Here is a 57,671-nt window from a genome sequence, read left to right on the forward strand (position 1 = left end):
TTATTCTATTATACATAAAAGTACCCCATAGAATAGGCTTTTTTAAATTGTCTATTCTATAGGGTACATTTTAAAATATAAATTTAAGGTGTTTAATTTAAAGTTAATTAATCCTAATAGAAACTAAGCTTTGTTTACAGATCCGAATAGTTCCATTTTTTCTTTAACAGTTGCTTTTATAGCTTCGAATCCTGGTCCTAATAACTTACGTGGATCAAATCCTTTTCCTTCTAAGTCTTTTCCAGCTTCTATATATTTACGAGTAGCCTCTGCAAATGCTAATTGACATTCAGTGTTAACATTTATTTTAGCAACTCCTAATGATATAGCTTTTTGGATCATGTCTGCAGGAATTCCAGTACCACCATGTAAAACTAGTGGAACATCACCAGTTGCATCTTTGATAGCAGCTAATGCAGTGAAATCTAATCCCTTCCAGTTTGCAGGGTATTTACCATGGATATTTCCAATACCAGCAGCTAACATAGTAACTCCTAATTCAGCTATTTGTTTGCATTCAGCTGGATCAGCTATTTCACCTGCTCCAACAACACCATCTTCTTCTCCACCGATAGAACCAACTTCTGCTTCAACAGAGATTCCTTTTTCTGAAGCTATTCTGATGATTTCTTTTGTCTTTTCAATGTTTTCTTCGATTGAATAATGTGATCCATCGAACATTACTGATGAGAAACCAGCTTCGATAACTTTTAAAGCACCTTCGTAACTGCCGTGGTCTATGTGTAATGATACAGGAACAGTTATGTTTAATTCTTTAATTAATCCATTAACCATACCAACAACAGTAGTGTAACCACCCATATATTTTCCTGCTCCTTCAGATACACCTAATATTACAGGTGAATTGTTTTCTTGAGCAGTTAATAAAATAGCTTTAGTCCATTCTAAATTGTTAATGTTGAATTGACCAACAGCATATTTCCCTTCTCTAGCTTTGTTTAACATTTCTTTTGCTGAAACTAACATACGAAACCTCCATGAATTTAAGATTTTACAAATACTTCCACAAAGAAGACATTTGTAATATATTTCATTTCTTAAGGCTTATTATAATCCAAAAATAAAAAAAAGAAAACATTAAATTTGTTGAAATATCAAACAAGTTAATAATTTAACAATCTGAGGATGAAGAATATTAATAATAAATAAGCACAAATTATATATTTTTAGAGTATAATTATTAACTCTAAATTTTGTCAGAATAACTTTTGTGTAATATTCAAAAGATAAATTTGGAGGTGATAAATTTGACACAAAAACTAGGAAAAAATAATAAAACTGGCGAGAAATCTTATTATAGAAATAAAAATAATAAATCAGTTGCCAATCCTGTAAACACAAATGAAGATAATGATATGACAAAACCAGTAAGAGGATTACCTAAATAGAATAACTAAAAGGTTCACTAGGACAAAAAGTTTTAGTGAACTTTTTTATTTACATATTTTGTTTGCTGAAAATGTAACATCATGTCGATTAGGAGAATAACTTATATAGAACACTAAAGTTCATACAAATCTAATTAGGAGGATATAAAATGAGTGAAGTTATTTTAAGGGCAAACTCAGGTGGCGTTGGTCCATTTCCAGTTTTTACGACTCCATTAGTAGAGGAAATGCCAGTAGTAAGTGTTTCTATAGATACTACTCCTTTGAAAAATCCAGCGACTCTTTTAACATTTACGGCTCAAATTAACATGCCAGCTGAATTAAATGTAAACTTAGCATTTACCATAAAAAAATATAATTCACAAGGTGGAGTACAAACAATTGGGGGAACTTATGTATTTTCATCTGTAGCTGAATTATTAGAAGCTGAAGCATTTTCGTTCCAGTTTTTCGATAATGGTAATGCTAGAGGAAATTTCACCTATGCGGTACAAGTAGCACCAAATTCATTTATAGGAATTGCACCAGGATTAACAATTACTAATGCGGTTTTAAGCGCTTTAGCAGTGGAACAAGTATGATAAATTTTAGGGGGCTCAAAATATGAATTTAATATGCGAAGGATATGATAATAGAGAATCAAATGTAGTTTTAAATGCTGCTACTGGTGGTGTTGGACCATTCCCGCTTTTTACCACTCCTCTTACAAACAACGTTCCAGTAGTTAGTGTTACAATTGATACTACAACACTTAGGGACCCTTCAGTATTACTATCATTTACTGCTCAAATAAATATGCCAGCAGAATTAAATGTAAATTTAGCATTTACTATAAAAAGATCTAATAATCAAGGGGCAGAACAAACAATAGGAGGAACCTACGTATTCTCATCAATGGCTGAATTACTTGAAGCAGAATCATTTGCATTTCAATTTTTAGATACTATAAATACAAAAGGAATTTACACCTATAGTGTTCAACTAGCTGCTAATTCTTTTATAGGTATAGCACCAGGCTTGACAATAACAAATGCAACACTAAGTGCATTAGCAGTAGGTTGATTTTTGAGCAGGGATTATTTCTTGTATTGATATAATCCCTGTATTTTTATTTAGAAATTAAAGAACAAATTAGATACATTTTGAATAAATATATTAATAGTAAGAAAATTTAAGGCTGGGGGATGGAGAATGAGTGTATTAAAGATTATACCATCTAAAGAAAGAACTATAATGAATGGAGTAGTACAGTTTTATCTAAGAAAATCTTTAATTGGTAATTTTCAGAACTCTTCAAAAATATATAAAAGTGTATATAGCTTCGAATTAAATGATTATGAAAATAGAGGGCACTTAAAGAAAATAACTCTTAATTTTTATTTAGAAAGCTTATTTAATTGTGAGAATTTAGATATAGGAATGACCTTAGTAAAGAAATATAGGGATAATAGTTTAATTAAAAGAGAGCTAAAGAAAATAGTTACACAAGAAGATACTAGAAAATACTTTAAAGTAGACTTAAGAAACGTTTTTGATGAGAAAGAATTAATGTTAACTGAAGAAATTTATTTAGGCGTATATAGTAATTCTATAAGTGGCATCGCCATATTCGAATCAAAAAATAGCTCAAATAGTCCCTTTATATTAATAGAATGGGAAGATAAAACTGAAAAAATACAGGGTAAAAGTGTTTTACAGGATTATAAAATAGTAAAAGTAAAGAATTATGAAGAAAACATAGATATGGAAAAAGATGAGCTAGAAAGTACATATGAAGATAAAGTTTGTGATGAAGATATTAAAATAGAGAAAACTACTGTGTTTAAGGAAATGGAAGAATTTGAAGAGGAGCTAGATAGTTCTGAGTTACAAGAGGTAGATGGAAATGATGAAGTGAATAAAAATATATTAGTGGAAGAACAGAACATAAAGGAGGATGAAGTAGAGGAGGAAATTGAAGAATGTAATGATAATAAATTATTAGAGGAAGTAGATAAATTAGAGAGTTTAGACGTAAGTACAAAATCACAAGGTGTTAATAAGTTTAAGGCAATATTTATTAAAAATAAAGTTTCAAATGAAAATATAAGTATATATAAAGAATTATTAAAAAGACTTATAGGAGAAAGCATTGAGGTAGAAGTTGAAGATAGAGAAGTAAGAATATTTAAGGGGATAGTTAATTCAATTAATGGAGACTATGTTCAATTAAAGAGAAATGAAGTATTTAATGTAATTTCAATATTTTATATATCAAAAATATCTGGTGGTGAAAAATTAAATCAGATTAGAATAGAAGATTTATATAGAAATAACTCTAACAAAACAAATGAAGGGCTCAATAGCGTACTATCATATTTAAAAGATAAAAATGTAAGTTTAATACTTGATGAATCTCCAATGAATATTGGAAAGGTTCAAATTCTAAATATATATGATGGAGCAGTAAAGGTTAAAAAAGTTAATAATTGCTTACATCCAAAGTACTACATTCTAAATACTCATTATATTAAGGTAATAGAAAATATTGCATTAGATGAAGAATATTTTAATAGAAGTATAGAAAAAATTGGACTTCATGGATAGTGAAGTCCATATTTGTTTTCATTTCTAATTGATTAATAATCAAAGCTATTATAAAATAATATAATGTCCAGATATAAATCTTACTAAAAATATGTATAGACTAATATATTTTTGTGAGTGAGGAGGAAGTAATGGAGGAGTACGTAATAAAAAAGGTTTTAAATAATAATGTTGTAATTGCTGAAAAAGATTCTAATGAATTTGTTTTAGTGGGTAAAGCTATCGGATTTAATACAACAAAAGGTACTAGACTTCCAGAAGACAAGATAGAAAATATATTTATAAAGCAATCATTTAAATCAAAAGAAAACTTTAATAGAGTTTTACAGGATATAAATGGTGAAATAGTAGGAATTTCAGAAGAAATAATCTCATTATGTGAAAAGGAATTAAATGTTAAAATCAATGGGGCAATACATGTATCCCTTCCAGACCACATCAATTTTGCAATTACAAGAGCAAATGAAGGAATACGAATTGAGAATCCATTTTTACATGAGTTAGAGGCTTTATACTCCAAAGAATATGTACTTGCTGAAAAAGCTTTAAATATGATAAATGAAAGATTTAATGTTAAATTACCTAATGATGAAATTGGTTTTATCTGCATGCATATTAATGCAGCTATAGGTGAGCAAGAAGTTGGAGCAACCTTAGCCTATACTAAAAAAATAGGTGAAATTATGGATTTCTTATATAGGCTTTTAGGAAAAGCACCAGATAGAGGCTCTCTAAGTTATGTTAGAACAATTACTCATTTGAATTTTATGATTGAGAGAGTTATGAATAAGAAATTCATTAAGAATAATTTGCTTGACATAATAAAAAAAGAATTTTATAATCAGTACGATATTGCGATTAAGATTGCAATTAAAATGGAAAACTTATTTTCTATTAAGATTCCAGAAGATGAGATAGGATATATCGCTCTTCATATAAATAGAATTAAAGAATTATAAGTAGTGTTACTATTAAATTAGGCACGAGCTTAAAGAAATAACTATGGGATAGTTATATTCTTTTGCTCGTGCTTTTCTTTTTGTTTTTATACTGAAGTAAATAAATAACTAATAATATTTTTGCTTCAGATATATATTTTTTATACATAAAACATAGGAGGAATCATAATGAAGAAACTATTTTCAGTGCTTCAAAAGATAGGTAAATCATTAATGTTACCAGTATCAGTTTTACCAGCTGCTGGTTTACTATTAAGATTTGGACAACCAGACTTACTAAATATACCTTACATGGCTCAAGCTGGTGATGCAATATTCACTAACTTACCAATGATATTTGCTGTTGGTGTAGCCATAGGATTTTCAGGGGGAGAAGCTGTAGCTGCTTTAGCTGCTGTAGTAGGTCAATTAATATTACAAGCAATTATAAAAGTAGCAAGTGCTAATGCTGCTTTAGCGTTAGCAACAAAAACTGCATCAGAGCAACATGTTTCATTAGATGCTTTTGTTAACTCAGCAGCATATGCTGACGTAGTATCAAAAACAACTATTAATATGGGTGTTTTTGGTGGAATAATAATAGGTTTAATTGCAGGTGCTTTATATAATAGGTTCCATGATATAAAATTACCTCAAGTATTAGGATTTTTTGGAGGAAAAAGATTTGTTCCAATTATAACATCTATTGCAGCTTTAATATTTGCAACAATTGGAGTACAAGTATGGGGACCAATTCAAGATGGAATTAATACATTTTCACAATGGGCAAGTACATCAGTCTTAGGACCAGCATTTTATGCTGCTGGTAAGAGATTACTTATTCCCGTTGGATTACATCATATGTACTATCCAGCATTCTTATATCAATTTGGTGAATATGTTTCTAATGGTGTAACTTACTTTGGTGACTCAGGAAGGTATTTCCATGGAGATCCAAATGCGGGTATATTTATGGCTTCAGAATATCCAGTATTAATGTTTGGACTTCCTGGAGCAGCTGTTGCTATGATTGCAGCTGCAAAAAAAGAGAACAGAAAGAAAGTTGCAGGTATGATGATTTCAGCAGCATTTGTTGCTTTCTTAACAGGAATAACTGAGCCAATAGAATTCTCTTTCATATTCGTAGCACCAATACTATTTGTATTCCATGTTGCAGCAGCATTTTTATCTGGAATAATTACTAGCTTATTACATATAAGATTAGGATATACATTCTCAGCATCATTTATAGACTATTTATTAGGATTTAAATTTGCAGGACATCCATTACTTATTTGGTTAGTAGGTATAGCATATTTTGTATTATACTTTGTTGTATTTTACTTTACAATTAAAGCTACAAATGCTAAAACACCAGGTAGAGAAGATGAAGACGAAAATGCAATAGCACCGATTAATGTCAAAGGAAGCGAAAGAGCAGCAAAGGTACTAGAGGCAATAGGTGGAAAAGATAATATAGAAGTTTTAGATGCTTGTATTACAAGATTAAGACTTACTTTAAAAGACCCTTCAGTAGTTGACCAGGCGACACTAAAAGCTCTTGGAGCAGCGGGTATATTAGTTGCAGGAAGTAATGTTCAAGCAATTTTTGGAACTGAAGCAGAAAAAATTAAAGATGACATAAAAGCTATAATTGCTAATGGCGGATACGTTCCAACTACAAATGCAGTTCAAGCTAATGAAATAGTAGAAGATACTAAAAAAGTAGCTAGCGGAACAGTAGCTAATTTATCAAATCCAATTGATGGAGAAATAGTTACCTTAGATAGAGTACCAGATGAAGTTTTTGCAGGTAAAATGTTAGGGGACGGATTTGCAATAATTCCAGTAGGAAATGAAGTACATGCACCAGCTGATGGAGAAGTTAGAGTAGTATTCCCAACTAAGCATGCAGTAGCAATTGAAACTATTGATGGGCTTGAAATATTGATTCATGTTGGTATTGATACAGTTGAATTAAATGGTGAGGGTTTCATAGCTCACGTAAGACAAGGAGATAAAGTTAAAAAGGGTGATTTATTATTAACTTTTGATCAAGATATAATTAAAGAAAAAGCTAAGAGTAATATTACCCCAGTGATTGTTACAAATATGGATGTTGTAAAAGAAATTAACGTTCAATTAGGAAACAAAAAGAATGGGGAAATTTCTGTAGATATAACTTTAAATTAATAAAGAAAGGCTTCTCAAGGTAATTTTGAGAAGCCTTTTAACTATACAATTTCGTTTTGATGATTGTAATCAAATTCCTTAGGATCTTGAGAATTTACTCCTTTTTTAAACTCATCTAAACCAATTCTCTCAATAAAGTCGCTAACTTTTTCTCCAAAGCTTGCATTCTTTTGATAAAAAGCAAATATTTTCTCTACTAATTCATAAGCTGTTTCTTCTGTGACATCTATGGCAATTATGTCTGCAATTCTAGGATTATAGCCAGAAGATCCACCAGCAGTTACTCTAAAACCAGTTTTGTCAGCAATTACACCAACATCTTTTGAATAAACGCCACCACAGGCATTTCTACAACCTGCAACTCCAATTTTAGCCCTATTAGGCATAGATGCTCCGTGAAACTTTTTTGAAAGTCTCATTCCAATAGTCATGGTATTTGCCTTTGATCTTTTACAGAAGGCAGCAGGGCATATTTCAACATTTTTTACTGAGTAAATATTTTTAACAGCTGGTTCCATGCCTAGTTCATTCCAAATATTTTCTAAATCTTCTTCCTTAAGATTAGTAATTAATATTCTTTGTCCAGAAGTTATTTTTAGAACTGCATTATATTTTTTTGCTACTTCAGCTATTTTTATAAGATTGTCAGGAGTAATAAATCCACCAGGGATATGTGGTGTTATCCCAAAAGTCCTTTTCCCATCTCTAACTTTTTGTAAATTACCATAGTGTGGCATATCCTCATCCTCCAATTAATATCATTAGTTTAACTTAAAACCTATATATCAGTATTTTAATATATAAATAGTATTTTGTCTGTAATCTAAGATACATTTAAAAATTAAATTGAAACATAATAAACTTGAGGTGATTATATGTTTATACCTAAGAGAGTGATATTCGAAAATGATGCATTAAATTATCCTTTAGGAGAAGAATTATTAGAAAGATTCAAATCCAATAGTGATATCGAAATAATGTACTCTAAAAATGGAAGAATCACAGGTATTCCAGGTACAAATCCTAGTGAGAAATATTTAGAGAGCAAAAGTACATTAGTTGTTGGAGTTAGAAAAACTTTAGATTTTCAGTCCTGTAAGCCTTCTGCACATTATCAATTACCATTAGTAAGTGGTTGTATGGGAATGTGTGAATACTGCTATTTAAATACTCAAATGGGGAAGAAGCCCTATATAAAGATTCATGTGAACATTGAAGAGATTTTAGAAAAAGCTCAGAAATATATAAATGAAAGACTACCTGAAATTACAATATTTGAAGGAGCTGCAACTTCAGACCCTGTACCTGTAGAAGGATATACGGGAGCATTAAGAACAGCAATTGAATATTTTGGGGAAAATACTAATTCAAAATTCCGCTTTGTGACTAAATACAATGATATAGATGGACTCCTGAATTTAAAACATAATGGAAGGACAACAATAAGATTTAGCATAAATGCAAGTGAAGTTATTCGGAAATTTGAGCATAATACATCACTTTTAGATGAAAGGCTTGATGCTGCATTAAAAATATCAAAGGCTGGTTATCCATTGGGATTTATTATAGCGCCTGTTTTCTTATATGACAGTTGGAAAGAGGATTATAATATACTAATGGACAAAATTGATAAGATGTTTATGGGGAAAAATTTAATGTTTGAAGTTATATCCCATAGGTTTACTAAAAGAGCAAAAGATAATATATTAAGTATTTATCCCAAAAGCATATTACCTATGGAGGAGGAAATAAGAAAATTTAAGTACGGACAATTTGGTTATGGTAAGTATGTTTATAAAGATGACGAATTAAAAGAGATGAAGGAATTTTTTAAACAGAGAATAGCTAAGAACTTTGGAGAGGGAGCTATAAATTATATAATATAGAAGATGAGGACTAATCAGTTTTTGATTAGTCTTTTATCATTCCATGGGTTTAAATGTAAATATTGACAAAAAATATTATAAGTGATACTGTGTGTATATACGATATACACAGTTGAGAAATTGAAAGGAGGAGTTTATGAATATAAACATTGATTATAGCAGTGATTTGCCTATGTATGAACAGATTAAAATTTGTATAAAAGAAAATATACTTTTAGAAAAAGTGAAATTTAATGAAGCTCTTCCTTCAGTAAGACAATTATCTAAAGAATTAAATATTAGTACAATTACCACCAAAAGAGCATATATGGACTTGGAACGTGAGGGGTATATATACACCATTTCAGGTAAAGGGACATTTGTAAATTGTGTTGATACCACTAAGCTTTTAAAAGAGAAGAGAGAGAAACTTATAGATGAATATAAGATAAAAGTACTTGAGATTAAAGAAGCTGGGGTCAGTAAAGAGAGCATTATGAAAATAATTGAAGAGCTATATAGGGGGTAATTATTTTGGAGAATATACTAGAGGTTAAAAATTTAAGCAAAGAATTTCATGGATTTAAGTTGGATAATATATCCTTCAATCTTGAAAAAGGTAGCATAATGGGATTTGTGGGTGAAAATGGAGCTGGAAAGACAACAACAATAAAATTGATTTTAAATACCATAGGGAAATCATCAGGAGATATAAAAATAATTGGTAAGGATAATGTTAAAGATGAGGTATATGTAAAATCACAAATTGGATATGTACCAGATGAAAGCTATTTCATGGAAGGTTCTACTTTGATAAATCATTCTAAAGCTATAAAAACTTTTTATGAAGGTTGGAACGAAGATAAATTTAGAAGATATGCATCCTTGTGGAAGCTGCCATTAGATATTAAGATAAGCGAATTTTCTAAAGGTATGAAGACTAAAGCAATGATAGCACTAGCATTAGCACATGAACCTAAACTATTAATATTAGATGAGCCTACAGCAGGGCTTGATCCAGTTGCTAGGATTGAAGTGCTAGATATGCTTAGAGAATTTGTAGAAGATGGTGAACGATCTGCATTTTTCTCAACACACATAACGTCTGATTTAGACAAGATTGCTGATTATATTACTGTGATTCACAAGGGGAGAATATTACAAAGTATAGCAATGGATAAATTTGAGGAAGATTTCATCTTATTATCAGCGGGAATTGAAGAACTTAAAGGGTTAGATAAAGAATTTATAGGATTAAGAAAAGGTGAAGTTACTTTTGAAGGACTTATCTTAAGAGAAAAAGCAAATAGATATTTTGCTAATATTAGAGGAAATAAACCCAATGTTGAAAATCTATTAACCTTCAGTGTATGGGGGAATTAGCTATGAGTAGAGTATTTAAGATAATAAAAGTTCATTGGAATCTTCTTGATGGACTTTATAAATTTTTGACGATATTTTATATAATAATATTGACCATGATGGCCCAGCTAGATTATAAAGTTATAAAGGGGGATATTGAATACTATATAAATACTAATAAGTATGTAAACTTTTCAAGTACAATTTCACAAAGCTTAAGTTTAATATCATTTTGTATAATTTTATATACTTTTTTTATTAAACGAGACCCTATTGTTAAAAAATATAGAAAATACTATAACAGGGATTTCTTTGTGCAATTGCCTATACTTAAAAAAGATTTACTTAAAGGGAAGTTTTTATTATATATAGTAGCAAGCATTCCAGCATTGTTTGTAATAATGACTTTTATAACTTTAAATATTTATTATGGAAAAACGAATGTTGTATCAGCTTACTCAGGTTTACTAGTTTTATTATTTTTTCTATGGTTTTTAGCTGCAAGTATTTCAAACTTATTTGAAGAAATATATACAGGTAGATTTAGCATATTCAAGTTTTTAGATATGGCTTTTATTCTCATAATTAACTTCTATATAATATATTCATTTACTTCTAAGTTTATAGATTATGGAACTATAGCTAATGATGCAATTATGTTTAATTCATTAGGAGAGGGATTTGTTCCTATCTTAAAGCTTTGTAGATATATTGGTGGTGCTTGGGGAATACCTGTAATTATCATCTCTATTCTAATAAGTTACTTTATTAGCTGTAAGTTACCTATTTATATTTCAAGTAAGAAGGAGAATTTAAAATGAAGAGTCTAGTTTTGAATTACTTTAAAATGATAAAAGCAGGATTCTTTCATAGAATATTTTTATTGTTATTGTGGTTAATAATTCCTTCTATCCTAGAGATAGTAGGGGAAGGAGCTAATTTAGCAAGCGTATTTATATTATGTACAATTGCACTTATTATACTTACAAGAATAATGGAGGAGACATTAGAAGGATATACATTTTACTCAGCTATTCCTATAAAAACAAAGGATATAGTGAAATATATGTATATGAATACCTATATAATATTTATAATTGGATTGACAATAAACTTAATTTTTTCATATATAGCTAAGAAGCCAGTATCAATGCAATATATAACATCAATAGCAATGATATTATTACTTACTAATGTATTTTATTCATATTATCCTATTCGAGGCCATTTAGACGCTATCTTTATGAGTGAGAAAGTAATATCTTTTAATGGTGTCATTACTGTAATTCTATTCGTGTTAACATTTTTATTAGAGTTGATTTTTAATTCATCCATAAATCAAAGCAGCCTACTAATCTTTCAGTGGATATTAATTATAGGAATACTTTTGACCTCCTTAGGAACAATAAAAATTTCCTATAGAGCAACGTTGAAAAGAATAATGGAATAGATACTAATATTAATTAATAAAAAGTAGTTGAAAAACGCAGAAATTAGAAATATAATTATATTGAATAAATGTTCAATCAAAAAAAGAGGGGTAATATGCCAAGAACAGAAGAGCAAAATAAAGAAATACTTGATAAAAGAAAAGAAGAAATATTAGAAGCTGCCCTTGAGGAGTTTTCACGTAAAGGATATAGTGGCACTAAAATTTCAGATATTGTAAAAACGGCAGGTATAAGTCAAGGTTTATTATATCATTATTATAAATCCAAAGATGAACTTTACGTAGCAGTAATAGAAAAATCTACAGAATCAGCAATGATGTTAACACAATTTGTAGTACAACATAAAATACAAGGATGGAAGGCTTTAGTTATAATGACCGAGTCAATACTTGAGTGGTTAAAACAAGGTGGGGAAGGAAAATCAAGATTCTTTTTTATGCAACAAGCGGCTATGCTTGAACCGATGCCAGAAGAGGTTAAGGCTGCTTTGATGAAATCAATGAGAATGAATGAGTTTACAGCTAATTTAATTAAACAAGGGCAAGAAGAGGGAAAAGTAGTACCTGGAAACCCTATAGAAATTGCGACAGTTTTTTGGTCAGTTATGCAAGGAATAATTATGAATAACGTAGTTATGGAGAACATAGGGTTAAAAGAGGAAATAGTTATACCAGAGGCAGAAGTTATATTAAGAACAATTAGAAAATTTGGCTAATTTAAATTAGCCATTAATTTTAATTTATTATTGAATGAATAGTTAATCTAAAAATAAAAGGGGAGTTTGTTATGAAAAAAGTTATTATTATTGGGGCTGGAATTTCAGGTTTAAGTGCAGGAATATTCGGCAGGAAATGTGGATTTGATACAGAAATTTATGAGATGCATTCAATCCCAGGGGGGGAGTGTACTGGTTGGAATAGAAAGGGGTATCATTTCGATAACTGCATCCATTGGCTTACAGGAACAAATAAAGAAGCAGATTTATATAAGGTATGGGAAGCTGTAGGAGCGTTACGAAATATTGAAATATATCAATTTGAATATCTTTTTTCTGTGAGAGTTAATAATAAAACTATTTATTTTTTTAGAGACATTAATAAGTTTAAAGAACATTTGCTTGAAATAGCTCCAGAGGACAGTGAAGAAATATTAAAGTTTATAGAGATTATAAAAAAAGTTCAAGTATGCAAACTTCCAACTAAAAAACCAATGGATATGATGAATATTATAGATTATATTAAAATTATCAAAAATTATGGTGGTGCAGGGAAATATGTTGCTGAATTAAGTAAGTTGTCTATAGAAGAGTATGTAAGTAGATTTAAAAGTGAAATTATAAAAAAAGCTATTATAGAAACTTTACCTAAAGAATATAGTGCCTTAGCGTTATTCTTCACATTGGGAACATTCACATCAGGTGATGGAGGGTGGCCTAAAGGAGGATCATTAGCAATGGCTTCTAGAATGGAGCAGGAATACAAAGGCTTGGGTGGTAAGATAGAATATAACTCAAGGGTAAAGCGAGTTATTGTAGAAGATGGAGAAGCTAAAGGAATTGAACTTGCAAATGGAAAGAGTGTATCAGGAGATTATATAATTTCAGCTATTGACGCAAATATGTTGCTAAGAAATTTGTTAGGAAATAAAATCAGTGACAAGGTTTTTGACACTCAATTTAATAATCCTGCAAAATACCCTATTCATAGTAGTGTGGATATAGGGATAGGCGTTAAATGTGATTTATCAAATAGAGATCACTCTGTTAACGTTCAGGTAGAACCATTTAAATGTGGAAGCTTAGAGGTAGATAGAATAGGAATTAAGCATTATTGTTATGAAGAGGATTTTTCTCCTAAAGGTTGTTCAACAATAAAAATTAATATAATAGGGGATGACTATAATTATTGGAAAGATTTAAAAGATAATAATGAACAACAATATTACAATGAAAAAGATAAGTTAGCAAAAGAAGTTCTCAAAAGAATCGAATTAATATACCCAGAAACAAAAGGTAATTTTGAAGTATATGATGTATGTACTCCTGTAACTTATGAACGTTATTGTGGTGCTTATAAAGGTTCATGGATGGCATTCGATATGCTCCCTAATGTTAAAAAGCTGAATCATGGTGGAATAATAAAGGGAATAAACAACTTATATGTGGCTGGGCAATGGATTTCAACACCTGGAGGATTGCCAACGGCAGTAGTATCTGGTAAATGGGCAATTCAAAAAGTATGTAGAAGAGAAAAAGTGAAATTCAATTTTGAATATTAATTAAGAAAAATATTTTTAAAATTCTTAATATATTGTTAAAGACTATTGCAATTAATTGATTAATTGATTATAATATAAAAAATAACAAGATATCTAAAGATAATGATAAGGAAGAGTACACTTAATTGACTTTTAAGAGAGCTAAAGATTTGGTGGAACTTTGGTAAGAAGATTTAGTGGAAGCAGCCTTTGAATCTTACATTGAAAAATAAGAATTTCATTCTTAACTAGATAGTAACGTATCCTCACGTTATAGAGGTGGAATATATTTATATATTCTAGCTGAGTGAGCAATTTTATTGCTTATTAGGGTGGTACCGCGGAGTTATTCCTTCGTCCCTTTATTGGGATGAAGGATTTTTTTATTTTCTAAATTAAAGAATATTAAAAATTAGGGGGCATTAGAATGGAAGAAATATTAGAAATTTTAGAGAAGAATAGTAGGTACACAGATGAACAAATAGCCACAATGGCAGGAAAATCTGTAGAAGAGGTTAGAGATGCCATTAGGGATTTTGAAGAAAGAAGTATAATTGCTGGATATACAACATTAATTAATTGGGAAAATACAGGTAAGGAAACAGTCACTGCATTAATAGAGGTGAAGGTTACTCCACAAAGAGGTGAAGGCTTTGATAAGGTTGCAGAAAGAATATATAATTTTCCACAAGTTAAAGCTTGTTACCTTATGTCAGGTGGTTTCGATTTAACAGTTATAATTGAAGGAAAAACTATGAAGGAAGTTGCTCTTTTCGTTTCAGAGAAGCTAGCTGTGCAAGAGTACGTATTAAGTACAGCAACTCACTTTGTGTTAAAAAAATATAAAGATCATGGAACAATATTTAAGGAGAAACAAATAGATGATAGGGAGGCAATATTTATATGATATTAGAAAATATGATTTTAGATAATGTGAAAAATATGCCTCCATCTGGTATAAGAAAATATTTTGATTTGATTAATGAAATGGAGGATGTTATTTCATTAGGAGTAGGGGAACCGGATTTTGTAACCCCATGGAATGTGAGGGAAGCAGGTATTTATTCACTTGAGCAAGGACATACACACTATTCTTCAAATGCTGGTTTTATTGAGTTAAGATATGAGATATCAAAATACCTTAATAGAAGATTTAATCTGCAGTATGATCCTAAAGAAGAAATTATAGTTACAGTAGGAGGAAGTGAAGGAATAGATATTGCGTTAAGAGCATTAGTTGGTCCTGGAGATGAAGTAATCGTTCCTGAACCAAGTTTTGTAGCATATAAGGGTTGCACTGCTTTTACTGGAGCTACAGCAAAAGTGTTAAACTTAAGGGCAGAAGATGAATTTAAGTTAACTCCTGAAATATTAGAAAAAGCGATAACACCAAAAACAAAAGTAGTAATAGTACCATTTCCTAACAATCCAACTGGGGCTATAATGACAAGAGAAGAGCTCTCCGGTATTGTAGATGTATTAAAGGATAAAGATATAATTGTAATTTCAGATGAAATATATGCAGAATTATCTTACGGAAATGAGCATGTTTCAATAGCATCTTTCCCAGAAATGAAGGAAAAAACTTTAGTTATAAATGGATTTTCAAAGGCTTATGCTATGACTGGTTGGAGATTAGGGTATATATGTGGACATCCGGTATTAATTGATGCTATGAAGAAAATACATCAATATGCTATAATGTGTTCACCAACAACAGCTCAATACGCTGCTATAGAAGCATTAAAGAACTCAGATGCAAGTGTTGAGGAAATGGTTAAGGAATATAATAGAAGAAGACGGGTATTAGTTGATGGATTTAGAAAGATGGGCTTGGAATGTTTTGAACCATTAGGAGCTTTTTATGTATTTCCAAGCATAAAATCCACAGGAATGTCTTCAGATGAATTTTGTGAAAAGCTGCTTATGGAAGAAAAGGTATTAGTGGTTCCAGGAAATGCATTTGGTGACTGTGGAGACGGATTCATTAGAGCATGTTATGCTTCATCTATGGACAATATTATGGAAGCATTAAGTAGAATAGAAAGATTTCTTAAAAAGCATAATAGTTAATTATTTAAGGATTACTGTGATATATCTCAGTAGTCCTTATATTTGCAAATAGAAGGTGATAAAAGTGAAAAAATTAAAGATAGTTATTGCTCCAGATTCATTTAAAGAAAGCATAGATGCCTTTAATGCAGCAGAAGCAATAAAAGAAGGATTTATTAAAGTATTTCCTGAAGCAGATTATGAGGTTATTCCCATGGCTGACGGGGGAGAGGGGACTTCAGAAGTAATCATAAATGCCCTTAATGGAGAATTTATTGATGCAAATATAACAGGCCCTTTAGGAAATATAATAGAAAGTAAATTTGGATATATAAACGAAGAAGATAAAGCAGTAATAGAAATAGCAGCTGCATGTGGTCTTGCTTTAGTTCCCCTAGAAAAGAGAAATCCCTTAAATACTACGAGTTTTGGAGTAGGTGAAATGATACTAAAAGCATTAGATAAAGGTGCTAAGCGTATTCTTATTGGGTTAGGTGGATCTTCAACAAATGACGGTGGCCTTGGTATGTTAGTAGCATTAGGGGCCAAAGTTTATGATAATGAAGGAAATACTATAAAGGGATATGGACAGGAATTAATTAAAGTAAATAATATAGATTTTACTTCAATAGATAAAAGAATTTATGAAGTAAATATTGAAGTTGCATGTGATGTTGAAAATCCATTAATAGGAGAGAAGGGTGCTACCTATACATTTGGACCACAGAAGGGAGCAACAACTCAGATAATGCAAGAGTTAGAGTTAGGCATGAAAAACTATTCTAATAAAATAAAAGCATCTGCAGGTATTGATATTGGGAATATACCCAAAGCTGGCGCAGCTGGAGGGTTAGGAGCTGCATTTATGCTAATTGGAGGAAATATGAAAAAAGGAATAGATATAGTGCTAGAAAATATCAAGTTTGAAGAAAGAATAAAGAATGCTGATTATATAATCACTGGAGAAGGAAGTATTGATTCTCAGACTAAGTATGGAAAAACTGTAGCTGGAATAGCAAAAATGGCAAAAGTAAATAACATCCCTGTTATTGTAGAAGCAGGAAGAGTTAGTGACTATATTTCAGAACTCTATGAGATGGGAGTGACTGCAATTTTTGGAATTATTGATGAACCTAAAACATTAGAAGAAGCATTATTAGATGGATACAATTCACTAAGAAAAGAATCAGAAAATATAGCAAGGTTATTAGCAGTAAAAAAGAACTAAAAAAGTCGTTGTCCAAAAATTACTTTTGAGACAACGACTTTTTATAGTAAACTTAATTTATTCTTGTTTGATATCAGGCATGGATAAGTTATTAGTTGAACTTAAAACCCTGTATTTTAACTAATTATACCCTCATTAATTAATTGAATTGCAGCTTCTTTCTCAACAGGTCTACTAAAATAGTATCCTTGAATTTTATCACAATTATAATTATCTAAAAATCTTAATTGGTCTTGAGTTTCAACTCCCTCAGCAACAACATTCAAATCCATCTTGTGTCCTATATCTATTATATTCTCTACTAAAGAACTTTTATTGGAAATGATTATATCATCAATAAAACTTTTATCTATTTTTAAGGTTGTTATAGGTAGTTGCTTTAAATAACTAAGGGAAGAATAACCTTTTCCAAAATCATCTAAGGCTATTTTTACTCCCATTCCACGAAGCTGTTCTAATTTACTATTTATTAATTCATAAGATTCTATAAATATTGACTCAGTTATTTCAATTTCTAGTTGTGCTGGTGAAACTGATGTTTCATTTAATATTCTAAGAACAGTATCTATAAAATCACTTTGCATTAACTGAATAACAGAAACATTAACTGAAATATAACAATCACTATTATGATTTGTATAGATTTCTTTAATAAATTCACAAGCAGTTTTTAATACCCAAGTACCTATTTCGATTATTTTATGATTCTCTTCAGCGATGCTAATAAAATCTAGAGGAGAAACAAAACCAAGTTCAGGGTTGTTCCATCGAATTAGAGCTTCAAAACTAGATATTTTATTAGTTTTTAAATTAACTTGTGGTTGATAATGTAGATAAAACTCATTTCTATTAATGGCATCTCTTAAATGTCTTTCTATTTTCATTCGTCCGACAACTTCTTTATTCATGCCATCATTGTAAAATGTATAGTTGTTCTTACCTAATTTCTTTGAGTTATACATTGCTATATCTGACTTTGTTAACAATTCATCTAAATCTAAACCATCCTTAGGGAAAAGTGATATACCTAAGCTTGTTGTGATTTGGACTAGATTATTATTTAAATTAAAAGGTTCACTAAAGATATTAAGGATAGATTCGGAGAAGTCTTTTACGTGTTCATGACTAGGTATATCTTTCATAAATATGATGAATTCATCTCCACCTAGGCGTATTAATGTATCTTCATCACCTAAAGTTCTCATTAATCTGTCACCAATAGCACTGATTAATATATCACCAAAACTATGACCTAATGTATCATTTATATATTTAAAATTATCTATATCTAAAAATATAAGTGCACTTTCTATTTCTGAGTTGTTTGAACTTTCTAGCTCTAATGATTCATTTACGACTCGATATAAATACTGTCTATTAGGAAGATCAGTTAAGAAATCATGATAAGCCATATATTCTAGCTTGTGTTGGTATTCTTTTAGTTCAGATATATCTTTATGTGATGCCACAACTCTATAAGGATCACCATTTTTATCGTAAATTGTTTTACCAGTAGAAATCATCCAGATGTAAGAGCCAGATTTAGTTTTAATTCTATATTCAATTGTATAGGAGTCTGTTTTTCTAGCCCAATGATCTTTGATTATAGTATCTATGCTTGAAGTATCTTCTACGTGTATTAGTTCTTTAATGTTAATAGAATTAAATTCATCTCTAGAATAGCCTAAGAGCTCGAACCATCTATCAGAAAAGTGCATGGTGTTATCATTAACTCTCCAGTCAAATAAAGCATCAGATGAAGCTTCAGAAATTAGTTTGTAGAGTTTTTCGCTTTCCTTTAAGTTTTCTTCACTAATAGCAAGCTCATCATATTTTTCTCTTAATTCTTCCTCAAGAGCAGTTATTTCTTCATAGGAAGCTTCAAGTTCTTCGTAGTTGCTTGTTAAATCTAACTCGTATTCCCTTCTTGCAGCACCAGCTTTGTTTAAAGAGTCGGCTAGTAGTCCAATTTCATCCTTAGTTTTTATATCAATATTATGATCTAAATTCCCCTCTGTAATTGATTTTGCAAAAGATACTAACTTCTTTAATTGTTCAGAGATGACTGAAGCTATATGAATTCCTAAGATAATAGCAATAATTAAACCTGATATACCAAAAAAAATTGTAGAAATAAGTGTACTCATATATAAATTCTCATTTTCGGCTTGAGATTCTTTTGCTAAATCTAAATTAAATTGTATATAATCATCTGTGTTTTTAATTATATTATTGCTAAGTGCATTTAACTTGGAGTATGTCTTAGAAGCCTCATCATAATTGCCTTCATCCAAATAATTAAATAGATCCTTTCTGTAGTTTCTATAATCTTTTAAGATTAAGGTAAATTCATTAAAAAGTTCTTGATCCTTAACTTCGGAGATGGTTTGCGAATAATCATTTAGAAGAGAATCATCTTGATTTTTTAAATATTCAATTTCGTTCCTTAAGTTAACATATGTACCTTTGTCTTTTTCATTTATGATTTTATATATATCAAAATTAATTTGTATCAAATTTGATTTTATAGCAGAAATATTTTTCATAGCTTGAAAGTTTCTTTTATATAAATCATTAGAATTTTCATTTAACTTACCAATGTTTCTTATTCCTATAAAACCTACGATCCCACTAAATAGGGCTACAATTATAAATGATAAAGTAAGCTTTTTCTTAATTTTTAAATTATAAAACCAGTTCATTATTTATCTCCTTAATTATATGGTTTTTTATATGGGAAACTTAATTTATCCTTGTTTGATATCAGGCACGAATAAATTATTGGTTGAACTTAAAAAAATGTAGTTTAAAACTATATTTAAAATTAAATGTGGATCTCAGTAGTTATTAATTTTTAGTAAATAATAGTTGCAAATAATAAAATTATATAATATACAGTATTCAATATCAATAAAATTCAAGTTATTGGGTACTACTTATTATTATACAATAGTATATACTTTTATAAAATAAATTTATATTGATTTATAAGATATTAAGATCATTGATTTATTTGTAAATTTATAATTTTAATATCTTCATAATATAATTAAAAAATGGTATGATATAGAAATGATAGAGTGGATGTGAAATATTCTTATGCTAGATTGTATATAATAAAAAAGAAATGGCTATTGGAGGTAAACTTAAGATGTTAAAAATATGGGGAAAAGTAATTAAGGAAAATAGGATTATTAAAGATGAGGTAGCTATTTCAGATATAGAGGGAACATATCAAGAGAACTTGAAAGTATGCATAAACGAACTTTGCTATAAGTTCGATATAGCTAAACCTTATTGGCTGCCTAGCAATCTTGATGAGTATAATAAGAGAAGCAAGACAAGTTTTAATGATGATAATTTTATTGAAGAAATTGATTTTGATAGATTTATGATTGAAGAAATTGATTTTAAGGATTGAGTTACATAGATAATTCGACCCTTTTTAATTTTGAAACATAATTAATTATGTGGAGGTAAGTATATGAAATTTATGAAGTTGTTATTAATATTTATACCAATAAGTATAGTTGGGGAGTTTTTACACTTTTCTCCTACAATAATGTTTATATTGGCGGCGTTAGCTATAGTACCATTAGCAGGGTTAATGGGTGAGGCAACAGAAGAAATATCGTACTACACAGGGCCGAAACTAGGAGGATTTCTAAACGCGACATTTGGAAATGCAACAGAACTCATTATATCATTTTTTGCATTAAAAGAGGGACTGTTTGATGTTGTTAAAGCTTCAATTGCTGGTTCCGTTATAGGAAATATACTATTAGTACTTGGAGCAAGTATGCTTGCAGGTGGATTAAAATTTAAAACTCAAACGTTTAATAAAAAAATTGTGGAAGTATCTTCAAGTATGTTGCTATTTGCAGTTATTGGGCTTAGTATCCCTGCAATTTTCACACATACATTAAAATCAGAGTTGTTAAATACTCAATATGAAGGATTGAGTGTGGCAGTTGCCGTTATTATGATAATTATTTATCTATTTAGTTTATATTTTAACTTTTTTACACATAAAGATCTTTATGTATTAAATGATGAAGAGCAAAGAGAAGCAAATTGGTCGTTAAAGAAATCTATTTTTGTATTAATTGCAGCAACTGTGTTAATAGCTATAGAAAGTGAATTTTTAGTTAGTGCAGTTGAACCTATGACTGAAGCGCTAGGCTTAAGCACATTCTTTGTAGGAATAATATTAATACCTATTATTGGAAATGCAGCTGAGCATAGTACAGCTGTAGTAATGGCTATCAAAAATAAGATGGATGTATCAATAGAGATTGCAATAGGATCTAGTTTACAGATTATACTATTTGTTGCACCTGTATTAATATTCTTAAGTCTACTATTTACTCCAATGAGTATAATATTTAATGAATTTGAATTGATTTCTCTCGTGGTATCCGTGCTTATAGCGAATAGAGTAGCAAGTGACGGAGAGTCAAACTGGTTAGAAGGAGTTCAGCTTCTAGCTGTTTATTTTATAATAGGAGCATCATTCTTTATAATTTAAATATAGAACGGTTCGTAACTGATTTTGTTAATCTAGTTGCGAACCGTTTAATTTATCCTAAGAATTCAGGAATTTCCTTATTCTCGGAAGTTATAGCTTTTTTTACTATTGTAAGATTGATTTTGTTGTCTATTTTACGTAAATCAACAGTGTATTTACAATTGCACTTATTACATATTAAATAATCTGTTTCACTTAAGTTTTCTCTATTATCAAATAGAAATGATGATTCCCTAGATTTTATATATGAATTCATTAAATCAGAAGAAGAGGTTATATCATAGGTATATTCATAGGTTGCTCTTCTTTTTAACTTAAATTCTGTTCCATTACATTCTTTGCATACTAAGGTTTCTAATGTATCCATCTTTATCCTCCAATTGATTCAAAATTGCATATTATGGATTATTATGCTTAAAAAGTAGTATTACCTTTTTGAAATTTATAATACCTAAAAGTACATATTATGACAAAGTAATTTCTAGAATTATACAAAACCAATATAAATAATCGAGTTATGCTATAATTTTAAAAAAAATAGTGTTATAATCTTTTGTAGATTTAAATTTTGACATATGAAGGAGTGGAATTATGGCTTACAAAGATTTACATAATTTTGTGAATCACTTAGAAAATAATAATGAACTAAAAAGAATATCCACAGAAGTAGATTCTTATTTAGAAATAACAGAAATAGCTGATAGGGTATCTAAAGAATATGGACCAGCACTGTTATTTGAGAATGTTAAAAATTCGAAATATCCAGTATTAATTAATGCCATGGGAACTTATGAGAGAATGGCTATGTCACTTGGCGTTGAAAAATTAGATGACATAGGTAATGATATATCTGAATTTATTGATATGACAAATTACTTAGGACTTATGAATAAATTTAAGTCACTACCAAGACTTACAAGATTAGCTACGGTATTTCCTATAAAATTACCTACTAAAGGCGCATGCCAAGAGGTAATAGAAATGGATCCAGATTTGAGCACGTTGCCAATATTACATTGTTGGCCGCAAGATGCAGGAAGATTTGTAACATTGCCTTTAGTTTTTACCAAAGACCCTGAAACTGAAACACAAAATGTAGGAATGTATAGACTTCAAGTTTTTGATAAAAATACTACTGGGATGCATTGGCATTTACACAAAGATGGAAGAGAAATATATGAAAAATATAAATTAAAAGGTGGCAAGATGCCTGTATCAGTAGCATTAGGATGTGATCCTGCAATCACATACTCAGCAACTGCGCCATTACCAAAGATGATAGATGAAATGATGTTTGCAGGATTTTTAAGAAAGTCTCCAGTAAAACTAGTTAAATCTATTACTAATGATATTTATGTACCAGCTGATGCTGAATTTGTAATAGAAGGATATGTTGATGTAAATGAAGATCTTAGATTAGAAGGTCCATTTGGAGATCATACAGGTTATTATTCTCTAGCAGATTATTATCCAGTTTTTCATGTAACATGCATAACACACAAGAAAAAAGCGATATATCCAGCTACAATTGTTGGAAAGCCTCCTATGGAAGATTGTTATATGGGGAAAGCAACAGAGAGAATATTCTTACCCTTATTAAAAATGCAGTATCCTGATATTATTGATATTAATTTTCCACTTGAAGGAGTATTTCATAATTGTGTAATTGTGTCTATAAAGAAAAGATATCCAGGACATGCAAAGAAAATAATGAATTCTTTGTGGGGAATTGGGCAAATGATGTATACAAAAATGATAATTGTTGTGGATGAAAATGTAAGTCCGCAAGATATCTCTACTGTAGCATGGAAGGTATTTAATAATATTGATGCAAAAAGAGATGTAGTAATATCAGAAGGTCCGCTTGATGCTTTAGATCATGCATCAGATTTACCACACTATGGATATAGAATGGGTATAGATGCAACTAAAAAGTGGAAAAGTGAGGGTCATGCAAGAGAATGGCCAGATGATATAGAAATGAATGATGAAGTTAAAGAACTTGTATCTAGAAGGTGGAAAGAATATGGTTTTTAATAAAGTAATTAAGAAAGCACATGATTATGGTATTTTAGTCATGTTTTCACATACGATATTTTCTCTTTCCTTTGCATTGATTTCCATGTTACTTGCTGGGAATGGGATGCCTCCAATTAATAAACTAATATGGATACTTGTTGCATTTTTAGGGGCAAGAACAGGCGCAAATGCAATTAATAGAGTAATCGATGCTGAAATAGATAAAAAGAATCCAAGAACGTCAGTAAGACAAATTCCACAAGGAAAGATGAATAAAAGAGAAGTTATAGTATTTTCGATTGTTTGTTTTTTAGTTATGGTTTTTGCAGCAGCACAGTTAAATTTATTATGTCTAATATTATCTCCAATAGCACTGTTCTTAATGACAATATATTCCTATACTAAGAGATTTACTTGGATGTGTCATTTGGTATTAGGGGTTACATGTGCTGCGGCTCCAGTTGGAGCATGGATAGCAGTTACAGGAAGTATTTCTTTACTGCCTTTATTTATGGGAGCAGCAAATACTTTATGGGTAGCAGGATTTGACATAATTTATGGAGCCCAAGACTATGAGTTTGATACTAATAATGGATTAAATTCAATACCTGCAAGGTTTGGTGTGAAAAATTCTCTTGTAATATCATCATTTTTTCATGTTCTAGCAATGATATTTTTAGTTATTGTTGGGCTATTAAGCTCAAGCTTAGGAATTATTTATTTTGTTGGATTAGCTATTATTGGAGTGCTTTTCTTTGTAGAGCATAAGATTATTTCACCAGATAATTTATCTCAAGTTACAATAGCATCTTACGGAATTAATCAAATTGTAAGTATAGTATTATTGATATTTGGCTTAATAGATTTCTTTATTTAAGGAATTTGGAGGAAGATAAATGAAGAAAGTACTTATAGGAATAACTGGTGCTAGTGGAAGCTTATATGCCAAAAGACTGATTGAGGAATTAGTTCAAAAGGATATTTTTGTTTACATAGTTGCATCAGATAATGGAAAAAAAGTAATGGAATATGAAACTTCCATTAATTTGGAAAGTTGGGTATATTCTTTAAAAGAAAAATATAAAAATATACAGTTAGAAGATATAAACAATATGTTTTCGAATGTAGCAAGTGGCTCTTATAAGTTAGATGGAGTTATAATAATACCTTGTTCAATGGGAACATTAGGTGAAATTAGTAATGGAATATCTAAGAATTTAATAGCTAGAGCAGCTGATGTTGCCCTAAAAGAAAGAAGAAATTTAATAATTGTACCGAGAGAAACACCATTTAATACTATCCATCTGGAAAATATGTTAAAGCTTTCGAAAATGGGAGCTACAATACTTCCAGCTATGCCAGGATTTTATCATAAACCTGAAACACTAGAGGATTTAGTGAATTTTGTTATAGGTAAAATATTAGATTATCTTTCAATTGAAAATGATTTATTTAAAAAATGGGGGAATTAAAATGCTAAAATTTAAAAAAATAATAGGAGTTGCACTTGTAACTACATTAATGGGTGCAACATTAATTTCATGTAATAAAAAAGAAAAAGAAGAAGATAAAACTACTTTAACAATTGGAGTAATGAGTTCAATAGATGCGGTACCAATGTTTATTGCAAAGGAAAAAGATTATTATAAAAAAGAAGGAGTAAATGTTGATATTCAAGTGTTTAAGAACTCTAAAGATAGAGATGCAGCATTACAAGCTGGTACATTAGATGGAGTTATTTGTGATGAAGTTGCAGTTAATCTTTATCAAAATGCAAATTTTGATGTTAAAATAACTGGAGTAACTGATGGTAACTTTGTATTAATTGCTGGCGCAAAATCAAATATTAAATCTTATGGAGATTTAAAAGGTAAAAGCGTAGCAATCTCTGAAAAAACATGTATGGAATATACGTTAGACAAGCTTCTTGAGAAAAATTCTATAGATATTAGTACAGTAAATAAAACTGCAGTACCTGCAATACCAACAAGATACGAAATGCTTAAAGAAGGAAAAATTGATGCTGCGCTACTTCCTGAACCATTCTCTACATTAGCTTTAAATGATGGTGGAGTAAAACTTGGAAGTGCTATGGATGCCAATATATTCTCATCAGTTTCAGCATTTACACAAAAAGCTATTGATAGCAAGTCAAAAGAAATTAAAAATTTCTATAAGGCATATAATGATGCTGTTAAGTATATAAATTCAACACCAATTAGTGAATATGAAAAAACCGTTATAGATACTGTTGGATATCCAAAAGAAATGTCAGGAAAAATTGTATTACCAAAGTATAGAGAAAATGTTCTTCCAGATGATAAGGATTTAGAAACAGTAATTAAATGGGTAGAAGATAAAGGATTGAGCAAAAAGAGTCTAAAAGCTAGTGATTTAGTAAGTGATGTTGGAATTAAATAAATATGATATGAAGCTCTTAGAGAGTTACTCTGGAGGTATAGTATGTTAGAGATTAAAGAAGTATCATTTAAATATAGTTCAAGAGATAAGGCTGGGAATGATTTCCCAGCCCTTGGACCTATTAGCCTAAATATAGATTCAAAAGACATTTATGCTGTTATTGGGCCCTCTGGCTGCGGAAAGTCAACCTTGCTTCACCTCTTAAGCGGTGTAATTAATGGACATACAGGAGAGATTTTGCTAGATGGTAAACAATTGAGCCCTAAAAGACATTCCATAGGCTTTATACCTCAAAGTTATGGGCTTTTACCATGGAAAACAGTTGAAAAGAATTGCCTATTATCTCTTAAGATAAAAGGAGAGAAAGCAGAATTAAATAAAAAGATAACTTCTGTATTAACAAGACTCAATATATTAGATTTAAAAGATAGATACCCTAATGAATTAAGTGGAGGGCAAAAACAAAGAGTAGCTATTGCTAGAGCATTAATTATGAACCCGGATCTTCTATTAATGGATGAACCTTTTTCAGCCTTAGATGCATTAACTAGAGAAGAAGCCCAGAGTTTATTCATTGAAGTATGGGAAGAATATAAACCTATTACGATATTTGTTACACATAATATTGATGAGGCTATAGCAATTGGCAATAAGATACTTATTATGTCTGAAGGACCTGGTAAGGTTATTGAAATAATAAATAACCCGCTTTTTAATCAAAAGGATATAAGGGAGAAAGAGGAATACTATAAATTATCTACTTATATAAGAAGCATCATAAAAAATGGGTGGAGGGTAAATAGTCATGAATAAGCTAATAACATTCATTAAAGGTTTTATAATGTTTAATATTCTATGGTATGTTATGGCATTAATAATAAACATGCAAGTTTTGCCAAATCCATTAGAAGTATATAAAAATATAGGGAATTTATACGACCAAGATTTCTTTAAGCATATATTAATGAGCATGTATAGAATTTTACTTGGACTTGGAGTTTCATTGCTAATAGGAATACCTATTGGGATACTTATGTCATATTCAGAAAAGTGGAATAAGATATTAAATCCATTTGTGTATTTTTCGTATCCAATTCCTAAAACAGCATTATTACCAGTTGTAATGCTTTTGCTTGGTTTAGGAGATTCATCTAAAATAGTACTCATAGTTTTAATTGTTGTTTTTCAAGTAATTGTAACAGTTAGAGATTCTATAACAAAGATTTCCCAGGAAATTTATGTGCCACTAAGAAGTTTAGGTGCATCTAAGTCTCAAATATTGATGCATGTTACACTACCAGCTATATTACCAGATTTATTTACAAATCTAAGGCTATCAGTAGGAACTGCACTTTCAGTGTTATTCTTTTCAGAAGCATATGGGACTCATTATGGAATAGGTTATTATATACTTGATGCATGGACAAGGATTGACTATATATCAATGTATGCAGGAATAATGATAATAAGTTTAATTGGATGCCTATTATTTATTTTAATAGATGCTCTTCAAACTAAACTATGTAGATGGAATTAGGGAAAATTTGGTGAATAACTACTAAATAATAATTATTTTTAATAAAAATAGACAAAGAAAATTACCTATAATATAATTAATTATATATAGGTTTTTTTTATGAAACTTAACTTATTCTTGTTTGAAAATGTCTGATTCTGGACATTTTTAGGAACGAATAAGTTATTAGTTGAACTTAAAACCCTATATGATTTTATGAAAATTAGGGGTGATATAAATTTGAGAAACGTAGTAAGGGGAAATAAAAAAAGAAGTTTTTTAAAGGTTTACATATGTATTTTCTTTGCGGTTTTTTTACTACTTAATTCCACTTATTTTCATAACAAAACATATGCAGCTGAAAGAGAATATAATGTCTTATTAATTAATTCCTATGATAGTACATTTACATGGACTAAAGAAGAAACTTCGGGAATTTTTAAAACACTAAATAATTCAAACATGAATATTAAAACTAATGTTGAATATATGGATTGGAAAAACTATCCGTATGATGAGAATATAGAAAATATCAAGAATCAATTAAAATATAAATACTCAAATAAAAAAATAGATCTAATTATTACTACTGACGATGCAGCATTAGATTTTGCATTAAAGAACAGAGATGATATCACTGGAAATGTTCCTATAGTATTTTGTGGAGTATACGGATATTCAGCAAATTTGATACTAAGGAACTATAATAATATAACTGGTGCTTTGGAGAGGATAGATACTAAAGGAACATTAAGTGCTGCGCTTAAGATTTATCCTGGAACAAAGAAGGTATATGTAATTCATGATGATACAGAAAGTGGGATTTCATCAGTAAGTGAAATAAATCAGTCAATTAAAGAGCTAAATAAAAATTTACAGGTTATTTCTTTAGATAAAATAAGGATAGGTAGTCTAGAGGAAGATTTGCCTAAGAATACTGATGATAGCATATTTATTATGACTACATTTTCTAGAGACGTTACTGGAAAAACCGTTCAGATTGAAGATATGACTAAAAAAATAAGCAATATATTAGACAAGCCTCTTTTTCAAGTTTATGGTATGACAAAAGGTTATGGAACATTAGGTGGCAGTTTGCTTAATGGAGAAGACCATGGAAGTAGAGCTGCTTTAATGGTTCTGGATATTTTAAAAGGAAAGTCCATAAATGAAATACCCATTTATGATAAGGTAGACTCTAAAAATATTTTTGATTATAGTGTAATGCAAAAATATAAAATATCTGACGGACAACTACCAGAAAACAGCATAGTTATTAACAAACCTTTTTCATTTTATGAAAGTTATAGGGTTTTAGTGTGGACAGTATTAGCTATAATTTTATTACTTCTAATGTTAATTACTTTTCTAATAATCAATATATTAAGCAGAAGGAAGGCAGAAAAGGAACTTATTCAAAGCAATCAAGAATTATCTGACTTATATGAAGAATTAGCAACTTCTGATGAAGAACTTAGAGCTCAGTATATTGAATTGGAAGAAAATAAAGAAATTATTGAGAAAACCGAGGAAATGTATAGACTTGTTTTTGAAACTAGTAATGATGGATTATGGGAAATTGATTTAAAGACAAATGAAAGATTTTTTTCGGATAGATGGTATGAGATTTTTGGATTACCAAAAGAAAAGGTAAAGGATATGGAAGATTGGTACAAATTAATACACCCAGAGGATTATGATAAGGCAAAGAAGTGTATTGAGGATATTACCGACGGCTCCTGCGAAGTATTTGCTAATGATTTTAGGATTATGGATAATGAAGGAAATTATAAATGGATTCACGGTCGTGGAAAAGGTGTTAAGGATGCAAATGGTATTACATATAGAATTGCTGGATCGCATTCTGATATTCATGACAAAAAAGTTCAAGAAGAACAGATTAGACGAATGGCGTATTATGATAGTTTGACAGGTTTAGTGAATAGAAGCAATTTTGAAATCCAAGTGGCTAATAAGATAAAAGATACAAAAAATAAAAGTGCATTAATATTTATGGATTTAGATAATTTTAAAAATGTTAATGATTCATTTGGACACACTTTAGGAGACGAACTTATTATTCAGGTGGCAAATATCTTAAAAAATATTATCAATGAAAAAGGTGTAGTAGGAAGACTTGGAGGAGACGAATTCTTAATTTTACTAACTAATATAAAAGAAAATAGTTATGTTGAGAATATATTGGAAGAGATAATAAATAGATTTAATAAAAAGATATTAATTAATGAAGTTGCTATTTCTACATCAGCTAGTTTTGGAATTGCATTATACCCAACAGATGGGGATAATTTTGAAGATTTGCTTAAGAATGCAGATACAGCAATGTATAAAGCTAAAGAGTACGGCAAAAGGAAATTTGTGTTTTTTGAACAGTGGATGAATGATGATATTACTGAGATGGTAGTTTTAGAGAATTTAATGAGACAGGCCTTGGTAAACAATGAGTTTACTTTGAATTTTCAACCCAAATTTTGTTTAAGTAGTGACAAAATTCAAGGGTTTGAAGCATTAATTAGGTGGAACAGTCCAAGTGAAGGTTTTATTTCACCTTTGAAGTTTATACCACTGGCTGAAAAAACAGGATTAATTGTTCCAATAGGTAAGTGGGTTATAGAGAAAGCTTGTGAGTTTTTGAAAACCATGCATTTTATGGGCTATGATGAAATAGATGTTTCAATAAACGTATCTGTAATTCAGTTAGTACAAGAAGATTTTATACCTATGTTTAAAGCAATAATATTAGAGAAGAACATTGATCCTAGAACTATACATATTGAAATAACCGAGTCCGTACTTATGGAATCTATAGATACTAATATCTATAAAATTGAAGAACTGAAAAAAATGGGAGTAAGGATAGATTTAGACGACTTTGGTAAAGGTTATTCATCTTTAACTTACCTAAAGGATATGAATTTTGATGTACTAAAAATTGATAAAGTCTTTATTGACGAAATAATCGAGAATAAGAATTATCAAGATGGTGATTCAAGTATTGTGGGAACAATTATTAAATTAGCACATCAAATGGGACTTAAGGTTGTAGCAGAAGGGGTAGAAGTAAAAGAACAATATGATTATTTAACTCAAAATAAATGCGATTATATTCAAGGCTACTATATTTCTAAACCAATTGAACTTTGTAAAATTCAAGAGTTAATGGATAGGTATAAATAAGAAATAAAGATGGTTAACAAGTATTAGTAGTTGTTAACCATCTTTTTTATTTAATTATTATCTATATCTAAATTCCAGTTTGAAGCTAATTCGTCAAGAATATCGTGAAGTACCTTCCCGATTTTAGAATAAGACTCATCGCTTAGATTAGCTAAAGAAATACGTATTGACCATTCTGGCCCTTGGAAACCACTTCCGCTTAATAAAACTATTGAGGACTCTTCTGCAAGTCTAAAGAGTATATCAACTGGTTTGTGATTCTTTTCTAAATAATTAGCAAATTCTTTTCCATAATTATATGAAGCCCACTCAAGTAAATCAAATTCAGTATAATATGCCGCATCATATGGGTCTTCCCTAAGATCTAATCCAAGGCTTTTAAACAGAAGTTTTTGCCTTTTTCTACAAATATTTTTAGTTAAGTTTTTATATCTGTTTTCTTTATCATTTAATGCAAAAATACAAAAGAAAGCCATTTGAACTTGTTGAGGAGTAGAAAGTCCAGCTGTATGATTGAGTGCTACCTGTCTGCTATCAGCAACAATTCTATCTATAAAGGGGATATCAGAAGGATTTGTAGAAAGTGCACTATATCTTATATTTAATTCTTTCTTAATTTCCTCGGGCAAGTTTTTTATTAATTGATCAAATACATTATCTTCATGAAGAGCAATTGTTCCTAAGCGCCAGCCTGTAACTCCAAAGTATTTAGAAAATGAATAAACACCTATCGTATTGTAAGGAAGATCAGCCATTAAGGAACGAAAATTATCTACGAAAGTTCCATAAACATCATCAGAAATTATCATTAAGTTAGGATTATCTCGTGTTACTATTTCTTTAATATAATTAACTGATTCAGGATTAATAGCGACGGATGGCGGATTACTTGGATTGACTACAAATAAAGCTTTAATTGATTTATTCGAAAGTTTATTTAATTCTGATTTAGGGTATTGCCATGTATGTGTACCATCTCTTGTGGTTGCAGTGGCTTTTATGTATTCTATTTTAAAATCATACCTAGGAAGGAGAGGAATTTCTAAATAAGGAGTAAATATAGGGACCATTAGTGCTATAGTATCACCTCTAGATAATAATTCATTTGCAATCAATGAATCAAATATATAACACATTGCAGCAGTTGCCCCTTCAACTCCAAAAATTTTAAATGTACCAGCAGGTGGTTTATTGTAACACATTTCCTGAACGAGATATTCATGTATGATTTTTTCAATATGAGTGAGCATTCTATCTGGACTAGGATAATTGTCTCCAATTATACCATCAGTAAGCTCGAAAACCCAATCATCCTCAGAAAAACCTTCACGTTTCACGCCATAATCTATTATATTTTCTAAAAGTTTAATTCCAGGTAAATTATTATTTTCGTTAATATATTTTCTTAAACGCTCACATATACCTTTCCTTTGTGGCATTCCAGCTAAATCATTATCTTGCCAAGTTCTTTTACATTCTTCAATAGCAAAATTACCAAAGGTAAAAAATGCTTCCCTAGGAGTAGAGGATATCCAATTTGGATTCCCTCTGCCTGCATCTAATAAAGTATGAGCAATTTTTTTCTTTGGCCCATTAGCAAGTGCAATTAATTTATCTTTAAATTCAAATGGACTGACTTTCCCATAGATTTTTTCAATTTCTTTTCTTTGAATATTAACTGTTTCCATAATATAATCCTCCAAATGCGAAAAAATATATGTTTATTATCTGCTATTTTAAATTAAAAATTCTTAGGGACGGTTAACATTTATTTTGAATAAAAATGTTAACCGTCCCTAAATAATCTTTAACATTTGAACAATAGAAGATTAACATCTCTTGGATACTATTAAGATAGTTAAAGTATTTTTTATATTAAAAAGATTAAATAATAGTTAAGGAAGTGCAAGGTATGAATTTGGTTTTTGCAGTTATAAGTGATACGCATATAAAAAGTTTAAATTCTAGAGAACATGAAAAACTTAAGGATGCGCTAATATTTATTAACTCTAGGGAGACAAATATTGATGCCTTAGTTGTTGCTGGAGATATTACTAATATGGGAACTAAGAGAGCCTACAAGGATTTTAAAAGTATTTTAGATACTTATATTAATAAAGCTGTAGAGAAAATCTTGGTAATGGGAAATCATGATTATTTAGGTCTGACAAATATAAAAGGAGCACAAAAAAGATTTTATGAGAATACAGGTGAAAAAATTCATAGTCATAAAATTATTAAAGGATATCATTTCATTTCTATAAGTACTGAAGGAAGAAGAATTAGTGGCGTTTTTGGTGACTCACTTAAGAAGTGGCTTTCAGAACAATTGAAGCTTGCACATGAAAGTGACCCTAAAAAACCAATTTTTTTAACTGTTCATCAGAGCATTAAGGGTACGGTGTATGGCAGTTCAAATTGGGGTAATAGAGATTTATATAAAATTATTGAGGGGTATCCCCAAGTAATTATATTTTCTGGACATTCACATCATCCAGTTAATGATGAAAGAGCAATTCATCAGCAGGATTTTACTTCAGTTTCAGTAGGGTCAACAAGTTATGTTCAATTAGAAGGAGAGAAGCTCCTAGAAGGAATACCAAGTTTAGCTGAGGAATTTTCTCAAGGATTAATGGTTAATGTTGAAAATAACCAGGTTAGATTTTCTATTCTAGATTTCTCCACTAAGTGTATGTCTAAAGACAAGTGGATAATAGAGGAACCAAGTGAGAGGAGTAAGTTTAAATATACTGAAAAAAGAAAGGAAAATAGAAGAAAGCCGTACTTTAGTAGTACTAGCGAAATTGAAATTAGAAATATTGGATGTAATTGGATTGATATTAAATTCACTCAGGCAAGACACGAAGATTTTGTACATTCATATATTATTAAGGTAATAGATGTTGAGAAAGAAGTTCTAGTTAAGGAAACTAGAGTCTTTTCTGATTATTATCTTGCCACTCGAAATTTATATGTTGAATTTAGACAAAAGCAGTTGAGACCAAATAGAAAGTATATGATAATAGTAAAAGCAATTGAATCCTTTGGAAATGAAAGTGAAGATTTTCTCTCACTCTTATTTGTAACAAGAGATATACCAATAAAAAAAATATTACAGAGGAGTAAACCTATTTGGGTAAATAGCGCATCTGAATTGAATTATTAGAAAAAATGTAATATATTGAAAAGTATTCTTTTTATAAGGTATAATGAGTTGGTAATTATAATAATATTAATATTACATCAATGATAACTTATTAAGGAGGACAATTACTTGGAGAATAGTAAAAAGATAAGTATCAGATACTTAAAAAAGAATGCACTAAAATCATTAAAAGGCAAATGGGGCCTAGCTATAGGTTCAACTGTCTTAGGCGGAATCATAATGTCATTACCTTCATTTATTGTTTCGGCATTTACAACTAATTCATTATTGAAAATGGCAAATGAGTTTGAACAAAGAGGATATAATTATAACTACAATTATAATTACGATTTTAATTATGATTTTAGTAGAATGTTTCAAGTTCAGGCATCAAATACAGGGTTAATAATGATATTATCACTTCTAGTTGCGGGTGCAATTAGATTTGGGTTAACTAGATTTAATCTTAATTTAATTAGAGATACAAAGCCTAGAGTTGAAGATATATTCAGTGGGTTCAAGAAGTATTTAAAAACTTTTTTGATTAACCTACTCCTATATATATTTAGATTTTTATGGGGATTATTATTGGCTCTTCCAATAATTGTATTTGTAATTATATTTGTAATTAGCGTTATTAAAAATGATGATGTTTCAGTTGCAGCGGTAGTATTACTTTATTTAGGAATATTGGCTTCGGTTATAGTATTACAGATATTTTTATCAAGATATGCAATGGCATTTTATATTTTTAATGATAATGATGAAATTGATGTAATGGATTCATTGAATATGAGCATTGAACTTATGGTAGGGAAGAAGATAAAGTTCTTTCTAATGCAGCTTAGCTTTATAGGTTGGGGGATACTTGCAGTACTGTCATGTGGTATAGGTTTCCTTTGGTTGATACCATATATGAAAGCCACTGAAGCTTGTTTCTATCAAGAAATAACTGGCTATCAAGAAAATGTAGAAGTAATAGAACTTTAAAATTAATTAATAACAATAAAAGCTATGGAAAGTATCATCTTGGTACATTTCTATGGCTTTTTTATTTATAAATAAATTTATAAAAATTTAGGGGATTCTAAAAAGTCATTAATATGGATTGTTTTTTCATGGATATAAATAAAATAATGAATTTTTGATATCACATTTATGCAATAATTATTTTAAAACCTTCATATTTCGATAATTACAAATAATTACAAATGGTTAGTTTTATTAATTTCTTAAGCTACAAATATCTTCCTGAAGATAGTAATATAGTCAAATGCAAAGACAAATGAAAATTATGAATTTGTTAATATTTATTGTTTGACTATTTGGGGTTTATTAAGTATAATTTTATATCATGCAATAAGTAATATCACTTCTTTCAAAATTTGATATTATGGATGACGATAAAAAGTATCTTAGGGGGTAAGAAAATGATTAAAAAAACTTTATCTATACTTGCAGCGATAACAATCGCAGCTTCAATTTTCACAGGATGTGGCAAGAAAAGTGATGACACTGCATCTAAAAAATATATCATATCTACTGATGTGACTTTTGCACCATTTGAATTCGAACAAGATGGAAAATACACTGGTATTGATGTGGATCTTTTAGCAGCAATAGCAAAAGATCAAGGATTTGATTATGAATTAAAACCAATGGACTTCAATGGAATCATTCCGGCATTAACTTCAAATCAAATTGATGGGGCTATTGCTGGTATGAGTATAACTGATGAAAGAAAGAAGTCAGTTGATTTCTCAGATCCATATTTTGAATCAGGAGTTTCAATGGCTGTTAGCGTTGATAACAATTCAATAAAATCACTAGATGATTTAAAAGGAAAAAGTGTGGCTGTTAAGAAAGGTACTGCTGGGGCAAAATTTGCAGAGAGTCTTAAAGATAAGTATGGTTTAAATGTTAAGTATTTCGATAATTCGCCAAATATGTACCAAGAAGTAATTAATAAGAGCTCAGATGCGGCATTTGAAGATTATCCAGTTATAGCTTACAAAATTTCATTAGATAAAGATAAACCTACATTAAAAATTGTTGGGGATAAACAAGATCTTAACTCTTATGGATTTGCAGTAAATAAAGGTAAGAATAAAGAATTATTAGATAAATTTAACGCTGGATTAAAGAAGTTAAAAGAAAATGGAGAATATGACAAGATACTAGCAAAATACTTAAAGTAATAGAAAAGGAGGCTAAACATGGATTTTATGACGTTACTACAAGATAGCTTTCCTAGTTTATTAAGCGGATTACTTGTAACATTAAAAATTACAATTTTTTCTTTAATATTTGCTTCAATAATTGGTTTGTTAGTTGGATTATTAAATATATCAAGTAATAAAATTCTTAAAAGAATAGCAGTAATATATATAGATATTATGAGGGGGACTCCACTAATAGTTCTTGCATTTTTCATATATTTTGGTATACCAAGTGTTTTAGATGGCATTAGATTTGAAGCTGTAACAGCAGGAATCATTGCATTAAGCTTAAATGCTGGTGCATATATGGCAGAAATATTTAGAGCAGGTATACTATCAGTTCATAAAGGACAAATGGAAGCTGCAAGAAGCTTAGGATTAAGTTACGGAAAAGCCATGAGAAAAGTAATATTACCTCAGGCTATACGAACTATGATACCTTCAATTATCAATCAGTTCATTATTTCGTTAAAGGATACTTCTATACTTTCAGTTATAGGGTTAAGAGAATTAACGCAAAGTGGACAAATTATAATAGCTTCAAGCTTTAAATCTTTTCAAATATGGTTAATTGTTGGAGTAATGTACTTTATAGTAATTACAGCAATATCTATTATTGCGAAGAGAATTGAAAGGAGATTAAGCTATGAGTACAGTCAAAGAGCTTAACAAGCAATACGGAAAATTACAAGGTCTTAAAGAAATTGACATAGAAGTAAGTGAAGGAGAAGCTCAGTGTGTAACAGGTACTTTAGGGTCAGGAAAAAGTTCTATGATAACAGTAAAAGGGCTTAAGAAGCACTATGGAAAATTAGAAGTTCTTAAAGGCATTGATCTAGAAGTAAATGAAGGAGAAGTTCTATGTTTAATAGGTCCTTCAGGTTCGGGAAAAAGCACGCTATTAAGATGCTTAAACTCCTTAGAGGAAGTAACTCAAGGACAAGTTATGATAAACGGAAAAGAGATAACTGGAAAAGGTATAGATATAAATAAGTTAAGAGAAGAAATTGGAATGGTTTTTCAATCTTTTAATTTATTTCCGCACCTTAATGTGTTAAAAAATATCACACTTGCACCAACTGAATTAAGTAAGTTTTCTAAGGAAGAGGCAGAAAAGAAGGCTATGGAATTACTGAAAAAAGTAGGACTTGAAGAGAAAAGTCATGTTTTCCCTCAAAGTTTATCTGGTGGACAACAACAGAGAGTAGCTATTGCTAGAGCATTAGCTATGAATCCTAAAATAATGTTGTTTGATGAACCTACATCAGCTTTAGATCCAGAGATGGTTGGAGAAGTTTTAAATGTAATGAAAGAACTAGCAAATGAAGGAATGACAATGGTTGTTGTAACTCATGAAATGGGATTTGCTAGAGAAGTAGGGGATAGAGTAATATTCATGGATGGTGGATACATTGTTGAACAAGGTAAGCCAGAAGAAGTATTTAATAATCCTCAAAATCAAAGAACTATAGATTTCTTAAATAAAGTTTTATAGAAGTATTAAAGAAGAGATGGATTAATCCGTCTCTTTTTTTATAGTAAATTATATCTTACTATAAATAAAATTAATTTATTATAATATCATAGCGCTTGAAATCATAGAATATTATTGTAGTAATTTTAAGGGGTTATTTATGATTAAAATAACGATAGGAATAGATGTTAAGAATCCTAAAGAAGTAGCTATGAATCATGGAATACCAGGTTTTGTACCAAATGAATTAATAAAAGGAAAGGTTGAGGATGAAATTAAAAATGAGATTGTCAAAAAGTTAAAGGTAGCAATCTTTGAAGAACTTAGAAGAAATGGAGTTGAATCTAGAATAGATATACGTTAAGTAAGAAATGTTAAAGCCATCCATATTTATATGGATGGCTTATTTTATAGGTTTTATGATTTAGCTATTTCAGCTTTAAGATCTTTTCCTTTTATTTTGGAAGTTTGAAGAGCTTTTAAAACTTTAGAGCCTTTTCCATTTAAAATATCTACATATGAAACATTCTCTTGGACATCAATTATTCCAATATCATCTATTGATACATCAGGAATTTTGCATAAGGCACCAACTATGTCACCAGGACGGATTTTTTTCTTTTTGCCCCCGTTTAAGTAGATTTTTGTAATACCAGCTTTAACTTCTTTTTTATTTCTAATTGTTATATTTTTAAAGTTTTCATTTTTTAATTTAAAGGATTCCTTATTAGGAAGGAAATCCTCTTTTACTGGTGGAGTTAACTTGGGGATTTCATAATTTATATATTCTTCAAGTTCTTTTAGAAATCTATCTTCATATGGAGAAACAAAGGTTAATGCTCTTCCAGTATTACCCGCTCTTCCGGTTCTACCTATTCTATGTACATATTTTTCTTTTTCCATTGGAATATCATAATTTATTACTAAAGAAATCTTCTCTACATCTATGCCTCTAGCTGCGATATCTGTAGCAACCAAAAATCTATAACTACCAGCTTTAAAATCCTCTAAGGTTTTAATTCTATCTTTTTGAAGCATACCACCATGAAGCTCTTTAACAGGATATGTTTTATTCTTTAATTTATCATATACCTCGTTGACTTTATCTTGTGTACCACAAAATAGAATAGCACTATCAGGATTTTCTTTAAGAAGTACTTTTTCAAGTAAAGAAAATTTATCAGCTTCTTTTACTAAATAGTAGCCTTGATTAATTCTATCAATCTTTGAACCTTCTGGCTTAATTTCAATAAGTTTAGGATTATTCATATACTTAGTATAGACTTCTTTAATCTTATCTGGCATTGTAGCTGAAAATAGCATATTAATTCTGTTTTTAGGAAGTGAGGATAGAATTTCTTCAACCTGTTCTAAGAATCCCATATTAAGCATTTCATCTGCTTCATCTAGAACTAAAAATGAGATGTCATCAGTTACTAAAGTTCCTCTATTTATATGATCTATTATACGTCCTGGAGTCCCAACAACTATATGAACTCTTTGTTTAAGTTCATTTATTTGTGTCGTGAAGGGCTGTTTTCCGAATATGGCAGATGATCTTATCTTTTTATGACGACCAATATTGCTTATATCCTCTTTTACTTGAATAGCAAGCTCTCTTGTAGGAGTTAGAACTAATGCTTTAGGATTTTTAATTTCTGTGTCGATTAAGTTACATAGAGGAATAGCGAAAGCAGCAGTTTTACCACTACCTGTTTCAGCTTTAACAACGATGTCTTGTCTTTTCAAAGCTAGAGGAATAACCTCCTGCTGTACTTTCGATGGATGCTTATAAGAAAGCTCATTAAGAGCTTTTAAAATTTCATCTTTTATACTGTAGTTTTTAAAATCTAATATATCATTATTCAATGTAATCACCTTTTCTATAGTTTTAATTCGTCACTCTATATTATCATTAGTTTTTATGAAAATAAATACTTTTTAATAAAATCTAATTGACAGAGAAAAGCATAGATGGTATCATAAATTAAAACATAGTAAATCTATATGAATATTAGGAATAGGGGAGAAAAGTATGAAAAAAATAGCTTTATTAATTGGAACTATATTAATCGCGTCGGTAGGTTTAGTTGCTTGTTCATCTAAAAGCAATGAAGCGAAATCAAATAATTTATTAGATAGTATTAAAAAAGAAGGCGTAATAAAAATAGGAACAGAAGGTACTTATGCACCTTACACTTTCCATGATAGTACAGGAAAACTTTCTGGATTTGATGTTGAAATAGCTCAAGAAATTGCTAAGAGAATTGGTGTAAAACCAGAATTCGTTGAAACAAAATGGGATGGAATGCTTGCAGGACTTGATGCAAAAAGATTTGATATTGTTGTAAATGAAGTTGGAATTAATGATGAAAGAAAAGTAAAATATGATTTTTCTGATCCATATGTAACTTCAAAGGCATTATTAATAGTAAAAGGTGATAATACATCAATAAAATCTTTTGATGATCTTAAAGGTAAGAAAGCAGCACAAACATTAACAAGTAACTTTGGTAAACTTGCTAAAGCAAGCGGAGCTGATATAGTAGAAGCAGATGGATTTAATCAATCAATCGATTTATTAACTTCAGGTAGAGTAGATGCTACTATAAATGATAGTTTATCTTACTATGACTTAAAGAAACAAAAACCAGATCTTCAAGTAAAAATAGCAGCAGAATCTAAAGATGCTGATCAAAGTGCAGTTTTAATAAACAAGGGAAACAAAGAATTAGTAGATGCAGTAAACAAAGCTTTAGCAGATATGAAGAGTGATGGTACTTACTTAGAAATATCTAAAAAGTACTTTAATGAAGATGTATCTAAATAGGCATAATTATGAACTTAGATGCTAGAATAATTCAAATTCTTACAGATTCATTTTGGCCAATATTAAAGGCAGGTTTGGTTTTTACCATACCTGTCACAATTGTTTCCTTTACATTAGGCTTAATTGTTGCTCTTTTAACTGCACTAGCAAGAATTTCAAATATTAAAATACTTAGTGCCATAGCTAGATTTTATGTGTGGATTATTAGAGGAACTCCTCTATTAGTTCAATTATTTATAATATTTTATGGATTGCCAAATGCGGGAATAACTCTTGATCCGTTACCTTCTGCAATTATAGCATTCACTTTAAGTGTAGGGGCTTATAACTCAGAAGTAATTAGAGCGGCAATCTTATCAATTCCTAAGGGACAATGGGAATCAGCATTCTCTATAGGAATGACTAAAACTCAAGCTTTAAGAAGAATAATTTTACCGCAGGCGGCTAGAGTTTCAGTACCACCACTTTCTAATTCATTTATTAGTTTAGTAAAGGATACTTCACTAGCAGCAACTATCACTTTAACAGAAATGTTTCAAGTGGCTCAAAGAGTTACTGCAACAACTTATGAACCATTATGGCTTTATAGTGAAGCAGCAGTTATATACCTTATATTCTGTACTATACTTTCAGCTATTCAAAAAAGACTCGAAACAAAACTTGATAGGTTTGTTGCAAAATAATGGAGGTAGAAAATGATTAATGTTAAAAATTTAGATAAAGCATTTGGAGATAATCATATATTGAAATCCGTTAATTTGCAGGTAAATGAAGGTGAAACAACTGTAATAATAGGACCTTCAGGTTCAGGAAAGACTACTTTGCTACGTTGTATGAATTTACTTGAGATTCCTAATGGAGGAGAAATAACGCTTGGAGAAGTTACTTTAGGGTTTTCAAAGAATAAAAGGTTAACCGAAAAAGAAACTATTTCATTGCGTAAACAAACGGGAATGGTTTTTCAAGGGTTTAATTTATTTCCACATATGACTGTTATTAATAACATCATCGAGGGACAAGTTACTGTTTTAAAAAGAAGCAAGGATGAAGCAAAGAAGAAGGCTGAGCTTCTTTTAGAGAAGGTTGGATTAGCGGAAAAGGCAAATAGCTATCCTTATGAATTATCAGGAGGACAGCAACAAAGAGTTGCAATAGCTAGAGCTATGGCAATGGATCCAAAGATATTACTTTTTGATGAACCAACTTCAGCGCTAGACCCTGAGCTTGAAGCAGAAGTTTTAAAAGTAATTAAGGAATTAGCTAAAGAAGGCATGACAATGATTGTTGTTACTCATAACATGAATTTTGCTAGAGATGTAGCTAATAAAGTAGTTTTCATGGAAGATGGTATAATAATTCAAGAAGGCACCCCAGAAAAAATATTTAATCACACTGAAAATGATAGAATGAAGAGATTTTTAAATATAGTTGGTTAAGAGGAAGGCTAGATATTAGTCTTCCTTTTCTGATTTATATTTTTTATTTGGTGTAAAATAATAATTATAATAGGGTTTTAAGTTTTCTATAAAAAACCCTATATTGGAGGTGGTTTTATGGTGGATCTAGCTTTATTAGGAACAGGTGGCGGCATGCCAATGCCATCAAGATTCTTATCATCCCTATTAATTAATTATTCAGGTAGAAAGATATTAGTTGATGTTGGAGAGGGAACTCAAGTATCAATGAGAATATTAGGATGGGGATTTAAGAGTGTAGATGTTATATGTATAACACATGGACATGGAGATCATATTGTTGGATTACCTGGTTTATTAGCGACTATAGGTAATAGTGGAAGAGTAGAACCACTTACTATAATTGGACCTAAGGGAATAGAACAAATAATTACTGGGTTAAGAGTTATAGTGCCATATTTACCCTATGCAATAGAAATAATAGAGGACCCTAAAGAAACAATTGATTTATTTAAGAATAATCCTATTAGCATAGATACAATAGAACTGGACCATTCTGCACCATGCATAGGGTATAATTTTTATATAAAGAGAAATCCAAAATTTGATGTTGAGAAAGCTATAAAAAATAATGTTCCGAAGCATTTTTGGAATTTATTACAAAAAGGAAATATTTGTGAAGAAGAAGGAATTATTTTTTTTCCAGAAATGGTTATGGGAGAAGAAAGAAATGGAATCAAAATAAGCATGATTACAGATACAAGACCAATAGAAGAAATTAAAAGGTTTTTAGAAAATAGTGCACTTTTCATTTGTGAAGGGACTTATGGAGATGAAGATGACTTACCCAAGGCTATAAAAAATAAGCATATGACATTTAGTGAAGCAGCTACATTAGCAAAAGAAGGAAATGTAAAAGAATTATTACTTACACACTTCTCACCAGCTATGAATGAGCCTGAAATTTATGTGGAGAATGCAAGAAAAATATTTTATAATACTACTATTGGATACGATAGAATTATAAAAAGTTTAGCCTTTGAATGATTAATAGGAGATAAGTAATTGAGAAAAGTAATAAACAAACTTAAATCAGAAGCTAATAAAATGAAAAAAGAAGTAACAGCACTTATTATTGCATACAAGAGAAATGATGTACCACTAATAGCAAAAATCTTGGCGATTATTATAGTTGCTTATGCAGTTAGTCCCATAGATTTAATTCCAGATTTTATTCCTATACTTGGTTACTTAGATGATATTATATTGATTCCTTTAGGAATTACTTTGGTTTTAAAATTAATTCCTAAAGAAATAATGGAAGAGTGCAGAGAAGAAGCAAAAAAAGAAATAGATAAAAAGAGTAAAATTGGAATGCTTGGGGTTATATTAACTTTTGCTGTATGGGGATTAGTAACATTTACTATTATAAAAGCATATTTTAAATAAATTATTAAAAACATTGACAAAGTAAATAAGTGGGAATATTATATTATTAACAATTGAATAGAGATAAATCTATGAGTAAGAGTAGTAGCTCAAAAAGAAGTTTTCAGAGAGTAAGTGGTTGGTGTGAACTTACAGCAGATTTTTTTGTGAATGGACTTACGAGAGTGAGCTGAAATTTTAGTATGCAATACGTTTTCCTACGTTACAGGGATAGGATATGAAGGTATCTGATAATGAGATGGTATAATTATATCTATTTTTATATAGATTTTTATACTAACTGAGGTGGCAACGCGATAATTCGCCCTCTACAGAAATAATTTTTCTGTAGAGGGCTTTTTTATTTTTACAAACTTATAAGGGGGCTATTTTATGGATTTTAAAAATTATTTATTAAGAGTTGCATCAGGGGAAAGTCTTAATAAAACTGAAGCTAAAGAAGCAGTGAATTATATGTTTTCTGAGGCTTCTACGGAAGGAGAAATAGGTGGGTTTCTCTTAGCACTAAAAACAAAAGGTGAAAGTTACGAAGAGATAGCAGGAATGGCAGAGGGCATGAGAGAAAATGCATTGAAATTTAAAGAGATGAAAGGATTATTTGACAATTGTGGAACAGGTGGAGACTGTAGTGGTACCTTTAATATTTCAACAACTAATAGTTTCTTATTAGCTGCTGCAGGGGTTAAGGTAGCTAAGCATGGTAATAGATCCATCTCATCTAAAAGTGGATCAGCTGATTTACTAAAGTCTCTTGGGGTTAACATTAATTTACCAAAAGAAGGTATTGAAAAGTTACTAGAGGATATAGGAATTGTATTTCTTTTTGCTCCTAATATGCAACCTAAATTCAAGAAAATTATGCAAGTTAGAAGAGATTTGAAGATACCAACTATTTTCAATATATTAGGTCCTTTAGCAAATCCATTTATACTTGAATCTCAGTTATTAGGAGTATATAAAAAAGACCTAATAAAACCAATAGCTGAAGCATTAAAATCAATGGGGAGAACAGGAATCGTAGTAAATGGAGAGGACAGATTAGATGAAGGGACATTAACAGGAGAAACCTATTTGGGAATAATATCAAAGGATTCAATTGAATATAAAACAATTACACCTGAAAGCTTAGGATTTAATAGAATAAGTCTAGAAGATATTAGAGGAGGAGAGCCGGAATTTAATAAAATAATTTCATTAGATGTATTAAATGGTAAAAAGGGTCCATGCAGAGATACTGTAATTTTTAATGGCGCTTTAGGGCTATTAGCAGCAAATAAAGTATCAAGCATAGAAGAAGGAATTTCACTTTCAGAAGAGCTAATTGATTCTAAGAAAGCATTAATTAAGCTTAATGAACTAATTGAAGGGAGTCAGAAATATGCATAACATCTTAATGGAGATTATATCAAAGAAGAAAGAAGACTTAAAACTGTTAAATAGGGAACAGATTCATGCGAAGGCTTTGAAATTAAAAGATAGGAAAGGGGCTTCATTAAGAGAGTGTTTATTAAAATCAAGCTCAATAGGAGTTATATCAGAAATAAAAAAGGCATCACCATCAAAGGGAAATTTAAATTTAGATTTAAATGTAGAGGAAACAGCTAAGCTGTATGAAGAGAGTGGAGCCTTAGGGGTATCTGTTTTAACTGAAGAAAGATATTTTAAGGGAAGTTACAATGATTTGGAAAAAGCAAGAAAAGTATTAACAGTTCCTATTCTAAATAAAGACTTTTTTGTTGATAAAATTCAAATTGATCTATGCAAGATATATGGGGGAGATGTGATTTTATTAATCCTCAAGGCTTTAACTCAAGAGGAAGCTAAGGAAATGCTTGAGTATGCACACTATATGAATTTAGAAGTTTTAATGGAAGTTCATGATAAAGAAGAATTATTTAGAGCAAAGGAGCTTAAACCAGATATCATTGGGGTAAATAATAGAAACTTAGAAACTTTTAATGTAACCTTGGATACTACTATAGGTTTATCAAAGTATATGGAAGAAGGCGAACTTATTATATCCGAAAGTGGAATAAAAACTAGAGAGGATGTGGAGAAACTTAAAGCTCATGGAATAAAAGGGATATTAGTAGGGGAAACCTTTGTGACATCAAGGAACTTAAAAGAAACCTTTAAGGAGTTAAAACTATAATGACCAAGATAAAGATTTGTGGAATAAGAGATATAGAAATAGCAAAATTTACTGAAAACTTGGGAATCGATGCATTAGGTTTTATCCTCTGTCCCTCTAAAAGAAGAATTCAAATTAATGAGTTAAAAGGAATTACTAGAAGTTTAAAATCGGATGTTGATAAAGTTGGGGTTTTTGTAAATCAATCAGAGGATTATATAAAAGAAGCTTATTATGAAGGCGATTTAACTATGGTCCAGCTTCATGGAGAAGAAAATGAAGACTTTATAAAAAGGTTACCTTTCACAGTTATTAAAGCATTTAATGTTGATAGTTTTGAAGAAATAAAAAGAGCATTAATATTTGATGTGCCATACATTCTTTTAGAGGGGAAAGGAAATGAAAGAGGGGGAAATGGAAATAGTTTTCCTTGGGAGCTACTTGGAACACTTTCTAAAGAAGAAAGAAGTAGAATAATTCTTGCAGGAGGATTAAATGCAGAAAATGTGCAAGAAGCCATAAGTTTAGCCAATCCTTATATGGTAGATGCATCTTCAAGTTTAGAGATAGGCGGAGTTAAAAACAAGGATAAAATAGAAGGGTTTATAAATAAAATTAGGGGGCTTAAATATGAAATATAATTTACCGGATGAAAAAGGACATTTTAATATATATGGGGGACGATTCGTAGGAGAAACATTAATAGAACCATTAAAAGAATTAGAAAGATATTATAATGAAGCTATAAGTGATGAAAACTTTAAAAAAGAGCTTGATTATTATCTAAAAAATTATGTTGGAAGAGAAACACCTTTATATTTTGCTGAAAGGTTAACTGAATATTGTGGAGGAGCTAAAATTTATTTAAAAAGAGAAGATTTAAATCATACAGGTGCTCATAAAATTAATAATACTTTAGGGCAAGCCCTTTTAGCATTAAGAATGGGGAAAAAGAAAGTGGTTGCTGAAACTGGGGCAGGTCAGCATGGCGTTGCAACAGCAACAATTGCTGCAATGTTTAATCTAAAATGTATTGTTTTTATGGGGGCAGAGGATGTAAAAAGACAAGCATTAAATGTATTTAGAATGAAACTATTAGGTGCAGAGGTTGTATCAGTTCATAGTGGAAATAAAACTCTAAAGGATGCATGTAATGAGGCTTTAAGATATTGGGCCGAAAATGTAGAAGATACAAATTATATTTTAGGTTCGGCATTAGGACCTCATCCATATCCAAGAATGGTAAGAGATTTTCAAAGTGTAATAGGTAAAGAGACAAAAGAACAAATATTAAAAGTAGAAGGAAGACTTCCGGATTCAATAATAGCTTGCGTTGGGGGAGGAAGTAATTCAATAGGGATGTTTTATCCATTTATTGAAGATAAAGATGTTGAACTTATAGGAGTTGAGGCTGGTGGACTTGGAGTTGAAACTAATGAACATGCAGCAACTATAGCAAAAGGGGAAAAAGGTATACTTCATGGAGCACTTATGTATCTTCTACAAGATAAGGATGGGCAGGTAATAGAGCCATATTCTATTTCAGCAGGATTAGATTATCCGGGAGTTGGCCCTGAACATTGTTATTTAAATGATATAAAGAGAGCAAAATACTACCCAATTAATGATGATGAAGCACTTAAAAGTTTTGAATTACTTTCAAAGCTTGAAGGAATAATTCCAGCATTAGAGTCTGCTCATGCTGTAGCATATGCCTTAAAGAAAGCAAAAGAAATGAATAAAGAGGAAATTCTAGTTGTTTGTCTATCTGGAAGAGGAGATAAGGATGTTGAGAGAGTAAGCGAACTTTTTGGGGGTGAAGGTAATGAGTAATTTAGGAGAACTTTTAAAAGAAAAGATTAATAATGGTGAAAAAGCATTTATTCCTTATATCATGATTGGAGAAGAGAGTTTGGATAGAAGTTATGAAGATATCTTGTTTTTTGAGAAAGCAGGAGCAACCCTAATTGAATTGGGGATTCCATTCTCAGATCCGACTTCAGATGGAAAGGTAATTCAGGAAAGTGGTATTAAAGCATTAAAGAATGGGGTTAATGTTGAAAAAGTATTTGAGTTAATTAAAAAAGTAAGAGAAGTATCAGATATTCCGTTAGTCATAATGAGTTATATTAACCCAATATTTAAATATGGGCTAGAAGAATTTTTTAAAACATCAAAGGAAGTAAATCTTCAAGGAGTAATTTTGCCGGATGTACCTATAGAGGAAAAGGCATTTATAGAAGAATATATCGATAAATATGAGATAGCTTATATACCTTTATATTCTCCAACAACTCCAAAATCAAGGGTTAAAGATTTGTGCTTAAATGGAGAAGGATTTTTATATGTAGTAACCTCTCTTGGGGTAACAGGAGAAAAAGATATAGATAAAAAAGCATTAGAGGAAGAGTTTAACTTGATTAGAAAAGAAGCTACATTACCGTTGATGGCTGGTTTTGGAATAAGTAGTAAAGAAGATGTAAAAGAGATTATTAAATATGCTGATGGAGTTATAGTAGGAACAAAAGTTATAAAATTACTAAGGGAAAATGATTATAATACTTTAGAAGATCTTATAAAGGCGTCAAAATTATGATAGAAAGTGTTAAAAAGAGATATATAACTCCTAAAAATATTGAAATTACTACCTATAAAGAAGAATTAGAATTTAAGGATTTAGGCTTTTTAGAAGAAAAGATTAATACTAATAAAGGAGCATTATTTTCATCTAACTACAAATATCCTAATAGATATTCAAGATGGGAAGCTGCAGTAGTGGACCCATATTTAGAGATAAGAGCTTCAGGATTAAAGGGCGAAATTACAGCGCTAAATTCAGGTGGAAAAGAATTATTAAAGATTGTATATGATGTGATTTCTAATATAAATGGAATATCTTTAATTAAAGAAGATACAAAAATTTTATTTAATATTGAAAAAGATAATAAGGTATATAAAGAAGAAGAACGAAGCAAAAAAAGAAGTATATTTACTCTTATTAGAAGCTTAATGAATTCATTTAAAACTACTGATCCATGGATTGGCTTATATGGAGCCTTTGGATATGATTTAGTATTTCAATTTGAAGATGATATAGAACTAGTTAAATCAAGAGATGATTCGGAAGATTTAGTGTTATATCTTCCTCAGAAGATTTATATAAAAGATAATAAATTAACTAAGACATATTTTATTAACTATGATTTTTCATATGAAGGAATTTCAACTAAAAATAAAGCGGGGACAGTTACTAACAGATTTAAGTTAAATAAATTATTAAATGAAGAATATATAAAAGAAGGAGATTATGAAAAGATAGTTACTCTAGCAAAGGAAAGCTTTAGAAGAGGGGATTTATTTGAGGTAGTGCCATCCTATTCAATGGTTAGAGAAACTAAGTTATCGCCAAAAAAGATATATCATAATCTGAAGAATATAAATCCAAGCCCCTATAATTTCTTTATTAATTTGGGCGGAGAATATTTAATAGGATCTTCTCCTGAGATGTTTGTTAGGGTTGAGGATAATAAGATTGAAACTTGTCCAATAAGTGGAACAATAAAAAGAGGGGCTAATCCAATAGAAGATAGTGAACAAATTAAAAAGTTAATTAATTCTTTAAAAGATGAAGAAGAATTAACTATGTGTACTGATGTTGATAGAAATGATAAAAGCAGAGTATGCAAAGAAGGAACAGTAAAAGTTTTAAGTAGAAGAACAATAGAGATGTACTCACATCTAATTCATACAGTGGATCATGTAGAAGGAATTTTAAATGAAGGATATGATTCTTTAGATGCTTTTTTGACTCATATGTGGGCGGTAACCTTAACAGGAGCTCCAAAGAAAAGAGCAATCGAATGGATAGAGAGGGTCGAAAAAGATAGACGAAATTGGTATGGTGGAGCAGTAGGGTTTATTAAATTCAATGGAGATTTAAATACAGGAATTACTTTAAGAACCTTAAGATATATAGATAATAAGGTTGAAATTAGGGTTGGGGCTACTTTGTTAAATAATTCAATTGAAAAGGATGAAGAGCTAGAAACCAAAGTTAAAGCTCTTGCAATGCTTAAAAGTTTAGAATTTCAAGAAGATAAAAAGTCGCAAAAAATGTTAACTGTCCCCTTTAAGGATAAGAAAGCACTAATTATTGATCACGAGGATTCTTTTGTCCATACCCTAGGGAATTATATTAAAACCTTAGGCTTTAATGTAACTACATTTAGAGGAGAAGAAGCAAGAAGGAGTTTAAGAGACAATGATTATGATGTTGTTATTTTATCACCTGGACCTGGGACACCAAAGGAATTTAAGCTTAGTGAGAGTATAAAATTGGCGTTAGAAAAAGGAATACCAATACTAGGGGTATGCTTAGGTCTTCAAGGAATTGTTGAGTATTTTGGAGGAACTCTAGATTATGTTGAAAAACCGAGACATGGAAAGAAGATGAAGGTAATAAAGCATGAAGAGGCACCATGGCCGTCAATAAAGAAAGAATTCAAGGTTGGATTATATCATTCTATATATGGAAAGACAATTGGAAATGAGCTTATTAATATATGCGAAGATGAAGAAGGCATACTTATGGGAGTTGTGCATAAATCGCATAAGATATTAGCAGTTCAATTCCATCCTGAAAGTATACTTACAATTGAAGCGAGTAATGGAATTAATTTGCTCAGGGACAGTTTTACATTTCTTTTAGAATAATAGGTTGAAAAAGATAGCAAAATAAGCTATAGGGTTTTTTATAGGAAACTTAATTTATTCTTGTTTGATATTAGGCATGAATAAGTTATTAGTTGAACTTAAAACCCTATAGCTTTTTTATTTTAAGGTATATTTTCATATTTTAAAAATTATTAATTAAATAAAGTGATATAGTTTATATAGAATTTTAAAGACATAAATTTTACGGGGGATGGCCTATTATGGTTAAAGAAAGAAGAAAAACTAGGAAAAATAATCACATATCAAGTTTAGGAAAAGTACTTATGTTAATTCATGTACTATTTTCATTGTGTAATGCACTTTCTAATACATTTGTAAATGTTTACCTATTCAGATTAACTTCTGATTTAAAATACCTTGGAATATATAATATAATCGTCTATTTTTTTGTTCCAGTAGCATTTATATTATCAGGATATATAGCAAGAAAGAAGGGAACAACCTATTGTTTCAGATTGGGAATAGTATTTTATATAATATTTTACTTAAGCGTGCTTATATTAAAGGAAAAGGTTAAGGAGTTTTTACCTTTAGTGGGGGTATTTAGCGGGCTAGCAATGGGCTTTTACTATTATGGTTATAATAAATTAGTATTTGATGTTACAGATGATAAAAATAGAGGTTATTATCTTGGAATATCAGGTTCAATAATATCAATTACAGCTGCACTAGCTCCTATGTTATCAGGTTTTGTAATTGTTAATTTTATAGGTATGCTAGGTTATTACATAATATTCGGAATAAGTTTTGTACTATTTGTACTTGCTATTATATTGAGTAGTAAACTTAAAAATGAAAAATTATCAGGAACATTTAATTTTAAAGAGACACTTCTAAATAGTGGATATAAACCTTGGGATAAGATAATGAGAGCGAATTTCTTGATGGGACTAAAAGATGGGGCTATGGCGTATCTTTTAAATATACTAGTCTATCTAATATTCGGAAATGAACTTGCTATGGGAAAATATACAACAATAGTTTCTATTTTAGGAATAATAAGTTCATATATAGTAGGGAAAATGTATAAAAGAGACAAAGCTTCAAAGTGGTTGTTTTCAGCAGCAATATCAATTTTTATTTCCACTATTTTGCTAGTTATACTTAATAATAGGACAGGGATAGTTATAAATGGAATAGTATCCTCGATCTTCACAATATTTTGGAATGTGCCATTTAATGAAATTATGTATCATGTGGCCCATAAGGCAAGCGAGAAAAAAGATAATTTAGGTGATTTGTTAATAGTTAGAGAAATACCTATAGCAGCGGGAAGAATACTGGGCTTTATATTATATATTTCAGTAAGCTTATTATTTGTTGGAGATACTCCAATAAAAATAATACTACCACTATTAGCATCCATTGGTGTTATAAATTTTATATATTTAAGAACTGTAATAAAAGAAAAATAATTAATTGTAATGGAGACCTTCTACTTTAGCTTGTAGAAGGTCTCTTTTGCGATAAAAATTAAATAGGAAAGTTATAAAGGCGAAAATTTTTATGAAATTATATAAAAACATACGGAAAGCTATTGATTTTTATAGCAGAGTAGTATAAACTTTCGTATTGGGAAGAACTTTCCCGAGAAAAATGTTAAAAATGTTCACTTATATAAATCTGGGAATAAGGTCCGGATGTATCTACCGAGCTACCGTAAATAGTTTGAGCTATAAGTGCTGATCTTTTATTACACGACTTTAATAATGGAGGGTGATATTATGTATGATGTAATAATTGTTGGGGCTGGTCCAGCAGGAATATTCACAGCATTAGAACTAGTTAAACAAGGAGCAGATAAGAAAATTCTGATTCTTGAAAAAGGTAAGAGCGTAGAGAAAAGACATTGTCCAAAGGATAAGACAAAAACTTGCGTATCATGCAAACCATATTGTCATATAACTACAGGTTTTTCAGGGGCAGGAGCATTCTCAGACGGAAAACTTTCGCTAAGTTATGAAGTTGGCGGAGATCTTCCGAACTTAATTGGAGGTACAAAAGCACAAGAATTTATAGATTATACAGATGGTATATATTTAGAATTTGGTGCTGATAGCAAAATAGAAGGAATAGATAATCCGGAAGAAGTTAAGAAAATTCGTAGAAAAGCAATTGAAGCTGGATTAAAATTAGTTGATTGTCCAATTAGACATTTAGGAACAGAAAAAGCACAAGAAATATACTTTAAAATAGAAAGATACCTTATTGAAAATGGTGTTGAGATTAGATTTGACACTTTAGTAAAAGATTTAATTATAGAGGACAACAAAATAAAAGGTGTAATTTTTACAGATGCGCTTAAAAAGACTTCAACTAATGAAGTATATGGAGAAAATATAATAGTTGCAGCTGGAAGAAAAGGAGCAGACTGGTTAAGTGATATGTGCGTAAAGCATAATATTTCACATAGAGCTGGTACAGTAGATATAGGAGTTAGAGTTGAAATAAGAAATGAAGTAATGGAAGATGTCAATAAGGTTCTCTATGAATCAAAACTTATTGGATATCCAGGACCGTTTAATGATAAGGTGAGAACCTTCTGCCAAAATCCAGGTGGATTTGTAAGTCAGGAAAATTATGATAACAATTTGGCGATAGTAAATGGACATTCTTATAAGGATAAAAAATCTCAAAATACAAATTTAGCTATATTAAGCTCACATAATTTTAGTGAACCGTTTGATGAACCAATAGAATACGGTAAAAAAGTAGCTGAACTTGTTAATATGCTTGGAAATGGAAAAATATTAGTTCAAAGATATGGGGATATAATAGAAGGAAAAAGAACTTGGCAACATGAATTAGATAGAACTAATGTAATGTACACATTACCAGATGCAGTTGCAGGAGATTTAACTGCTGCAATGCCTTATAGATCAATGACAAATATATTAAACTTCATACAAGCTATGAATACAGTAGTTCCAGGTTTTGCTTCAAGTGAAACTCTTTTATATGGACCTGAAATTAAATTCTATAGCAATAAAATAAATATAGATCAAAACTTTGAAAGTAACATAAAGGGTCTATACTGCTTAGGAGATTCAAGTGGATGGACAAGAGGTCTAATGATGGCTTCATTAATGGGAGTTATCATGGCTAGAAATCTTTTATAGAAAAAACAAGCTTATAAAAATTCAATTGAGAATTTCCCAATAAAAATAACTCCAGAATACATAGTGTGTTCTGGAGTTATTTATTTACATATAGGGTTTTAAGTTCAACTAATAATTTATTCATGCATGAAAATGTCCAGAAACCTACATTTTCAAACAAGAATAAATTAAGTTTCCTATAAAAAACCCTATACTAGTTATTTATTTCGGATAATTGTTCTTGTATTTCTTCTCTTGTAAAATCATTTGCTTCTAAGATCTCATCATCTAAAGCTAATAGGTAAATATAAAAATCTACTAATTCCGAAGTGTAGTGAGTATTATTTTCTGCTAATTCATAAATGGCATCTTCAGCTTTTACATATTCATTTAAATCCTTATAATAGGTAAAAAGTTTATGCTGCAATTCATCAGGAAGTTCGTATTCTCTTAAAGCATCCATAATTTTAATAAATTCGCCCTTGAATTGACTATCTTTAACATCGAAATCTCTATCTAAAGACAATTCAAATATTTCGTAGCTTTTATTTATTTTCGAATAATTCTCTTCTTTGATACCTTCAATAAATAATAAGGTACTTACTATCAATACTCTAGAAAAGTCTTTAATTCTTTCATTAGTAAGTAAATTAATTAATTCTTGAGATGGTAAAGACTTTAATAAGTCATAGTTAAACCCAGTATATTGCTTGTAAATTTCTATGATATTATTTCTAAAATCCTCTAAATCCATGTCCTCTATGTTTGGAACTTTCATCAAAAAATCAGCTACAATTTTATCACTTAAGTCATTTTTGATCATTAAATAAACCTCTCTTAACACTAAATTTAATATATATTATTATATCATGTTGTTAAAAAGATAAAAATAAATTATTATGTTAATATAATTAATAATTATTATCCGAAAGGGAGGGATAAATATGAAGATAATTTCTTGGAATGTTAATGGATTGAGAGCAATATTAAAAAAAGAATTTTTGCCTTGGTTTAAAGAGGCTTCACCAGATATTTTATGTATTCAAGAAACAAAATTGCAGGAAGCAACATTAGAAGAGGACGCTAAAAATATTGAGGGATATTATTCGTACTTTTCTTTTGCAGAAAAAAAAGGGTATAGTGGAGTTGCAACCTATACAAAAAAGAAACCTAATAACGTATATCATGGCATAGGAATAGAGAAGTTTGATAGTGAAGGAAGAATACTAATAACAGAATTTGATGAGTTTACCCTGCTAAATATATATTTCCCCAATGGTCAGATGAATGAAGAGAGGCTAAATTATAAAATGGAATTTTATGATGCCATTTTGGATTATTGCAATGACTTGGTTAAAAGTGGGAAGAAATTAGTTATATGCGGTGATTATAATACAGCGCATACAGAAATGGACATAAAAAATGCCAAAGCAAATGAAAAAACTTCAGGTTTCTTACCGATGGAGAGAGAATGGTTAGATAAATTCATTTCAAATGGCTATACAGATACATTTAGACATATTAATCCTGAAGAGGTTAAGTATTCATGGTGGAGTTATAGATTTAAAGCACGTGAAAGGAATACGGGTTGGAGAATAGACTATCATTTTATTACAGATAGCTTAAAACCAAATTTAAAAAATGCAGAGATATTAAACGAAGTATTTGGTTCTGACCATTGTCCTATTACAATTGAGCTTAGCTTTTAATTCGTGTTTATATATTTAGGATAAAGATGGTATGAGTGTGAAATGCCTAATTTTTAATGATGAAATGTTTTATGATTATGTTTTCATTTGATAAATTATTAAAAAAGACCTAACATATAAGTAAAAACTTTATTTTTATAAAAGCTATTGATTTTTAAACTCTAACAGTGTAACATACAGATATAAGATGGTTAATACGAACATTCGTATTAATATGATGGTTATTATTCATTTCGTATATGTTTGATAATATGGATCAAACGTTTCTACCAGGAGGCCGTAAACTACCTGACTACGAATGTATAGTTTTTTGCGTACAAAAAAACTATACGTTCCTGGGCAGGCCTTGCTCAGGATTTTTTTGTTTTAATGAGAAATTTTAACAAAAGAAAACAAAACAAAACAATAGTAAAAACAAAAAAATTAAATTTCGGGGGGAAATGTAATGAAAAAATTCCTAAAGGTAATTTTAAGTGCAGCTGTTGCAGCATCTGTAGTATTAACTGGATGTAGTAGCACTGGAAGTGAAAAGAAGGAAGCGAAGAAACTAACTGTTGGATTTTTATATGTAGGACCAATAGGTGATGGTGGATTCACTTACGCTCAAGATCAAGGTAGACTTTATCTTGAAAAGGAAACAGGAGTAAAAACACTTTACAAAGAATCTGTTAAAGAAGATAAGGCAGAAGTAGAAAAAGCTATTGATGATATGGTAGATCAAGGTGCTAATGTAATTATTGGGACAAGCTTTGGTTTCCAAGATGGTATGGTTTCATCAGCTAAGAAATATTCAGATGTAACTTTCCTACACTGCTCAGGATATGAAACAGCTGCAAACTTAGGTCAATATTTTGGTAAGATTCATGAAATGATGTACTTAAATGGAGTTGTAGCAGGTTTAAAAACTAAATCAAACACTTTAGGATTTGTTGGAGCATTCCCAATACCAGAGGTTATAAGAAACATAGATGCATTTACACTAGGTGCTCAATCAGTTAATAAGAACGTTAAAGTAAAAGTTTCATGGACTAATACTTGGTACGATCCAGCTAAAGAAAAACAAGCAGCTGAAGGATTAATAGATCAAGGCGCTGATGTTATAGCTCAACACCAAGATACAGCTGGTCCACAACAAGCAGCAGAAGCTAAAGGCGTTTACTCAGTTGGATACAACACAGATATGAGTAAAACAGCTCCAAAAGCTAACATGACATCAGCAGTTTGGAACTGGGGCCCATACTTTGTTAAAACCATAAAAGCTATTCAAGATGGTACTTGGAAATCAGAAAAGTACTGGGGTGGATACGAAGATGGAATAGTATCACTTGCACCACTTACTTCAGTAGCACCAGAAGGAGCTAAAGATGCAGTAGCAAAAGCTGAAGATAAGATTAAGAGTGGAAAGAATGTAATATTCCAAGGTCCAATTAAAGACCAAAGTGGAAATGTTAAGGTTGCAGAAGGAAAAACATTAACAGATGATGAAATCTGGAATATAGATTGGTTTGTTCAAGGGGTAGAAGGAACAATTCCAAGCTCTAAGTAATATAGGGTTAAATTCAAAAATAAAGAACTGAAGAAGTTATTTCTTCAGTTCTAGTTTTATGGAGGCGTGAATGAATAATAATACACCATTAATATCGTTAATTAACATTGAAAAAAGATTTGGTACAGTATTAGCAAATCATAATATAAACTTAGATCTTTATAAGGGAGAAATTCATGCATTACTTGGAGAAAATGGTGCGGGTAAAAGCACACTTATAAATATAATATCAGGAGTTTATTCTCCAGATGCGGGTGAAATAAAACTTAACGGAGAAAAAAAGAGTTTTGGATCCCCTAAAGAAGCTATGGATGCAGGCGTAGGAACAATTTATCAACACTTTAAGTTAGTAGAAGCAATGACAGCAAGAGATAATCTTAACCTTGGAAATAGTAAGGGGTTGTTTTCAAAGGGTAAAAAGATAGATGAATCTATTATGGAAATTTGTAAGACATATGATTTGGAAGTAGATTTAGATAAGTATGTATCCGACATGTCAGTTGGAGAAAAACAAAATTTAGAGATATTAAAGGTTTTATATAGAGGGGCTAAAATATTAATATTAGATGAGCCAACTACAGTATTTACACCACAAGAAACTGAAAAGCTATTTAAGATAATGAGAAAAATGAAAGAAGCTGGATGTGCAGTTATTTTTATATCTCACAAAATGGATGAGGTTATGGAAATAAGTGATAAAGTAACAGTTTTAAGAAAAGGGGAAACAATTAAAACTCTTATGAAGAGTGAAACATCACCTAAGGAATTAACTGAACTTATGGTAGGAAGAGCTGTAGAACTGTCAATAGAAGCAGTAGAAGCAAAACAAGGAAAAGAACTTCTTAATGTAGATGGACTAACTGTACTTAGTGAAGAAGGAACTGAAGCTATAAGAAATA

54 protein-coding genes, 2 riboswitches and 2 other annotated features (1 of these 58 running past the window's edge) are annotated in these 57,671 nt (G+C 30.1%); of the genes, 47 read left to right on the top strand and 7 right to left on the bottom strand.

Features of this window, described 5'->3' with window-relative positions; translation table 11 throughout:
* Positions 1-123 precede the first annotated feature (123 nt).
* A complete protein-coding gene (gene fba / locus L1S47_RS08215) occupies positions 124-987 on the bottom strand; it encodes a class II fructose-1,6-bisphosphate aldolase (RefSeq protein ID WP_202768212.1) in 864 nt (287 codons plus the stop codon).
* A 281-nt stretch (positions 988-1,268) separates the two neighbouring features.
* Here fba and L1S47_RS08220 point away from each other — a divergent pair, with 281 nt between their 5' ends.
* The 6 genes from L1S47_RS08220 (at position 1,269) to L1S47_RS08245 (ending at position 7,126) form a co-directional block, all read left to right on the top strand.
* The gene (locus tag L1S47_RS08220; RefSeq protein ID WP_238883134.1) at positions 1,269-1,409 is read left to right on the top strand and encodes a hypothetical protein; all 141 of its coding nucleotides are present in this window, start codon (positions 1,269-1,271) and stop codon (positions 1,407-1,409) included.
* A 149-nt stretch (positions 1,410-1,558) separates the two neighbouring features.
* Positions 1,559-1,990, top strand: a complete 432-nt coding sequence (locus L1S47_RS08225; RefSeq protein WP_238883135.1) for a DUF4489 domain-containing protein — start codon at positions 1,559-1,561, stop codon at positions 1,988-1,990.
* Between the two features lie 22 nt (positions 1,991-2,012).
* Complete coding sequence (locus L1S47_RS08230) at positions 2,013-2,471, top strand: DUF4489 domain-containing protein (RefSeq protein WP_238883136.1); 459 nt, start codon at positions 2,013-2,015, stop codon at positions 2,469-2,471.
* 129 nt (positions 2,472-2,600) lie between these two features.
* Positions 2,601-3,995: a hypothetical protein gene (locus tag L1S47_RS08235; protein ID WP_238883137.1), complete on the top strand. Its 1,395-nt coding sequence runs from the start codon at positions 2,601-2,603 to the stop codon at positions 3,993-3,995.
* Between the two features lie 131 nt (positions 3,996-4,126).
* The gene (locus L1S47_RS08240) at positions 4,127-4,954 is read left to right on the top strand and encodes a PRD domain-containing protein (protein ID WP_238883138.1); all 828 of its coding nucleotides are present in this window, start codon (positions 4,127-4,129) and stop codon (positions 4,952-4,954) included.
* Positions 4,955-5,122: 168 nt separating this feature from the next.
* Positions 5,123-7,126 carry a glucose PTS transporter subunit IIA gene (locus L1S47_RS08245; RefSeq protein WP_238883139.1) on the top strand — a complete coding sequence of 668 codons (2,004 nt, stop codon included), beginning with the start codon at positions 5,123-5,125 and terminating at the stop codon, positions 7,124-7,126.
* Positions 7,127-7,167: 41 nt separating this feature from the next.
* On the opposite strand, the gene L1S47_RS08250 is transcribed toward L1S47_RS08245, so the two are convergent.
* On the bottom strand, positions 7,168-7,863 hold the full coding sequence (locus tag L1S47_RS08250; RefSeq protein ID WP_238883140.1) for an NAD(P)/FAD-dependent oxidoreductase: 696 nt from the start codon (positions 7,861-7,863) through the stop codon (positions 7,168-7,170).
* Between the two features lie 138 nt (positions 7,864-8,001).
* Between L1S47_RS08250 and splB the strand changes: the two genes are divergently transcribed.
* The 10 genes from splB to L1S47_RS08300 all read left to right on the top strand — a co-directional run bounded on the left by splB (position 8,002) and on the right by L1S47_RS08300 (position 17,340).
* On the top strand, positions 8,002-9,012 hold the full coding sequence (splB, locus tag L1S47_RS08255) for a spore photoproduct lyase (protein WP_238883141.1): 1,011 nt from the start codon (positions 8,002-8,004) through the stop codon (positions 9,010-9,012).
* Between the two features lie 136 nt (positions 9,013-9,148).
* A complete protein-coding gene (locus L1S47_RS08260; RefSeq protein ID WP_238883142.1) occupies positions 9,149-9,520 on the top strand; it encodes a GntR family transcriptional regulator in 372 nt (123 codons plus the stop codon).
* 5 nt (positions 9,521-9,525) lie between these two features.
* Positions 9,526-10,374, top strand: a complete 849-nt coding sequence (locus L1S47_RS08265) for an ABC transporter ATP-binding protein (RefSeq protein ID WP_238883143.1) — start codon at positions 9,526-9,528, stop codon at positions 10,372-10,374.
* A gap of 2 nt (positions 10,375-10,376) precedes the next feature.
* Complete coding sequence (locus L1S47_RS08270) at positions 10,377-11,174, top strand: hypothetical protein (protein WP_238883144.1); 798 nt, start codon at positions 10,377-10,379, stop codon at positions 11,172-11,174.
* Positions 11,171-11,803, top strand: coding sequence for an ABC-2 transporter permease (locus L1S47_RS08275; RefSeq protein WP_238883145.1), 633 nt, complete (start codon positions 11,171-11,173; stop codon positions 11,801-11,803). The genes L1S47_RS08270 and L1S47_RS08275 overlap by 4 nt, the downstream gene beginning before the upstream one ends.
* Before the next feature lie 95 nt (positions 11,804-11,898).
* Positions 11,899-12,519: a TetR/AcrR family transcriptional regulator gene (locus tag L1S47_RS08280; protein ID WP_238883146.1), complete on the top strand. Its 621-nt coding sequence runs from the start codon at positions 11,899-11,901 to the stop codon at positions 12,517-12,519.
* A 71-nt stretch (positions 12,520-12,590) separates the two neighbouring features.
* Positions 12,591-14,081 carry an NAD(P)/FAD-dependent oxidoreductase gene (locus L1S47_RS08285; protein WP_238883147.1) on the top strand — a complete coding sequence of 497 codons (1,491 nt, stop codon included), beginning with the start codon at positions 12,591-12,593 and terminating at the stop codon, positions 14,079-14,081.
* A 93-nt stretch (positions 14,082-14,174) separates the two neighbouring features.
* Positions 14,175-14,425, top strand: a binding site (T-box leader).
* 62 nt (positions 14,426-14,487) lie between these two features.
* Positions 14,488-14,967 carry an Lrp/AsnC family transcriptional regulator gene (locus L1S47_RS08290; protein WP_202768225.1) on the top strand — a complete coding sequence of 160 codons (480 nt, stop codon included), beginning with the start codon at positions 14,488-14,490 and terminating at the stop codon, positions 14,965-14,967.
* Entirely contained in the window at positions 14,964-16,133 is a 1,170-nt protein-coding gene (locus L1S47_RS08295) for an aminotransferase class I/II-fold pyridoxal phosphate-dependent enzyme (protein ID WP_238883148.1), read from the top strand. The genes L1S47_RS08290 and L1S47_RS08295 overlap by 4 nt, the downstream gene beginning before the upstream one ends.
* Positions 16,134-16,197: 64 nt before the next feature.
* On the top strand, positions 16,198-17,340 hold the full coding sequence (locus L1S47_RS08300) for a glycerate kinase (RefSeq protein ID WP_238883149.1): 1,143 nt from the start codon (positions 16,198-16,200) through the stop codon (positions 17,338-17,340).
* A 116-nt stretch (positions 17,341-17,456) separates the two neighbouring features.
* Here L1S47_RS08300 and L1S47_RS08305 read toward each other — a convergent pair whose 3' ends face one another.
* Complete coding sequence (locus tag L1S47_RS08305) at positions 17,457-20,042, bottom strand: EAL domain-containing protein (protein WP_238883150.1); 2,586 nt, start codon at positions 20,040-20,042, stop codon at positions 17,457-17,459.
* Between the two features lie 449 nt (positions 20,043-20,491).
* On the opposite strand from L1S47_RS08305, the gene L1S47_RS08310 reads away from it, so the two are divergent.
* Both L1S47_RS08310 and cax read left to right on the top strand, forming a co-directional pair.
* A complete protein-coding gene (locus tag L1S47_RS08310) occupies positions 20,492-20,761 on the top strand; it encodes a hypothetical protein (RefSeq protein WP_238883151.1) in 270 nt (89 codons plus the stop codon).
* Positions 20,762-20,824: 63 nt separating this feature from the next.
* On the top strand, positions 20,825-21,868 hold the full coding sequence (gene cax / locus L1S47_RS08315) for a calcium/proton exchanger (protein WP_238883152.1): 1,044 nt from the start codon (positions 20,825-20,827) through the stop codon (positions 21,866-21,868).
* Positions 21,869-21,920: 52 nt separating this feature from the next.
* On the opposite strand, the gene L1S47_RS08320 is transcribed toward cax, so the two are convergent.
* Complete coding sequence (locus L1S47_RS08320) at positions 21,921-22,235, bottom strand: hypothetical protein (protein WP_238883153.1); 315 nt, start codon at positions 22,233-22,235, stop codon at positions 21,921-21,923.
* A 224-nt stretch (positions 22,236-22,459) separates the two neighbouring features.
* On the opposite strand from L1S47_RS08320, the gene L1S47_RS08325 reads away from it, so the two are divergent.
* The 7 genes from L1S47_RS08325 (at position 22,460) to L1S47_RS08355 (ending at position 31,022) form a co-directional block, all read left to right on the top strand.
* Positions 22,460-23,905: a menaquinone biosynthesis decarboxylase gene (locus tag L1S47_RS08325; RefSeq protein ID WP_202768232.1), complete on the top strand. Its 1,446-nt coding sequence runs from the start codon at positions 22,460-22,462 to the stop codon at positions 23,903-23,905.
* Positions 23,853-24,764 (top strand): 4-hydroxybenzoate octaprenyltransferase, encoded by a 912-nt coding sequence (locus L1S47_RS08330; RefSeq protein WP_238883154.1) that lies wholly within the window; start codon positions 23,853-23,855, stop codon positions 24,762-24,764. Before L1S47_RS08325 ends, L1S47_RS08330 begins: the two co-directional genes overlap by 53 nt.
* Positions 24,765-24,783: 19 nt before the next feature.
* Positions 24,784-25,359, top strand: coding sequence for a UbiX family flavin prenyltransferase (locus L1S47_RS08335; RefSeq protein WP_202768234.1), 576 nt, complete (start codon positions 24,784-24,786; stop codon positions 25,357-25,359).
* 1 nt (position 25,360) lies between these two features.
* Positions 25,361-26,308, top strand: coding sequence for an ABC transporter substrate-binding protein (locus L1S47_RS08340; RefSeq protein ID WP_202768235.1), 948 nt, complete (start codon positions 25,361-25,363; stop codon positions 26,306-26,308).
* Positions 26,309-26,350: 42 nt separating this feature from the next.
* Entirely contained in the window at positions 26,351-27,121 is a 771-nt protein-coding gene (locus L1S47_RS08345) for an ABC transporter ATP-binding protein (RefSeq protein ID WP_238883155.1), read from the top strand.
* Positions 27,114-27,845: an ABC transporter permease gene (locus L1S47_RS08350; protein WP_238883156.1), complete on the top strand. Its 732-nt coding sequence runs from the start codon at positions 27,114-27,116 to the stop codon at positions 27,843-27,845. The genes L1S47_RS08345 and L1S47_RS08350 overlap by 8 nt, the downstream gene beginning before the upstream one ends.
* A 219-nt stretch (positions 27,846-28,064) precedes the next feature.
* Positions 28,065-31,022, top strand: coding sequence for an ABC transporter substrate binding protein (locus tag L1S47_RS08355; protein WP_238883157.1), 2,958 nt, complete (start codon positions 28,065-28,067; stop codon positions 31,020-31,022).
* Positions 31,023-31,072: 50 nt separating this feature from the next.
* Here the strand turns inward: L1S47_RS08355 and aspD are convergent, their stop codons facing one another.
* Entirely contained in the window at positions 31,073-32,710 is a 1,638-nt protein-coding gene (gene aspD, locus L1S47_RS08360) for an aspartate 4-decarboxylase (protein ID WP_238883158.1), read from the bottom strand.
* Between the two features lie 224 nt (positions 32,711-32,934).
* Between aspD and L1S47_RS08365 the strand changes: the two genes are divergently transcribed.
* The 6 genes from L1S47_RS08365 to L1S47_RS08390 all read left to right on the top strand — a co-directional run bounded on the left by L1S47_RS08365 (position 32,935) and on the right by L1S47_RS08390 (position 38,224).
* The gene (locus L1S47_RS08365) at positions 32,935-34,188 is read left to right on the top strand and encodes a metallophosphoesterase (RefSeq protein WP_238883159.1); all 1,254 of its coding nucleotides are present in this window, start codon (positions 32,935-32,937) and stop codon (positions 34,186-34,188) included.
* 108 nt (positions 34,189-34,296) lie between these two features.
* Positions 34,297-35,157: a DUF975 family protein gene (locus L1S47_RS08370; RefSeq protein WP_238883160.1), complete on the top strand. Its 861-nt coding sequence runs from the start codon at positions 34,297-34,299 to the stop codon at positions 35,155-35,157.
* Between the two features lie 440 nt (positions 35,158-35,597).
* The gene (locus L1S47_RS08375) at positions 35,598-36,365 is read left to right on the top strand and encodes a transporter substrate-binding domain-containing protein (protein ID WP_238883161.1); all 768 of its coding nucleotides are present in this window, start codon (positions 35,598-35,600) and stop codon (positions 36,363-36,365) included.
* Positions 36,366-36,383: 18 nt separating this feature from the next.
* The gene (locus L1S47_RS08380) at positions 36,384-37,055 is read left to right on the top strand and encodes an amino acid ABC transporter permease (protein ID WP_238883162.1); all 672 of its coding nucleotides are present in this window, start codon (positions 36,384-36,386) and stop codon (positions 37,053-37,055) included.
* A 103-nt stretch (positions 37,056-37,158) separates the two neighbouring features.
* Positions 37,159-37,881, top strand: coding sequence for an amino acid ABC transporter ATP-binding protein (locus L1S47_RS08385; protein ID WP_238883320.1), 723 nt, complete (start codon positions 37,159-37,161; stop codon positions 37,879-37,881).
* A gap of 139 nt (positions 37,882-38,020) precedes the next feature.
* Complete coding sequence (locus tag L1S47_RS08390; protein WP_238883163.1) at positions 38,021-38,224, top strand: hypothetical protein; 204 nt, start codon at positions 38,021-38,023, stop codon at positions 38,222-38,224.
* 53 nt (positions 38,225-38,277) lie between these two features.
* Here the strand turns inward: L1S47_RS08390 and L1S47_RS08395 are convergent, their stop codons facing one another.
* Positions 38,278-39,729 (bottom strand): DEAD/DEAH box helicase, encoded by a 1,452-nt coding sequence (locus L1S47_RS08395; protein ID WP_275297804.1) that lies wholly within the window; start codon positions 39,727-39,729, stop codon positions 38,278-38,280.
* A gap of 166 nt (positions 39,730-39,895) precedes the next feature.
* Here L1S47_RS08395 and L1S47_RS08400 point away from each other — a divergent pair, with 166 nt between their 5' ends.
* From L1S47_RS08400 to L1S47_RS08460, 13 genes are all read left to right on the top strand, one after another.
* Positions 39,896-40,690 (top strand): amino acid ABC transporter substrate-binding protein, encoded by a 795-nt coding sequence (locus tag L1S47_RS08400; protein ID WP_238883164.1) that lies wholly within the window; start codon positions 39,896-39,898, stop codon positions 40,688-40,690.
* 8 nt (positions 40,691-40,698) lie between these two features.
* On the top strand, positions 40,699-41,373 hold the full coding sequence (locus tag L1S47_RS08405; protein WP_238883165.1) for an amino acid ABC transporter permease: 675 nt from the start codon (positions 40,699-40,701) through the stop codon (positions 41,371-41,373).
* Between the two features lie 12 nt (positions 41,374-41,385).
* Entirely contained in the window at positions 41,386-42,126 is a 741-nt protein-coding gene (locus L1S47_RS08410; protein ID WP_202768248.1) for an amino acid ABC transporter ATP-binding protein, read from the top strand.
* A gap of 117 nt (positions 42,127-42,243) precedes the next feature.
* Positions 42,244-43,152: a ribonuclease Z gene (locus L1S47_RS08415; RefSeq protein ID WP_238883166.1), complete on the top strand. Its 909-nt coding sequence runs from the start codon at positions 42,244-42,246 to the stop codon at positions 43,150-43,152.
* An 18-nt stretch (positions 43,153-43,170) separates the two neighbouring features.
* Complete coding sequence (locus tag L1S47_RS08420) at positions 43,171-43,554, top strand: YkvA family protein (RefSeq protein ID WP_238883167.1); 384 nt, start codon at positions 43,171-43,173, stop codon at positions 43,552-43,554.
* 62 nt (positions 43,555-43,616) lie between these two features.
* Positions 43,617-43,866, top strand: a binding site (T-box leader).
* Positions 43,867-43,926: 60 nt separating this feature from the next.
* Positions 43,927-44,940 carry an anthranilate phosphoribosyltransferase gene (gene trpD / locus L1S47_RS08425; protein ID WP_238883168.1) on the top strand — a complete coding sequence of 338 codons (1,014 nt, stop codon included), beginning with the start codon at positions 43,927-43,929 and terminating at the stop codon, positions 44,938-44,940.
* On the top strand, positions 44,933-45,706 hold the full coding sequence (gene trpC / locus L1S47_RS08430) for an indole-3-glycerol phosphate synthase TrpC (RefSeq protein WP_238883169.1): 774 nt from the start codon (positions 44,933-44,935) through the stop codon (positions 45,704-45,706). The genes trpD and trpC overlap by 8 nt, the downstream gene beginning before the upstream one ends.
* Positions 45,706-46,326, top strand: coding sequence for a phosphoribosylanthranilate isomerase (locus tag L1S47_RS08435; protein ID WP_238883170.1), 621 nt, complete (start codon positions 45,706-45,708; stop codon positions 46,324-46,326). The genes trpC and L1S47_RS08435 overlap by 1 nt, the downstream gene beginning before the upstream one ends.
* Positions 46,316-47,518 carry a tryptophan synthase subunit beta gene (gene trpB, locus L1S47_RS08440; RefSeq protein WP_238883171.1) on the top strand — a complete coding sequence of 401 codons (1,203 nt, stop codon included), beginning with the start codon at positions 46,316-46,318 and terminating at the stop codon, positions 47,516-47,518. Before L1S47_RS08435 ends, trpB begins: the two co-directional genes overlap by 11 nt.
* A complete protein-coding gene (gene trpA, locus L1S47_RS08445) occupies positions 47,511-48,281 on the top strand; it encodes a tryptophan synthase subunit alpha (protein ID WP_238883172.1) in 771 nt (256 codons plus the stop codon). The genes trpB and trpA overlap by 8 nt, the downstream gene beginning before the upstream one ends.
* On the top strand, positions 48,278-50,398 hold the full coding sequence (locus L1S47_RS08450) for an anthranilate synthase component I (protein ID WP_238883173.1): 2,121 nt from the start codon (positions 48,278-48,280) through the stop codon (positions 50,396-50,398). The genes trpA and L1S47_RS08450 overlap by 4 nt, the downstream gene beginning before the upstream one ends.
* A gap of 221 nt (positions 50,399-50,619) precedes the next feature.
* On the top strand, positions 50,620-51,834 hold the full coding sequence (locus L1S47_RS08455) for an MFS transporter (RefSeq protein ID WP_238883174.1): 1,215 nt from the start codon (positions 50,620-50,622) through the stop codon (positions 51,832-51,834).
* 178 nt (positions 51,835-52,012) lie between these two features.
* Positions 52,013-52,115, top strand: a riboswitch (purine riboswitch).
* A 25-nt stretch (positions 52,116-52,140) separates the two neighbouring features.
* A complete protein-coding gene (locus L1S47_RS08460; RefSeq protein WP_238883322.1) occupies positions 52,141-53,538 on the top strand; it encodes an FAD-dependent protein in 1,398 nt (465 codons plus the stop codon).
* Positions 53,539-53,731: 193 nt separating this feature from the next.
* Here L1S47_RS08460 and L1S47_RS08465 read toward each other — a convergent pair whose 3' ends face one another.
* Positions 53,732-54,340 (bottom strand): DUF6483 family protein, encoded by a 609-nt coding sequence (locus L1S47_RS08465; protein ID WP_238883175.1) that lies wholly within the window; start codon positions 54,338-54,340, stop codon positions 53,732-53,734.
* Between the two features lie 121 nt (positions 54,341-54,461).
* Between L1S47_RS08465 and L1S47_RS08470 the strand changes: the two genes are divergently transcribed.
* The 3 genes from L1S47_RS08470 to L1S47_RS08480 all read left to right on the top strand — a co-directional run.
* A complete protein-coding gene (locus L1S47_RS08470; protein ID WP_238883176.1) occupies positions 54,462-55,226 on the top strand; it encodes an exodeoxyribonuclease III in 765 nt (254 codons plus the stop codon).
* A 212-nt stretch (positions 55,227-55,438) separates the two neighbouring features.
* A riboswitch (purine riboswitch) is annotated at positions 55,439-55,541 on the top strand.
* A 130-nt stretch (positions 55,542-55,671) separates the two neighbouring features.
* On the top strand, positions 55,672-56,772 hold the full coding sequence (locus L1S47_RS08475) for a BMP family ABC transporter substrate-binding protein (RefSeq protein ID WP_202768259.1): 1,101 nt from the start codon (positions 55,672-55,674) through the stop codon (positions 56,770-56,772).
* Between the two features lie 70 nt (positions 56,773-56,842).
* Positions 56,843-57,671, top strand: partial view of an ABC transporter ATP-binding protein gene (locus L1S47_RS08480; RefSeq protein WP_238883177.1) — the 5' portion only. Its footprint extends 680 nt past the window's final position; the window shows 829 of its 1,509 coding nt (coding positions 1-829); its start codon is at positions 56,843-56,845; the stop codon falls past the right edge of the window.

Origin of the sequence: Clostridium sp. YIM B02551 (assembly GCF_022324735.1) — a bacterium.
Lineage (GTDB): Bacteria > Bacillota > Clostridia > Clostridiales > Clostridiaceae > Clostridium_T > Clostridium_T paridis.

Coding starts and splice junctions, on each gene's coding strand:
- fba (WP_202768212.1), bottom strand. CDS start 987: ATGTTAGTTTCAGCAAAAGAAATGTTAAACAAAGCTAGAGAAGGGAAA.
- L1S47_RS08225 (WP_238883135.1), top strand. CDS start 1,559: ATGAGTGAAGTTATTTTAAGGGCAAACTCAGGTGGCGTTGGTCCATTT.
- L1S47_RS08230 (WP_238883136.1), top strand. CDS start 2,013: ATGAATTTAATATGCGAAGGATATGATAATAGAGAATCAAATGTAGTT.
- L1S47_RS08235 (WP_238883137.1), top strand. CDS start 2,601: ATGAGTGTATTAAAGATTATACCATCTAAAGAAAGAACTATAATGAAT.
- L1S47_RS08240 (WP_238883138.1), top strand. CDS start 4,127: ATGGAGGAGTACGTAATAAAAAAGGTTTTAAATAATAATGTTGTAATT.
- L1S47_RS08245 (WP_238883139.1), top strand. CDS start 5,123: ATGAAGAAACTATTTTCAGTGCTTCAAAAGATAGGTAAATCATTAATG.
- L1S47_RS08250 (WP_238883140.1), bottom strand. CDS start 7,863: ATGCCACACTATGGTAATTTACAAAAAGTTAGAGATGGGAAAAGGACT.
- splB (WP_238883141.1), top strand. CDS start 8,002: ATGTTTATACCTAAGAGAGTGATATTCGAAAATGATGCATTAAATTAT.
- L1S47_RS08260 (WP_238883142.1), top strand. CDS start 9,149: ATGAATATAAACATTGATTATAGCAGTGATTTGCCTATGTATGAACAG.
- L1S47_RS08270 (WP_238883144.1), top strand. CDS start 10,377: ATGAGTAGAGTATTTAAGATAATAAAAGTTCATTGGAATCTTCTTGAT.
- L1S47_RS08275 (WP_238883145.1), top strand. CDS start 11,171: ATGAAGAGTCTAGTTTTGAATTACTTTAAAATGATAAAAGCAGGATTC.
- L1S47_RS08280 (WP_238883146.1), top strand. CDS start 11,899: ATGCCAAGAACAGAAGAGCAAAATAAAGAAATACTTGATAAAAGAAAA.
- L1S47_RS08285 (WP_238883147.1), top strand. CDS start 12,591: ATGAAAAAAGTTATTATTATTGGGGCTGGAATTTCAGGTTTAAGTGCA.
- L1S47_RS08290 (WP_202768225.1), top strand. CDS start 14,488: ATGGAAGAAATATTAGAAATTTTAGAGAAGAATAGTAGGTACACAGAT.
- L1S47_RS08295 (WP_238883148.1), top strand. CDS start 14,964: ATGATATTAGAAAATATGATTTTAGATAATGTGAAAAATATGCCTCCA.
- L1S47_RS08305 (WP_238883150.1), bottom strand. CDS start 20,042: ATGAACTGGTTTTATAATTTAAAAATTAAGAAAAAGCTTACTTTATCA.
- L1S47_RS08310 (WP_238883151.1), top strand. CDS start 20,492: ATGTTAAAAATATGGGGAAAAGTAATTAAGGAAAATAGGATTATTAAA.
- cax (WP_238883152.1), top strand. CDS start 20,825: ATGAAATTTATGAAGTTGTTATTAATATTTATACCAATAAGTATAGTT.
- L1S47_RS08320 (WP_238883153.1), bottom strand. CDS start 22,235: ATGGATACATTAGAAACCTTAGTATGCAAAGAATGTAATGGAACAGAA.
- L1S47_RS08325 (WP_202768232.1), top strand. CDS start 22,460: ATGGCTTACAAAGATTTACATAATTTTGTGAATCACTTAGAAAATAAT.
- L1S47_RS08330 (WP_238883154.1), top strand. CDS start 23,853: ATGATGAAGTTAAAGAACTTGTATCTAGAAGGTGGAAAGAATATGGTT.
- L1S47_RS08335 (WP_202768234.1), top strand. CDS start 24,784: ATGAAGAAAGTACTTATAGGAATAACTGGTGCTAGTGGAAGCTTATAT.
- L1S47_RS08340 (WP_202768235.1), top strand. CDS start 25,361: ATGCTAAAATTTAAAAAAATAATAGGAGTTGCACTTGTAACTACATTA.
- L1S47_RS08345 (WP_238883155.1), top strand. CDS start 26,351: ATGTTAGAGATTAAAGAAGTATCATTTAAATATAGTTCAAGAGATAAG.
- L1S47_RS08350 (WP_238883156.1), top strand. CDS start 27,114: ATGAATAAGCTAATAACATTCATTAAAGGTTTTATAATGTTTAATATT.
- aspD (WP_238883158.1), bottom strand. CDS start 32,710: ATGGAAACAGTTAATATTCAAAGAAAAGAAATTGAAAAAATCTATGGG.
- L1S47_RS08365 (WP_238883159.1), top strand. CDS start 32,935: ATGAATTTGGTTTTTGCAGTTATAAGTGATACGCATATAAAAAGTTTA.
- L1S47_RS08375 (WP_238883161.1), top strand. CDS start 35,598: ATGATTAAAAAAACTTTATCTATACTTGCAGCGATAACAATCGCAGCT.
- L1S47_RS08380 (WP_238883162.1), top strand. CDS start 36,384: ATGGATTTTATGACGTTACTACAAGATAGCTTTCCTAGTTTATTAAGC.
- L1S47_RS08385 (WP_238883320.1), top strand. CDS start 37,159: ATGATAACAGTAAAAGGGCTTAAGAAGCACTATGGAAAATTAGAAGTT.
- L1S47_RS08390 (WP_238883163.1), top strand. CDS start 38,021: ATGATTAAAATAACGATAGGAATAGATGTTAAGAATCCTAAAGAAGTA.
- L1S47_RS08400 (WP_238883164.1), top strand. CDS start 39,896: ATGAAAAAAATAGCTTTATTAATTGGAACTATATTAATCGCGTCGGTA.
- L1S47_RS08405 (WP_238883165.1), top strand. CDS start 40,699: ATGAACTTAGATGCTAGAATAATTCAAATTCTTACAGATTCATTTTGG.
- L1S47_RS08410 (WP_202768248.1), top strand. CDS start 41,386: ATGATTAATGTTAAAAATTTAGATAAAGCATTTGGAGATAATCATATA.
- L1S47_RS08415 (WP_238883166.1), top strand. CDS start 42,244: ATGGTGGATCTAGCTTTATTAGGAACAGGTGGCGGCATGCCAATGCCA.
- trpD (WP_238883168.1), top strand. CDS start 43,927: ATGGATTTTAAAAATTATTTATTAAGAGTTGCATCAGGGGAAAGTCTT.
- trpC (WP_238883169.1), top strand. CDS start 44,933: ATGCATAACATCTTAATGGAGATTATATCAAAGAAGAAAGAAGACTTA.
- L1S47_RS08435 (WP_238883170.1), top strand. CDS start 45,706: ATGACCAAGATAAAGATTTGTGGAATAAGAGATATAGAAATAGCAAAA.
- trpB (WP_238883171.1), top strand. CDS start 46,316: ATGAAATATAATTTACCGGATGAAAAAGGACATTTTAATATATATGGG.
- trpA (WP_238883172.1), top strand. CDS start 47,511: ATGAGTAATTTAGGAGAACTTTTAAAAGAAAAGATTAATAATGGTGAA.
- L1S47_RS08450 (WP_238883173.1), top strand. CDS start 48,278: ATGATAGAAAGTGTTAAAAAGAGATATATAACTCCTAAAAATATTGAA.
- L1S47_RS08455 (WP_238883174.1), top strand. CDS start 50,620: ATGGTTAAAGAAAGAAGAAAAACTAGGAAAAATAATCACATATCAAGT.
- L1S47_RS08465 (WP_238883175.1), bottom strand. CDS start 54,340: ATGATCAAAAATGACTTAAGTGATAAAATTGTAGCTGATTTTTTGATG.
- L1S47_RS08470 (WP_238883176.1), top strand. CDS start 54,462: ATGAAGATAATTTCTTGGAATGTTAATGGATTGAGAGCAATATTAAAA.
- L1S47_RS08475 (WP_202768259.1), top strand. CDS start 55,672: ATGAAAAAATTCCTAAAGGTAATTTTAAGTGCAGCTGTTGCAGCATCT.